This is a genomic window from Sphingobacterium allocomposti (genome assembly GCF_008124885.1).
Taxonomy (GTDB): domain Bacteria; phylum Bacteroidota; class Bacteroidia; order Sphingobacteriales; family Sphingobacteriaceae; genus Sphingobacterium; species Sphingobacterium allocomposti.
Window position 1 is genome coordinate 1 of record NZ_VNHX01000025.1, and the last position, 57,671, is coordinate 57,671.

Annotated in this window: 37 protein-coding genes and 1 riboswitch (1 of these 38 running past the window's edge); of the genes, 24 read left to right on the top strand and 13 right to left on the bottom strand. The window is 46.0% G+C overall.

Annotated elements, in window-relative coordinates:
- The first annotated feature begins 603 nt into the window (after positions 1-603).
- The 5 genes from BC792_RS15395 (at position 604) to BC792_RS15415 (ending at position 11,143) form a co-directional block, all read left to right on the top strand.
- Positions 604-3,744 (top strand): SusC/RagA family TonB-linked outer membrane protein, encoded by a 3,141-nt coding sequence (locus BC792_RS15395; protein WP_148909908.1) that lies wholly within the window; start codon positions 604-606, stop codon positions 3,742-3,744.
- A gap of 19 nt (positions 3,745-3,763) precedes the next feature.
- Complete coding sequence (locus BC792_RS15400; protein WP_148909909.1) at positions 3,764-5,278, top strand: SusD/RagB family nutrient-binding outer membrane lipoprotein; 1,515 nt, start codon at positions 3,764-3,766, stop codon at positions 5,276-5,278.
- 558 nt (positions 5,279-5,836) lie between these two features.
- Entirely contained in the window at positions 5,837-8,905 is a 3,069-nt protein-coding gene (locus tag BC792_RS15405; protein ID WP_148909910.1) for a SusC/RagA family TonB-linked outer membrane protein, read from the top strand.
- 19 nt (positions 8,906-8,924) lie between these two features.
- Positions 8,925-10,334, top strand: a complete 1,410-nt coding sequence (locus BC792_RS15410; protein WP_170250050.1) for a RagB/SusD family nutrient uptake outer membrane protein — start codon at positions 8,925-8,927, stop codon at positions 10,332-10,334.
- 539 nt (positions 10,335-10,873) lie between these two features.
- Complete coding sequence (locus BC792_RS15415) at positions 10,874-11,143, top strand: PH domain-containing protein (protein ID WP_170250051.1); 270 nt, start codon at positions 10,874-10,876, stop codon at positions 11,141-11,143.
- A gap of 719 nt (positions 11,144-11,862) precedes the next feature.
- On the opposite strand, the gene BC792_RS15420 is transcribed toward BC792_RS15415, so the two are convergent.
- Positions 11,863-12,678 (bottom strand): hypothetical protein, encoded by an 816-nt coding sequence (locus BC792_RS15420; protein ID WP_148909913.1) that lies wholly within the window; start codon positions 12,676-12,678, stop codon positions 11,863-11,865.
- Between the two features lie 446 nt (positions 12,679-13,124).
- On the opposite strand from BC792_RS15420, the gene BC792_RS15425 reads away from it, so the two are divergent.
- Positions 13,125-13,394, top strand: coding sequence for a hypothetical protein (locus BC792_RS15425; protein ID WP_148909914.1), 270 nt, complete (start codon positions 13,125-13,127; stop codon positions 13,392-13,394).
- Between the two features lie 435 nt (positions 13,395-13,829).
- On the opposite strand, the gene BC792_RS15430 is transcribed toward BC792_RS15425, so the two are convergent.
- Positions 13,830-14,891, bottom strand: a complete 1,062-nt coding sequence (locus tag BC792_RS15430; RefSeq protein WP_148909915.1) for an Mrp/NBP35 family ATP-binding protein — start codon at positions 14,889-14,891, stop codon at positions 13,830-13,832.
- A 186-nt stretch (positions 14,892-15,077) separates the two neighbouring features.
- Here BC792_RS15430 and BC792_RS15435 point away from each other — a divergent pair, with 186 nt between their 5' ends.
- From BC792_RS15435 to BC792_RS15465, 7 genes are all read left to right on the top strand, one after another.
- On the top strand, positions 15,078-17,975 hold the full coding sequence (locus BC792_RS15435; RefSeq protein WP_148909916.1) for a ligand-binding sensor domain-containing protein: 2,898 nt from the start codon (positions 15,078-15,080) through the stop codon (positions 17,973-17,975).
- Between the two features lie 239 nt (positions 17,976-18,214).
- Positions 18,215-21,334 carry a SusC/RagA family TonB-linked outer membrane protein gene (locus BC792_RS15440; RefSeq protein WP_148909917.1) on the top strand — a complete coding sequence of 1,040 codons (3,120 nt, stop codon included), beginning with the start codon at positions 18,215-18,217 and terminating at the stop codon, positions 21,332-21,334.
- A gap of 12 nt (positions 21,335-21,346) precedes the next feature.
- The gene (locus BC792_RS15445; RefSeq protein WP_148909918.1) at positions 21,347-22,870 is read left to right on the top strand and encodes a RagB/SusD family nutrient uptake outer membrane protein; all 1,524 of its coding nucleotides are present in this window, start codon (positions 21,347-21,349) and stop codon (positions 22,868-22,870) included.
- Between the two features lie 11 nt (positions 22,871-22,881).
- The gene (locus BC792_RS15450; RefSeq protein WP_148909919.1) at positions 22,882-23,814 is read left to right on the top strand and encodes a hypothetical protein; all 933 of its coding nucleotides are present in this window, start codon (positions 22,882-22,884) and stop codon (positions 23,812-23,814) included.
- A 38-nt stretch (positions 23,815-23,852) separates the two neighbouring features.
- Positions 23,853-24,689 (top strand): glycoside hydrolase family 16 protein, encoded by an 837-nt coding sequence (locus tag BC792_RS15455; protein ID WP_148909920.1) that lies wholly within the window; start codon positions 23,853-23,855, stop codon positions 24,687-24,689.
- Positions 24,690-24,874: 185 nt separating this feature from the next.
- On the top strand, positions 24,875-26,938 hold the full coding sequence (locus BC792_RS15460) for a transglycosylase domain-containing protein (RefSeq protein ID WP_246155139.1): 2,064 nt from the start codon (positions 24,875-24,877) through the stop codon (positions 26,936-26,938).
- A gap of 1,122 nt (positions 26,939-28,060) precedes the next feature.
- Positions 28,061-28,603, top strand: coding sequence for a phosphoribosyltransferase (locus BC792_RS15465; protein WP_148909921.1), 543 nt, complete (start codon positions 28,061-28,063; stop codon positions 28,601-28,603).
- Here the strand turns inward: BC792_RS15465 and BC792_RS15470 are convergent, their stop codons facing one another.
- Positions 28,604-31,486: a PD-(D/E)XK nuclease family protein gene (locus BC792_RS15470; protein WP_148909922.1), complete on the bottom strand. Its 2,883-nt coding sequence runs from the start codon at positions 31,484-31,486 to the stop codon at positions 28,604-28,606. It lies immediately after the preceding gene.
- A 382-nt stretch (positions 31,487-31,868) separates the two neighbouring features.
- Positions 31,869-35,252, bottom strand: coding sequence for a UvrD-helicase domain-containing protein (locus BC792_RS15475; protein ID WP_148909923.1), 3,384 nt, complete (start codon positions 35,250-35,252; stop codon positions 31,869-31,871).
- Positions 35,253-35,847: 595 nt separating this feature from the next.
- On the opposite strand from BC792_RS15475, the gene BC792_RS15480 reads away from it, so the two are divergent.
- The 4 genes from BC792_RS15480 to BC792_RS15495 all read left to right on the top strand — a co-directional run bounded on the left by BC792_RS15480 (position 35,848) and on the right by BC792_RS15495 (position 41,838).
- Complete coding sequence (locus tag BC792_RS15480) at positions 35,848-36,792, top strand: hypothetical protein (protein ID WP_148909924.1); 945 nt, start codon at positions 35,848-35,850, stop codon at positions 36,790-36,792.
- A 124-nt stretch (positions 36,793-36,916) separates the two neighbouring features.
- Positions 36,917-37,444, top strand: a complete 528-nt coding sequence (locus BC792_RS15485; RefSeq protein ID WP_148909925.1) for a 30S ribosomal protein S16 — start codon at positions 36,917-36,919, stop codon at positions 37,442-37,444.
- Between the two features lie 143 nt (positions 37,445-37,587).
- Positions 37,588-37,692: riboswitch (SAM riboswitch) on the top strand.
- 45 nt (positions 37,693-37,737) lie between these two features.
- Positions 37,738-38,694, top strand: coding sequence for a methylenetetrahydrofolate reductase [NAD(P)H] (gene metF, locus BC792_RS15490; RefSeq protein WP_148909926.1), 957 nt, complete (start codon positions 37,738-37,740; stop codon positions 38,692-38,694).
- A gap of 138 nt (positions 38,695-38,832) precedes the next feature.
- A complete protein-coding gene (locus BC792_RS15495) occupies positions 38,833-41,838 on the top strand; it encodes a glycosyltransferase family 117 protein (protein ID WP_170250052.1) in 3,006 nt (1,001 codons plus the stop codon).
- A 607-nt stretch (positions 41,839-42,445) separates the two neighbouring features.
- Here BC792_RS15495 and BC792_RS15500 read toward each other — a convergent pair.
- Both BC792_RS15500 and rimM read right to left on the bottom strand, forming a co-directional pair.
- Entirely contained in the window at positions 42,446-44,116 is a 1,671-nt protein-coding gene (locus BC792_RS15500) for a glutamine--tRNA ligase/YqeY domain fusion protein (RefSeq protein ID WP_148909928.1), read from the bottom strand.
- 206 nt (positions 44,117-44,322) lie between these two features.
- Positions 44,323-44,847: a ribosome maturation factor RimM gene (rimM, locus tag BC792_RS15505; protein ID WP_148909929.1), complete on the bottom strand. Its 525-nt coding sequence runs from the start codon at positions 44,845-44,847 to the stop codon at positions 44,323-44,325.
- A 106-nt stretch (positions 44,848-44,953) separates the two neighbouring features.
- On the opposite strand from rimM, the gene BC792_RS18535 reads away from it, so the two are divergent.
- Entirely contained in the window at positions 44,954-45,118 is a 165-nt protein-coding gene (locus tag BC792_RS18535) for a hypothetical protein (RefSeq protein ID WP_211357558.1), read from the top strand.
- Between the two features lie 214 nt (positions 45,119-45,332).
- Positions 45,333-46,604 (top strand): hypothetical protein, encoded by a 1,272-nt coding sequence (locus BC792_RS15510; protein ID WP_211357559.1) that lies wholly within the window; start codon positions 45,333-45,335, stop codon positions 46,602-46,604.
- Between the two features lie 100 nt (positions 46,605-46,704).
- Here BC792_RS15510 and BC792_RS15515 read toward each other — a convergent pair whose 3' ends face one another.
- The 3 genes from BC792_RS15515 to BC792_RS15525 all read right to left on the bottom strand — a co-directional run bounded on the left by BC792_RS15515 (position 46,705) and on the right by BC792_RS15525 (position 49,396).
- Complete coding sequence (locus BC792_RS15515) at positions 46,705-47,352, bottom strand: carbonic anhydrase (RefSeq protein ID WP_148909931.1); 648 nt, start codon at positions 47,350-47,352, stop codon at positions 46,705-46,707.
- A 72-nt stretch (positions 47,353-47,424) separates the two neighbouring features.
- A complete protein-coding gene (locus BC792_RS15520) occupies positions 47,425-48,960 on the bottom strand; it encodes a SulP family inorganic anion transporter (RefSeq protein WP_148909932.1) in 1,536 nt (511 codons plus the stop codon).
- A gap of 94 nt (positions 48,961-49,054) precedes the next feature.
- A complete protein-coding gene (locus BC792_RS15525) occupies positions 49,055-49,396 on the bottom strand; it encodes a hypothetical protein (protein ID WP_246155141.1) in 342 nt (113 codons plus the stop codon).
- 167 nt (positions 49,397-49,563) lie between these two features.
- On the opposite strand from BC792_RS15525, the gene BC792_RS15530 reads away from it, so the two are divergent.
- Both BC792_RS15530 and BC792_RS15535 read left to right on the top strand, forming a co-directional pair.
- Positions 49,564-51,117: a helicase HerA-like domain-containing protein gene (locus tag BC792_RS15530; protein WP_148909933.1), complete on the top strand. Its 1,554-nt coding sequence runs from the start codon at positions 49,564-49,566 to the stop codon at positions 51,115-51,117.
- Between the two features lie 60 nt (positions 51,118-51,177).
- Entirely contained in the window at positions 51,178-52,092 is a 915-nt protein-coding gene (locus BC792_RS15535; RefSeq protein WP_148909934.1) for a nucleotidyltransferase family protein, read from the top strand.
- A 258-nt stretch (positions 52,093-52,350) separates the two neighbouring features.
- On the opposite strand, the gene dnaK is transcribed toward BC792_RS15535, so the two are convergent.
- Both dnaK and BC792_RS18405 read right to left on the bottom strand, forming a co-directional pair.
- Positions 52,351-54,258, bottom strand: a complete 1,908-nt coding sequence (gene dnaK, locus BC792_RS15540; RefSeq protein WP_148909935.1) for a molecular chaperone DnaK — start codon at positions 54,256-54,258, stop codon at positions 52,351-52,353.
- Between the two features lie 277 nt (positions 54,259-54,535).
- On the bottom strand, positions 54,536-54,697 hold the full coding sequence (locus BC792_RS18405; protein WP_170250053.1) for a hypothetical protein: 162 nt from the start codon (positions 54,695-54,697) through the stop codon (positions 54,536-54,538).
- 8 nt (positions 54,698-54,705) lie between these two features.
- Here BC792_RS18405 and BC792_RS15545 point away from each other — a divergent pair, with 8 nt between their 5' ends.
- The 3 genes from BC792_RS15545 (at position 54,706) to BC792_RS15555 (ending at position 56,043) form a co-directional block, all read left to right on the top strand.
- Positions 54,706-55,257, top strand: coding sequence for a thioredoxin family protein (locus tag BC792_RS15545; protein WP_148909936.1), 552 nt, complete (start codon positions 54,706-54,708; stop codon positions 55,255-55,257).
- 2 nt (positions 55,258-55,259) lie between these two features.
- On the top strand, positions 55,260-55,613 hold the full coding sequence (locus BC792_RS15550; RefSeq protein ID WP_148909937.1) for an MmcQ/YjbR family DNA-binding protein: 354 nt from the start codon (positions 55,260-55,262) through the stop codon (positions 55,611-55,613).
- Positions 55,614-55,848: 235 nt separating this feature from the next.
- Positions 55,849-56,043, top strand: a complete 195-nt coding sequence (locus tag BC792_RS15555; protein WP_148909938.1) for a hypothetical protein — start codon at positions 55,849-55,851, stop codon at positions 56,041-56,043.
- A 265-nt stretch (positions 56,044-56,308) separates the two neighbouring features.
- Here BC792_RS15555 and BC792_RS15560 read toward each other — a convergent pair whose 3' ends face one another.
- Positions 56,309-57,172 (bottom strand): GLPGLI family protein, encoded by an 864-nt coding sequence (locus BC792_RS15560; protein ID WP_148909939.1) that lies wholly within the window; start codon positions 57,170-57,172, stop codon positions 56,309-56,311.
- Positions 57,165-57,671, bottom strand: the end of a protein-coding gene (locus BC792_RS15565; protein WP_148909940.1) for an outer membrane beta-barrel protein. The gene runs 2,169 nt beyond the window's last position; only the last 507 of its 2,676 coding nucleotides appear in the window; its start codon lies beyond the right edge, outside the window; it ends in the stop codon at positions 57,165-57,167. Before BC792_RS15565 ends, BC792_RS15560 begins: the two co-directional genes overlap by 8 nt.

Sequence of the window (57,671 nt, forward strand, 5' to 3'; positions counted from 1 at the left end):
ATGGTCGAAAAAACTCCTGAAACAACTTTCTCCGGACCAAACGACGAACCTAAATACAATAATCCGCTTATTTTATGACCAGTCATGGATAAATTGCCCATATCAACCGCTGGCGGCCTAGGCTAATCTCCTAAAACCATTACAGACCACAAGCCCATAATAAAACAAAGAAGGCGCCCTTTTTAGACGCCTTCTGCATTTTATACTTCCAGCCCGAACGATCACACAACGGCACTGGTCTCTTAGCGCATTGGATGTTACTTTATATTTAATGTTAAGAAGCCGTGAAATATCAATTTTGATTTGGAATTACCAATTTTTTATTGAAAAACAATATTATTTGTCGGAACAATAGTTTGTGTAACATTTTGTGTAAAAAAGTGATAAGAAGTATTGGATTTTTAAAAATATCATATATTTGTATTGTTTAACAAATTTTAACAATTTGTTCTTATAAGCGGCTATAAGGCTGCTGACGAGAGAAATATCTACTTAGGAATAACGCAGGGAAAACATCTACAGAAAATTTATAATAATCAACATCTACTTATTGTCGCCGGATTTTGGTTCCGGCATTGATACTTAACTAAACAAATAAAACACATGAAACAAAAATTACTCAGTTTAATTTTTGTGCTGACTTGTCTTATTGGACATACGTTTGCACAAGATCGTCTGGTGAGTGGAAAGGTGACTTCGGCGGCGGATGGTACTCCGCTCAGCGCCGTTTCGGTTGCTGTGGTCGGAACCTCCAGCGCTACGCAGACTGATCAGGATGGTAATTACACTATTCAGGTAGGAGAGGGTGCTACCTTGGCGTTTTCGTCTATAGGCTACCTAACACAGCGGATAGAAGTGGGCAGCAGAACTGTATTAAATGTGCAGCTGGCGGCCGATGAAACTGCTCTTGATGAAGTTGTTGTCACCGCTTTAGGTATACAACGGAACCGTAGAGACTTGGGATATTCTACGCAGCGCGTGTCCAGTCAGGAACTGACACAGGTAAACGCGGTGAATGTTGCAGGCGGATTAACCGGTAAAGTTTCCGGCTTGAACGTAACCGGTGTAAATAGCGGCGTATTTGAGAACGTGAAGATGAACCTTCGCGGTATCCGATCGTTGACCGGTAATAATAATCCGCTGTTGGTGGTAGATGGTGTTCCTATGGATCTGAATTTTTTACCCAACCTTAACCCAAATGACATTGAAAATGTGTCCGTATTGAAAGGTTCTGCTTCTGCTGCTATTTACGGTCCTGATGCACGCAATGGGGTTATCGTTGTTACAACCAAAAAAGGCAGCGATGTCCCTGTAATCACTGTTGGACATTCTACACAGTGGCAAAATGTTTCATTTTTCCCTGCGCTGCAAAAACAGTTTGGACAGGGATATGATGGTATAATCGATCCGATTGAAAACTGGTCCTGGGGGCCTGCATATGATGGATCGCAGGTTCAAATAGGAGATCCTCTCCCGAACGGAGATGTACAGATGGTAACGTACTCTGGTACAGACGAGCGAAAGAAGTTCTACGAAACCGGAGCAACCCATCAGACGGATGTTTCATTTGCCATGAAGGATTTCTTCTTGAGTGCTCAGGATGCTGTTATTAAGGGAATCGTGCCCAACGATAGAAATAGACGTACTTCCATACGATTGAATTCTGCCAGAGAATATAACAATTTCAGAGTAGGGTTGAATACAAACTACTCGCAGCAAAATTTTGATGTGTATGACGCGAGTGGCTCTGATGCGTATTTTTCCGCTCAGGGAGTTGGCGGGAACGATGGTTTATTTAACCAGCTGATCAATACTCCGGCGCATATACCGTTGACGTCTTATAAGGACTACAAGAATAACGTCTGGGCTCAGTACGACAACTGGTTTACGCACTACGGGCTTAACCCTTATTTTCAGGCGGGGAACTGGCGATCGGAAGGTAAGCGGCAGAACCTGATCACTAATTTGGACTTAAGTTATAAGGCGACTGACTGGTTGACGTTTCAGTACAGAGCGGGCTTAGTTTCCAGAAACCGGTCGGAGCGGAACCTTAGCCATGGTCATACCGTATCTCAATATGGTGCCGACAGAGATAAAACATCTGTTCCTGCTTCCATAGAGGAGTACAATTATAATGAAACACGCCTGTCATCAGATCTTTTTGCGCAGGTCGATAAGCAATTGGACGATGATTTTAAATTGGGAGCTATTCTCGGAACATATGTCAGACAGGTAGAATATCGGGGCACTTCTGTTGAGGCACCTACTTTATTAGTGCCAAACATATTCAATATCTCCAATAGGCTCGGAAATCTTAATGGAGAATCTGACGGATTTAAATCCAGACTGTTTTCTGTCTATGGTAACGTGTCCTTAAATTATAAAGGATGGGCGAACGTCGAGTTTACCGGAAGAACGGACAAAACGTCTTTACTGTCTGCTGAAAACAATACGTATTTTTATCCGGGGGTGTCAGGGGCTTTGGTGCTGACAGATGCGGTCGAAGGACTTAAAGGAAACGCGTTGTCTTATCTGAAGCTGAGAGCTGCATGGAACAAAACGGGTAATGCGGACATAACGCCATACACGCTATTTACTACCTATTCCCAGCCAGCCGATGGAGGGTTTCCGTACGGATCGGTTCCAGGTATGACATTGGGGAACACGGCATATTCTCCGGATCTTAAGCCTGAATTTATCAACAGTACAGAAGTAGGTGTGGAAACCGGATTCTTGAACGACCGTATCCGCTTAGAAGCTACCTATTTTTACCAGAGGAATACCGACCAGATCTTAGCAGTCAGGGTGTCTGATGCTACGGGCTTCCGTTCATCGTATCGTAATGCAGCTTCCTTTATTAATAAAGGTGTCGAACTTGACCTGAACGTGTCTCCGATTATTCGATTTGCCGATGGTGGGGTTCGTTTCAGAGCTAACGCCTTGTACAACGATAGTGAAATCACGTCGATATTCGACGAGCAGCAGCTGAACGAAATCGTGATTGGGACAAGCTACACCACAACCGGAAATTACGCAATAAAAGGCCAGCCTGCGTTTGTTTGGAAGGCGACAGATTATCTACGTGACGACCAAGGGCGGATCATTGTAAACCCGAACACGGGACGTCCTTCGTCTTCCAGCACGTTACAGACGTATGGACGTACGATGCCAAAATGGATACTATCGCTGAATCCATCAGTGGACTATAAATCATTTACGTTGTCAGCTTTATTTGAGCACAAAACCGGACATCAGGTGTCGTTTTTCGAGCTAGGTAGCTCGATGGCCTGGACGGGAGTTTCTGAGGCAACAGCATATAATAATCGGGAGCCGTTTATTTTACCGAACTCTGTAATCCCCGATCCTAATAATCCAGGGCAGTATATAGAAAATACGACTGCACGCATAGGTGAAAATGAAGAGATGTATAATCATTATACAGGCGAATATCGAACAGCTTCCCGCAACTTCCTTGTTGATGCGAGCAGCTGGCGGTTGAGAGAGTTATCTTTATCATATAATGTGCCTCAAGGTTGGTTGCAATCTAAACAGAGTGTATTGAAATCTTTATCGATTTCATTGGTAGGGCGTAACCTTGCGTTATGGTTGCCTAAGGAAAACAAGTACATGGACCCTGACTTTAACAGTTTCTTCGACGATGGAAGCAACTCCATGGGAATGGTCACAGCGACTTCTAATCCGCCGGTCAGAAATTACGGTTTTACAGTAAATGCAAAATTTTAATCATTAAAGAGGATTAAAAATGAGAAAGATATTTAATTTAGTTTTAGCAGCCTCTCTTTTAGTAACGGGAAGCTGTAGCGATAGTTTTTTTGATATAAACACTAATCCGAACAGGCCTACGGATGAGCACATTACACCTGACTTTTTGATGAGTTCGGTGGTGGCTAATACGGTGAAGAGGACTACCTCGACGTACGATTTTGCCGCCCACTGGATGGGATATTGGGCCAGAGGAAGTAGTTTTGGTCCCACACTCCCATTGGAGAACTACGATATTACATCTTCCTACGAAACTGGGCATTGGTCCGGGGTAACTCCGAACGCTGGATGGTACGACATTCTTTCGGATAACGAGGAGATGCAAAGAAAAGCTAGGGCGCAAAATCTCGATTTCTATGTTGGTGTAGCCAAAGTGATCAAATCGATTGGTTTTATGTACCTGGTAGATATGTATAACAATGTTCCTTATACGGAGGCCTTTAAGTTGGTTTCCGACGGTATTGTTGCGCCAAAGTATGACAAAGGAGAGGCTATTTACCAAGACCTTCTATTACAGTTAGACTCTGCTAGGATGATTTTTGCCAATAGTAGCTTGGAGGTTCCCGAAAGTGCGTCGACCGCAGATATTGTTTTTCACGGTGATGTCCAAATGTGGCGTAAATTGGTAAATACACAAACCCTTAGGTTATTGATCCACCAATCGCAAAAAGTGACAGATCCCTCGGCGCATATTTCAAAAATCGTAGCCGACGGCGCGGGCTTCCTCGGTGCAGGGGAGACTGCTTGGGTTAATCCAGGATATAGTAACGATCAGTATAAGGTAAATCCGATGTACGTTACTTATGTAAGAGATCATAACGGAAACCTGATTGACGGATTTAACCGCGCCAATAACCATCTTTTAGATAAATACCGCGATAATAGCGACATTCGTTACCAGTATGTATTTCTTCCAGCAACCAGTCCCATTGACGGCGTCCTTTGGGATGGGAACTACCTGGGCCAGGGTAATGAAGTTGGTAAAGGATCAACTAGCGAGTCGATCGTTATCGGAACAGGTTTAGTGTCCTCTCCATCGGACCCTGCGTGGTTATTTACTTCTGTTGAAAGTTTGTTTTTGCAGGCAGAGGCAGTACAGCGAGGCTGGATCTCCGGAAATCCGCAAACTGCATACGAGCGCGCAGTTCGGGAGTCTTTTATGTTTTTAGGCGTTGAAAATGGTGAAACGGAGGCTGCAACGTACCTAAGGAGACCTATCGCTTCGTGGTCTGCCGCGGCGAATAAGTTGGAGCTAATTATCAACCAGAAGTATTTGGCGTTACCGGGAATCAACAATTTCGAACCTTGGGTCGACTATAGAAGATTAGGTTATCCGACGGATGTGCCTTTGTCTAGAAATACGAGCATTGGTTCCCGCAGAATACCTTTAAGAATGCAATATCCGGCAAACGAATTCAGTTTCAACGCCACGAATGTTGAAGCTGAAGGAGACATCAATCCACAGACGGCGCGGATTTGGTGGGATGTTGATTAACAAAAACGTCGTAGTGAACACAAGGCCTCTAGGTATAAACCTAGAGGCTTTTTTTTTGCCCGTAAGCGATTGGTGCGCAAAACTTATACACTTTCAAACCGATTTACCATAATTTTAGACTACAGCCATTTGACGTGGTAAAATAATTTAGCGATTGCGATGAATAAAACGGTTTTACGGAGAAAAGCAAAGGATCATTTTAGAATTTTGAACAAAATGCAGTAAAAAGCATTTTTTTTCTTTGAAGTTGTTGTTCTACACATTATCTTAGCAAAAGTTAAAATTTAACAGTTATTAACAGTTTGCTACTAACTATCCTGTTAAGTTGTTATTTAACTAAAGAAACTACTAACTAAACAACACATGAAACGAACGGATTTAACTTTAATAAATATTTCCATGCGCTTATAGCAAAGGGTACCATTGTATTCTTTGTAGCATACCACTTGGGTTCTCCAAGATGGCTGAATTTAATTTGAATTTCTCGTTGCAAGTTTGCGATGTATTGCTACTATTAACCCCGAATTTGGGAAATTATTAACTAAACTAATAAAACACATGAAACAAAAATTACTCAGTTTTATTGTCGTGCTAACCTGTCTTATCGGACAGTCGTTTGCACAGACCCGACAAGTGAGCGGAAGGGTGACTTCAGCCAGTGATGGGACGCCCATCAGTGGGGCATCCGTGGTGATCGTTGGTGCGAGTTCGGCAACGCAAACCGATGGGAACGGAAATTACGTCATATCTGTCGCACCTAACGCAACGCTGTCATTCAGTTACGTTGGCTTTCACACTCGGCGCATTAATGTTGGCCAAGAAGCCATTATCAATGTACAACTGTCAGTTGACGAAACGTCTCTCGACGAGGTCGTAGTAACAGGTTATGGAACGACGACAAAATTACGGCAGACAGGGTCTACGGCTGTCGTACAGGCAAAAGACGTGGAACAAACTCCCTTCCCTTCTATCGATAGAGCTTTACAAGGTAAGGTTCCCGGGTTACAATCCACGGGAGGATCTGGACAACCGGGGTCTATGCAACAGGTGCGCATTAGGGGAGTGGGATCCATTTCGGGATCATCAGCGCCTCTTTACGTAATCGATGGTATACCTGTGAATTCAGGAGATCTTTCTAGAGCGACACCAACGGCGAACGTATTAGCTGGTATCAACCCTAACGACATTGAGAATATTACAGTGCTAAAGGATGCAGCTTCTACAGCAATTTATGGTTCTCGTGGTTCAAATGGAGTTATTTTGATCACCACGAAGTCTGGAAAGGCTGGAAGGACGAAGATTAGGCTCGATGCAGATTTCGGTACAGTTAAACCTGGAGTTTTTAATGACAGGACTCGGCCGTTAACTACGGAGGAGAATATACTGCTTACAGGGGAAGCATTGTTAAATAATCCGACTTACGTTAATGCATACAATTTAAGTTCAGACAATATTCGGGATTTCGTAATTGAGAATTTTGGTTTAGATCCGGCTATTAACACCAACTGGTATGACGAAGTAACTCGTACCGGAAACCAACAACAATATAATCTTTCGGTGGACGGCGGTAATGAGAAAACTACGTTTAATTTAGGCGGTGGTTATTTCAAACAGGCGGGGACGGTGCCGAAGTCAGATTTCTCAAGATACTCAGCTAAGATAAGCTTAAAACATAATCTAAACGACAAATTTACAATAGGAACAAATGCGATTCTTTCGACGTCAAATTTAAGAGGTCTATTAAATGGAGGAGCATTTGGTAACCCTGTTCTTACCAGCTTCTTTCTAATGCCTAGTCTTCCGGCCAGAAATGAAGACGGTAGCAATTATATAACAGGAGACTTAGCGCCGGGCGCAGGGTTATACAATCCTTTGGAAATTTTAGACAAAGATCGCCGTAGCAATAACACGCAAAAAGCTATTGGTTCCGTATATGCGGAGTACAAAATTTTGTCCAATTTAAAGCTTTCTTCGAAATATGGTATTGACTACAATAACATTGAGGAGGATTATTATAATAATCCAACGTACGGAGACGGACGTAATGTCGGGGGAAGAAGTTACCGGGATTATACACGCTATTTCAACTGGGTGTGGACAAACTTGTTAGAATATAATTGGGACATTGACGCGGACAATAACTGGGTCGCGAACGTAAAAGCTGGTTATGAGGCGCAAAAATCCCAAGCCTATACTTCATCGGTGGGGGTATATAACGTGCCATTAAATACCGATTATACGGTTCCGTCCGTTGGGGCGACGCCTATTACGGCCACTGGAACGCAGGATGATTATTCATTTGCTTCATTTCTTGCCTTAGGAGATGTCTCTTATAAAAATAAGTATGTGCTATCGGGAAGCTATCGTAATGATGGATCTTCTCGATTTGGTAGCGACAATCAATTTGGAAATTTCTGGTCATTAGGCGGAAGCTGGAATGTGGATCAGGAAGATTTTATGGAAGGAATTGGCGCGATAAGTGAATTGAAATTAAGATCATCATATGGTGTAACTGGTAACGCCGGAATAGGGAATAATGCATGGCGGACATTGTATGGCTACACAAGAACAACCTATAATTTTGTGTATGATGGAGCTATCGGAAGTGGTCCTACCCAATATGGTCTTAGTAACCTAACGTGGGAAAAGACAAACTCTTTTGATGTTGGTTTTGACATAGGGCTGTTCGACGGTCGCTTGCAAGCCACATTCGATTATTATAACAGGCAGTCAGAAGGGTTGTTGTATGCTGTTCCCGTTCCTTATTCAACTGGTTTCAACAGCTATGTTGCAAATTTTGCCGGTTTGCGAAACCGCGGTTGGGAGTTGGCTGTGAATGGTACACCGGTGAAAACGGATGACTTTCAATGGGATTTATATTTTAATATTTCTGTAAATAGAAATAAAACGACGAGACTGGTGGGCGACGAACAGGTGTCAAATCCTTTCATTCGGAAGGTAGGAGAAGATTATTTCTCATACTACTTACCTCAATGGGCAGGAGCTGATCCTGAAAATGGAGATCCCCTTTGGTACACCGACGAGTCAAGAACAGAAACGACGAACGTATATAGCAATGCGAAACGTGTACTTTTGGGAAAATCGGCTTTGCCTAAAGCCTTCGGTAGCTTTGGTACGACATTGAACTACAAAGGGGTAGGGCTCGACGCTATGTTCTACTATAATTTTGGAAATTATATTTATCAAGGGTTTTACTCCTATCAAAATAGTGGAGGTGCATACTATGGATCATATAATCAGAGCGCTCTTGAGTTGGACCGCTGGCAAAATCCGGGTGATGTCACCGATGTTCCGCGCCCGGTCTATGGGGGAAATAGGAACTCCTTCGGTGCGTCTGATCGTCTGTTGAAAAAAGGCGACTTTATCCGTCTTCGTGATATCACCTTGAGTTATAGTCTTCCTTCTACATGGATGGAGAGGGCTAAGTTGACTAATGTACGAGTCTATGTGAGAGGCTCCAACTTATGGACTTGGGTAAAAGATGACACTTTGCCATTTGACCCAGAGGCGGGCTCTTCTGACGTAGCAGGAGGAACGCAAGGTGTTACCAACTTTGATATATTTATTCCAAAGACGTTCACTTTCGGAGTTAATGTCGGTTTTTAAAAGTAAAAAGACTATTAAGATGAAACTTAGATTTAAAAGTATATTATTAGTAGGGATTATATTGGGCGGACTATTAAGCTCGTGCAGTAAGGATTTCTTGGATCAGCCGCCGTACACTTCTGTACCAGCTGAGGAAGCATTATTAACAGAGGCAGACGCCCTATCTGCGTTAACAGGTTCATATGCGGGGCTCCGCGTTTTTGATCTTTACGGAAGAACAATTCCGCTGATAGGCGATCTATGGGCCGATAACGTGCTGATTTCAACACGGAATGCGGGACGGTATACCGAGATATTCAATAACAATTTTGTGGAGAATAATCAATGGTTTACCGGGCTGTGGCAGAACGCTTATCGGGTAATTAATAGGGCAAATAATATTATTCATTCAACGCCAACAGGTAGCGAGGCGAACATTAACCAATACAAGGGTGAGGCATATGCAATACGCGCCTTGTTATACTTTGAACTCGTGAGATTTTTTGCTCGTCCGTATACGGACAACCCTGCTGGCCCAGGTGTTCCTTTAGTGCTTGCTTTTGATATCGACGCTAAGCCGGCGCGAGCGACAGTAGAGGAAGTTTATACACAAATTTTAGCAGATTTAGATCAGGCCTATTCGTTGATGACCTTGGCGCCCAGTACGGGACGTTTTTCGAAATATGCCGCTAGGGCGTTAGCCGCTAAAGTAAATTTACATAAAGGCACGCAGGCATCTTACCAATTGGCTTTCGATTATGCAAAGGACGTGATCGACAATAGCGGTGTCGACATCGTGCCTGCATCGAATCTTGTTAGTTATTGGGAAGCGACCGGTTCACAGTCTTTAGGGACAGAGACCCTTTTAGAAATTGTGTCGGATCAAATTGACAACGCAGGATTTGATGAACTTCCTTACTTTTTCGGGCAACAAGGGTATGGTGATGGCCTATCACAGAAGGCTTTATATGATTTATATACAGCTACTGACGTGAGAAAGGAACTCATCATTGTCGGAACAAGAACTAGGGCGGAGAACCCGGCTTTTATAATTAATAAGTACCCAGACTTAGTAAATTATGGAGCTAAAAAGATCTTAAGGATCTCTGATGTTTACCTGATTGCGTCTGAGGCCGCGTATCGACTTAATCAAGAAAACGTTGCAAAGGGGTTTCTTTCCGACTTGTTAGCAGAGAGAGATCCGGCCGCAGAAGTTACCGAATCGGGTGCAGCGCTTTTTGAAAGAATAATTTTAGAACGTAGAAAAGAACTTGCATTTGAAGGCGACAGGTACCATACGCTGAATAGACTGAAGCGGGATATCACAGGCCGGGTTCCAAGCCAGGCAACCGAGATTCCGTATTCGGATTTCCGCCGTGTTGCGCCGATACCTCAGGCCGAGCTTGATCGAAATAGCAACCTTGAGCCAAATGATGGGTGGCGACAATAATCATGACTAAAGAAGGAAACCGCCTCATAAGTGATGACTTATGAGGCGGTTTTTAGTTTTATAGTCGACGAGGGGAGCAGAGGCCACACGGAGGGAAACAGTACAACCAATCTGGACGGCGGAGCTGCTATCCTTTACTCCTTTAGATCGAAATCGGCGGGAATGTCGCGGAACTTTATTCGGTGAAGAACTCTCAAAACATCCTATATGGTTTTCTTAAATAGTGTTATTTGACGCTGGAAGTGTCTCCGGACGAATCAAAGGAGTTGAACGAGCAGAAGTGGAAATAACCTTTCATCTTCTATAATAAAAGGAGAAATCGGCTACCCAAATTATGGGAAGTTGATTTTCAATATTTTTGTCAATTTAAATATGAACTATGTCCCAATCTATTTTCAAAGTTAATGTAGGCAAAGAGAGCTATATATGGCTTTTTGTTGTAGGTATATTATTTGGTGTGATTCGATTCAGTAGTATACGGAATGGTGTTTATCTTTCCTCGGTAATTGCGTTATTCGTTCTTGCCTTAATATGGTATTTTGCGTTTTTACTACGCAAATTATGAAATTTCTAACGATAGACTTTTAGTCAAAACGCTTGAAGGGCAAAAAAAAATTGATATAGAAAGTATCCGTAAAATTGAAAAAGGAAACTCCATTTGGACCAGCGGGTTTTTCTATTTCTGGTATCCTTATCAAAAAGGACTGAATATTCATTACGGTCATGAAGAGATTTTTGTCAATCCAAAGCAACGGGAAGAATTCATTAGTAAATTATTGGAGATAAACCCTTCAATTGAAATCAATTAAGCTGGATTTTCCACCATATTGATTATTTATTGCCAATATACTGACCTCTTGGGCTACTTTGCCTGCGATGTTTTAGGAACGAATATGACGGTCACGGGAACAGTGACAAAACGGTGACGGCGGATAGAGGATACCGGGGAAGATGGTTGATAGGAACCACAAAGAACCAGATACCCAAGCCATTCAACGCTAAACAGAGCAGGTATGAACAGCAGAAACTCAAAAGGCACACCGAAAAAGAGTCCATAGAACCCGTTATCGACCATCTGAAATCAGATCATTGTGCAGGACGCAGCTTTTCAAAGGGATCTTCAGAGATAACATCAACATTATGCTGGCTGCCGCCGCATTCAACTTCAAAGGATGATGAATTGTATACGGTATCTTATTCTACGATTTTTTTACGATGGTGGGATAACCGCCGTAAGGCATATTTCGGTAGTGCACGGATAAATATGCCTTTTACATTTTACGTTACAGAACAGTTCAAAGCAGGACTCTTCCAAGTTACCAGGAGATATGCAATGCTCTTCCTTTGAAAAGATGGCTTTGGATTTGTTTTCGAATAGCACGGTCTATCCTGATTCAACTGTAATTCCCGTAATATTATGATATTTAAGGATTGTGATCCTATGAAGTTATGATATTTATTAGTTAATTCCCAGATATTCCTACAGATTCTTCTACTAGCCAAACTGACGAATATCGCTTTTTATACTTTACCTTTCACTTCTCAATTTTGCCAGACCCTTAACAAAACCGAACTCCCGATACTTCTCTGGCATCGCGTCGATGACCGGTTTAAAAGACTGATAAAGCTCTTGGCTCGTTACCCGACTAAGCAATATAAACGGTACAACAACCTGATCAGCGTGGGCAATTAAAAACTGTTGTTCTTCCGCTTCGAATTGTGGTAAGATCTTGTTTCCCCATAGCGTCTTTAGTTGTTGGTTAACAGTAGCAGCTTGCTGCAAATCGCCTCTGTCATTATAGTGGTAAAGTAAGTTTTGCAAGCTATCGCGCTGATGCTGGAACTGCTGTCTATACCGTTGTAGCATCGATTCATAAACCTCGTACGATTTCGCTTGCTTTCCTCCCACTTCAACGGATGGTGTGATATTGCTTTCGTTGGATAGTAATTGTTCTTCGATTTCTTCCTTCGTGATATTATCGGGTGTGTATAGCCGTATAGTTCCACCTTCTCTCGGGTCAATAAAGACGCGCTTTTGCAAGGAATAATACGACGGGTTGTCCAATGTATGCGGGCGAAGGCGCTTAAACTCGTTAGGACTAATTACGTCCCGGTCCCACATCACGGTAAGTAAATGAATGCCATACGAAAGGGAATCCAGTACAATTTCACCACGTAATGTATCTTCATAAACCTGTGTGCCATTGGAAAGGTTGAATACAGAGACAGTTTTATCACCTTCTATTGGTATATCAACGCGTAAGCTCACTTCGTTACGTGAAAAACTACAGGAGGCAAAAACATATATAAAAAATAAACAGGCGGATTGTATTGCATTTTTCATTGTTTGCGGTTAATATTTTTAAAGCACACTGCTTAACTTTGGTTGTTCTTCTATAAAGTTACGGATATTTTAGAAATTACCCTGCTGATCTCAGGTAAAACCGTATTGTCGGTTAACAGGAAAAGGTCTGGGTGTATGTCGCTTGCATAGACAGTCACGCGTTTGTGGCAAAAGCGTATCATTTTTTTCAATTTTATTAGTGGTTTTCCAAGGTGATAAATGTTGAAAAAATGAACGGCGGACGCAATTGCGGCCAGCGCGGAAGTAATTTCGTCCGCGTTGGACTACTTTACAGGTGACGTCCACGACTCTTCCTCGATGGTGCACTACTTTACCTGAGGTGCCGACGCACTTACGTCTGTTCTCGATGTATTTGCATCCGTGGCGGATGCTATGCCTTCCGTCTTCGAGGACTTCTCCTGCGCTGCGGAACTCCTCTCTCCGTCATGAATGTAATGACAGCCAGAGCTGATGTGTTTACTTCCGCTACTGAACACCTTCTGTCAGTCGTTGTTGTTATGTCCTCCAGTGCTGACGTTATTACGTCCAGTACGGAAGCAATGACCTCAAACGCGGAAGTACTTACGTCAGATGTGGAAGTAATTAAGTCAACCGTGGAGGTAATTCCGTCGAATGTCCAAGTGATTACGTCCGGCGTCAACAGTATAACCTCTACGGCCGATAGATTTAGGCCGACGTTCGACATCATTACGTGAACCGTTCAAGACATTACTTCCGATAAGAACGACATTTCCTCCGGCACGGAGGAAATGTCGTCGGTTGTACACGTAAGTTCGTCTGTATCCATGTAATGTCTTCCGCATTCCACGACATTACGTCCGTTGTGGAGTACTTTACGTCGAACGTCGACGTAAAGTACTCCAGAGTCGTTGAGGTTACGTCCGCACGATTTTTTGGTTTTTTTTCTTTCGGGGAGATATTAATATGTTGATTTTCAGCCAATTGTTATAACGTCGAACTTTGCTATATAAACGGGGCTGTCCATCGAAGCAATATTTTGGGTGCTCGGGGTGCTTCTATCATTTAAGTTGATAAGGTGTTTTTTGTTGAATTATTATGTGCGTTGACCTCTTCTCTAACCCATCTCACTTCATACGCCTATCAAATCGCGCAATTCTCACACATTTTAACTAAACCTTACTGGCCAAAATACTCAGCTCCTGTGCTACGCGTCCGGCTATCTCCTTGTAAGCTTGAGATATCGGCTCGTCCGCGTCGAGTAGGATCGGAAAACCGTTGTCGCCGGCGTCTGCCACCGCTTTGACTAGTGGAATCTCTCCTAAGAATGGGACATTGTTACTTTCCGAAAGGCGTTTTCCCCCGTCTTTGCCAAATATGTAGTACCTATTGCTTGGAAGTTCTGCGGGCGTAAAGTACGACATATTCTCCACTACGCCTAAAATAGGAATATTGATGCCTTCCATCTGATACATACCAATACCTTTGATAGCGTCGGCCAAGGCCACATGTTGGGGCGTCGTAACAATCACCGCTCCCGAAATCGGATAAGACTGTGCCACCGTAATATGGATATCACCGGTGCCGGGAGGCATATCGACGACTAGATAATCCAGGTCGCCCCAGTGCGTGTCGCCAAACAGCTGCTTAATTGCGGAGGTCGCCATCGGTCCGCGCCACGGAATAGGCTGATTCGGATCGGTGAAAAAGCCGATAGAAAGCAGCTTTAAGCCGAATTTCTCTAACGGTAAGATCTTTGTCTTTCCCTGAGGCGTTTGTATCGACTCGGGGCGTGCTCCTTCCAGTCCGAACATAATAGGCAACGAGGGCCCGTAAATATCGGCATCGAGCAGGCCGGTTTTCGCTCCCGTTTCGGCGAGCGCCAAGGCTAAGTTGGCCGCTACGGTAGATTTACCGACGCCGCCTTTCCCCGACGACACCAATATAATGTTTTTAATATCTTCCAGCTGAGCAGACTCGGTGCTAACCACCCTGGATGTCATGTTGATGTCTACTTCTACGTCTTTTCCGATGAACAGCGCGATGGCATTACGGCAGGCGTGCTCAATATGTCCTTTCAACGGGCAGGCCGGCGTGGTTAAGACGACATCAAACTTTACTTTGTTGGGGAGAATCTCTATATGCTGAATCATGTTTAGCGTCACCAGATCTTTCTTTAAGTCGGGCTCTTCTACATGACTTAATGCGTGCAGTACTTGTTCTTTTGTAATCATGGCAAAAGTTTATTCTGCGCAAATTTACGCATTGAAAAAGATAATCCTGTCATCCGTTTGTTGTTAAGCCAAATTGTCCCGTTAAACGTATTTTGTTATCTTAGTCGGTCAGCTTCAATTTCCGTGCATAGAAGTGGCGGCAAATTATACCATTAAATGACCGGTGAAGATATTACCTAAATAAAAATGAGCAAATACATCTATATCCTTTTATTGTTTTGGCTACCGCTCGGTCAAACTGGCGTCGCCCAGCGGACAATAGGCGTACCGAAGATCATAAACTATGCAAGCAAAGTGTATGGCAGCGGAGTACAGAATTGGGACGTGACGCAGGACGAGAATGGGATTATGTACTTCGGCAATAATGAAGGATTATTATCCTTCGACGGACGTTATTGGCGTGTCTATCCGTTACCGAATGCCACGATCGTGCGATCGGTATGTGCGGATCAAAACGGGCGGATTTATGTGGGCGGGCAGGACGAAATGGGCTATTTCGAGGCGGATGAAAAAGGTTCATTAACGTATCATTCACTCATTGGCAAAATACCGCAGCGCGAGCGGCAGTTTGCCGATATATGGCATATCGAGCGACTTGGTAACCACATTTTTTTTCAGGGAAACAAGCACATCTTCCATTACTATCAAGATCAGATTGTTGTAGATAAGCCTCACAGCAGCTGGCAGTATATGGCTTCCGCTAGCGGTATGCTGTACGCTCAGGATATGGAGAAGGGCATGATGCGGTACGAAGGCGGTGTCTGGAAGTCGTTGGGCTCACGTGCATCGCTCCCACACGGCGCCGTGATTATGGGAATGACTACCTACAGCAAGGATACCCTATTGATAGCAACGATAAAAGATGGCCTTTTCTTATTGGATAACGATGGTCTTCATCCTAAGGCTACGTCGGTAGACGGACAGTGGGCCACAAACCGTATCTCGAGCGTTCATGCCTTGGGGCAGGGGTTGTTTGCAGTGGGGATGTATCCCGGCGGAATGCTGATTATGAATAAAGAAGGAAGGGTCATACAGCGGTACCGCTATGGTGAAGGCCTGCAGACAAACAATGTCCGCGACATCTTTAAAGATAGGAACGGCAACCTGTGGCTTGCGTTGGACGACGGGATAGATTATATAGCTACCCGTAGCGCGATAACCTATATTTATCCAGACAACGACACCAAAAGCGGTACCTATACGCTACGGGTTTTTGATGGCCGACTTTATGTCGGTACCTCCAATGGTTTATATGTCACAGCGTATAGGAGGGATGTACCGGATAATATCGGCATGTCGGAAGCACGGTTTGAGAAAGTGCGACGGAGTGACGGACAAGTATGGTCTATTCACGACATAAATGGAAGGCTGCTCGTGGGGCATGAGGACGGCAGCTTCGAGGTAAGAGACGGCGGCTTACATCCGCTCCATACCGCCACAGGAATCTGGACATACCGCTCCACTTCGCGTGTCTTCCCATCCCGAAATATCATCGTCGGCTCCTATCTTGGTTTACGACATCTTCTATTCGATGGTGAGCACTTTGTTGACAACGGACAGATAGCCGGCTCGTACGAAACCCTTAGATTTGTTTGCTATGACGACCGTGAAAATGTTGCTTGGGTCTCTCATCCATATCGGGGCGTTTTTAAGCTATCTTTATCGTCCGACTTTAAAAAGATTACAGATCAGAAGCGATACGATACGGGAGGCGGGCTGCCGTCGATGCTGCATACGTATGTCTTCTTTATACGCAATGAGGTTTTGGTCTCAACTCCACAAGGTATCTTCGTTTACAATGCCGCGAATGATACGTTTGAGCCGTCAGAACGATATCGCTCTCTTCATATTCCTGTTCAGTACATGACGGAAGACAAAATGGGAAACGTGTGGTTTGCAAGCAACAAAAGACTAGGTGTGCTGGATTTTTCGCGGCCGGCCGGCGACCGGCCGTTTACGGCATTTTACTTTCCGGAGCTGAACGGCGAAATATTAGGAGGTTTCGAGTCGGTCTACGTGCACGATTTGGAAAACGTGTTTATCAGTGGGCAAAAGGGGGGAATCCTTCTTAATTATAACGCTTATCAGCAGCGGGCTGTTAAGCCTAAGGTACTGCTTCATTCGGTAAAGGCCTTTGACGGCGACAAGAAAGAGCAATTAATTTTCGGGGGATATAAAAGCGGTAATGACATCTATCCTAGGCTCGGTTATGCCGCTAACTCATTACAGTTTAGCTTTAGTTCGCCCATGTATGAGCAGCAGGAGCAGGTGGAGTTTAGCTACGTGCTGGAGGGACTGGAGACGCGCTGGTCGACTTGGAGTAATCGAAGTGAGAAGGAATACACGAATCTGCCGGCCGGCGATTACGTCTTTAAAGTAAAATCGCGCAATGGCATGGGGAACGAATCAGACGTATATGCATTTTCGTTCCACATAGCACCGCCTTGGTATGCCCACCCGTTAAGCTACATTGCGTATGCGCTTTTGGTTGTGGCCCTGATGTGGTGGCTGCTCAATATGCAGCGTAAAAAACTGAGAGAAAGACATCAGGGCGAACTTCGCCTCAGACAGCTGGAAATAGAAAAGAAGGAAAAAGAGGTGATCAAGCTACGTAATGAAAAACTGGAAGCCGAACTAGGCTTTAAAGACAGGGAACTGGCAAACCTGACCATGAATATTATACAGCGTGGAGAAGTGCTGAACAAAATTAAGGATAACGTTACGCACACGATGCAGCGCCTGGAAGATAAAGAAGCGCAGCAGAATTTCAGGCAACTGATCCGCCTGATCCGATCCGCAGAAAAAGCCAACGAAGACTGGAACAAATTTAACGCGCATATCCATCACGCCAACGAGAATTTCTTCCAACGGCTTAAACAGCACCACCCCGATCTGACGGCGAACGAGTTAAAACTATGTGCGCTGCTGAAGATGAACCTCCTCTCCAAAGAGATCGCTCAATTGATGCACGTCACGGTCAAAGCTGTGGAAGTAAGCCGATACCGCCTGCGTAAAAAGCTTAAAATCGATTCCGAGGTCAATCTTTACGACTACTTGATGCAATATACGAAGGCTGATGGTTAACAGGTTTCTGCCGAAACTTTTATTATCCTTATTTTCAGTTGTTTATAACGAGGCTGTAGCGTTTTTGTAGGGGCTTTTTGGCTTAAATTGGGACCTCTTCGTGTTCTCTGTAGAGGTGATTGTAGTCTTACAAAAAGTAGGTGTGATCCGTCATAAGCCTAATTTTGACAGATGTTTCCCAGACTATCGGGTTAACAATGACCAAAGATTTTATAAACCATGTTAAATGATTTCAGCTTATGAGAATTAGAATTTTACATGCATTCATGTTGCTCTGTATGTGCTTTTCTGTTGTGGCTGTTGCCGCACAATCCATACAGGTGCGTGGACGGGTTACGTCCACCGTTACAGGTGAGCCCTTGGCGGGTGTCACTGTATCTGTGCGCGGAAGTTCCGTAGCAACAAGTACGGATGCGTCGGGGCGGTACGAACTGACTGTGCCCGAGGGACGGACAACCCTGGTATTTACGCAGCTGGGTATGCGTACTGCCGAGGTGAGCGTGACGGCCGGCGGGACCTATGATGTGCAGATGCAGGAGAACCAGGACGAATTAGAGGAAGTAGTTGTGGTAGGATACGGAACGCAGAAGAAAAGCGTCGTCACGGGAGCCATCAGTAGCGTAAAGGCGAGCGATCTGGAAACGATGCCTGTCACGCGTATTGAACAGTCGCTGCAAGGACGTACTTCCGGTCTGACGATTGCAGCAAACTCCGGACAACCGGGGTCGGCTGCTACAATCCGTGTCCGGGGTATTACGACCTTCGGTAATAATAATCCGTTGTGGGTAGTTGACGGTGTAGTCGTAGATGCGGGGGGGATAAGCTACCTTAATCAATCGGATATCGAGTCGATTGAAGTGCTCAAAGACGCATCCTCTCAAGCAATTTACGGGGCACGGGCAGCAGCCGGTGTTATCTTGGTTACGACAAAGAAAGGTGCTACAGGTACGCCTAGAATTAATTATAATACCTTTATAGGAACGTCCGCTCCGGCACGGAAGCTAAGTTTATTGAATGCTGCGGAATATGCTACACTACGCAATGAATCGGCGGTGGCAGCAGGTGGCTCTATCCTCTTCAGTGATCCACGATCTTTGGGGGAGGGAACGGATTGGCAAGAAGAAATCTTTAACAGGAATGCGTTTCGGCAAAACCACGAAGTAAGTGTAAGTGGTGGAAATGACGTGTCGACGTTCTACAGCTCCTTTGGCTATCTTTCACAAGAGGGTATCGTAGCTTCGGAAATATCGAATTACAAGCGCGTAAATATTCGACTCAACTCCGAACATAAGATTGCCAAATGGTTGACCTTGGGGCAAAACTTAGGCTATTCGCACGAACGGAGTCAGGGTATTGGCAATACCAACAGTGAATATGGTGGGCCTCTTTCGTCAGCCATCAACCTCGATCCTATCACGCCGGTTATCGAAACCGATCCGGATGTCTTAAACGATCCGGATAGACCATATCTTACAGAAGCGGTGCCAAGGGATGCTTTTGGTAATCCATATGGAATATCTACCCTTGTATTGCAGGAAATGACGAATCCGTTGGCGTATATGCAAACCCGGTTGGGAAACCACGGATGGTCTGATAATATAGTCGGAAACGTATATGGCGAGATTAAACTGATGGAAGGCTTGAAAATACGGTCTACATTGGGCTCGAAACTTTCGTTTTGGGGGGACGAAAACTTTACGCCGGTACATTATCTGAACAGCTTGGTCAAAAGAGACGAAAATAGTTATGCCCGTGCAAACCATAGAGGTTTCGACTGGAATCTGGAAAACACAATTTCCTATACCCGTAGTATCGAAGAACATAATTTCACGATATTGCTAGGACAGGGAGCGTATTATGACAATCGGGCTAGAGGTCTTAATGTAACCTATTTCGGTCTACCAGTCAATAATTATGAAGATGCGTCCCTCAACTACAATTTGCCGTCCGATCAAAGGGAAGCGACGGGATACGAAAACGTTGGACATACGGTGTCATCTTTATTTGCCCGTGTCAATTATAACTATCAAGAGAAATACCTAGCAGAGGGGTTGGTGCGTCGCGATGGATCTTCCCGCTTCGGATCCAATAATAAATATGGGGTGTTTCCTTCCTTTTCTTTGGGGTGGGTTGTAAGCAGGGAAGACTTTCTCGCTGATAATCCCTACATCAATATGCTTAAGATCCGGGGAGGTTATGGTGTGGTCGGTATCGATAATATCGGTGATTTTGCCTACCTCTCGACCATCGGAGGCGGAAGAAATTATACGATCGGTACAGGCGATATGCCCACGATAGGGTATAGTCCGAATGCGCCTTCCAATCCGGATTTGCGCTGGGAACAAACAAGCCAGACCAACATCGGATTGGAGGCGACGCTCCTGAGAAAGTTTAATGTGACTTTCGACTGGTACAAGAAGGTAACAACTGGTATTCTACAGAATCCCCGTATTCCATTTTATGTGGGCGCTGTTGGGAATCCTGCCGCTAATGTAGCGGATATGGAAAACACCGGGGTAGAACTGGAATTGGGGTATAACGATAAAATAGGGGAGGTTCAATTCTCGCTGAACGGAAATGTTTCCTATTTAAAAAACAAGGTAACGGATATTGGGGCAGGAGTCAGCTTTATAAATGGGGAGCGGTTTCAGGCATCCAGCTATGAGATTACGCGGACCAGCGTGGGACATGCTTTCAATTCCTTTTATGGATTTCAGACCATGGGTATCTTCCAGAATGAGGCCGAGATAAACGCCTATACCCATACTGACGGCCGGGTTATCCAGCCAAATGCCCGCCTCGGAGATTTCAAATGGGCAGATCTGAATGGAGACGGCGTCATTAACGAAAATGACCGCACGTTTATCGGAGATCCTACACCAAACTGGTCGTTCGGTTTTACCTTAAACCTAGCCTGGAAGAATTTAGACGCAGTCATTTTCGGACAAGGTGTTGCCGGAAACAAAATTTTTCAAGGTTTACGTCGATTGGATGTAAACAATGCTAACTATGCTAAGCAGGCGTTGGGTAGGTGGACAGGCGAAGGGTCTTCCTATACTTTCCCACGTTTAACGGATGCCGATGATAATAACAATTTCACGAACCCATCCGATTTCTATTTAGAGGATGGAAGCTATTTCCGCTTCAAGACCGTACAGCTGGGATATACCTTGCCAAACGGCTGGACGAGGCGGATCAGTTTGCAGAAAGCGCGGATATACGTTATGGCCGAAAACCTTCTTACGTTTACGCGTTATTCCGGTTTTGATCCGGAGATTGGTGGAGGTGTCATGAGTATAGACCGCGGCGTTTATCCGCAGGCTAGATCATTCATGGTTGGACTTAATGTTGCATTTTAAAAAAGATCACAAATGAAACGATATATTAAATCATCTGTCCTATTAACCGGCATCCTGATTTTGGGGCTGCAATCCTGTTCAGACAGCTTTTTGGAGCTTAAGCCTAGAGGGACCGATTTGGAGGAAAATTATTATAAGAACGGGCAGGAAGCCTACAATGGCCTGGTTGCCATTTACGATGTGGTGGGATATCAAGCTGCAAATTATACGACAAAAATACTCGCTACTTCTGCTGCGTCGGACGACCACTATGCAGGGGGCGGCGGTTCTTCGGATCTTCCACATCTGCAGGCTTGGTCAAATTATTCGCTGACGCCAGCGGTGGGCCCGCAAGAAGATCTTTGGCAACGAAATTACATGGGCATTATGCGTGCCAATGTATTATTGCAAAAATTACCAGATATCCCGATGAGCGAACAGGAAAAAGCGCGATTTACGGCTGAATCGAAAGCATTGAGAGCTTATTTTTATTTCGATCTCATCCGCTATTTCCGCAATGTCCCATTGATCGAAGCGCCCTTAGCAGGAGACGAGATATACCAGGTAACGCAGGCTGATCCTGCCGATGTATATGCATTGATAGAAAAAGACCTGAACGAGGCAATACCTGATCTGCCGTTAACCGTTTCGCGCTTAAATGAAGCAGGGAGGTTTTCCCAAGGCACGGCTAAGGCCATTTTAGGAAAAGTATATCTGCAGCAGGAAAAATTTACGCAAGCTGCAGCACACTTCGCCGATGTGAACGGAACACCTGGTCAAAGTAGTCCTTACGGTTACCGGTTATTGGAAAATTATGGAGATATCTTCCAGGTGGAGAATAAATTCAATGCCGAATCTATCCTGGAAATTTCGTTTACGAATACGTCTGTTGGCGATTGGGGATGTATTCAGTGTACGGAAGGAAATATACTGAATATCATGATTGGCCCCCGTAGCTACGGACAGGGTGCCGGAGCGCCCGATTATGTAGCGGGTTGGGGTTTTTTACCGATAACACAAAATTTGGCAGATGTAATGCGGAATGACCCGCGATATCCCCATACAATTATTGATATGAACCAGCTGGTAGCGGAAGGAAAAGCTTCCTACACGCCGGGCTACATGGATACGGGATATTTCCTAAAAAAATATGCTGGTAGGGAATCTAATCGTTGGAGCGGCGCGGGAACATACGAACTCAATTTTCCTCAAAATATCTACGAAATCCGTTTGGCAGACACCTACTTGCTGGAAGCCGAAGCATTAGTAAGAGGTGGGGGAGACGCCACGCGTGCCGGCGCTCTGTTAAACGCCGTGAGGCGTCGGGTAGGACTGGATCCTGTATCGGCCACCATCGAAAACATCAAGCGCGAGCGTCGACTGGAATTGGCCGGAGAAGGACATCGCTGGTTTGATCTTGTACGTTGGGGAGATGCCCCGACAGCACTTGGAGACAGAGGCTTCGTTGCGGGTAAACACGAAGTGTTGCCTATTCCGTTATTGGAATTGGATAATACCCTCTTGGAACAAAATAAAGAATACGGTGGAACAAAATAAAAAGTGGAATTATGATAATCAATTATAAAGTATTAACGAAAGTGAAGATGTGGGGAACTTTGCTCCTGTTACTCTTCGTGCAATCCTGTCAGATTGAGGGCGAGAGCCTGTCACTGCGTGAATTACCGAAGCCCGATTTTGACGCGGAGGAGATAGGGCCGGGCCGCATAAGACTAACAAACAGAAGCAACCAGCCTACTATCGCGCGGTGGACTGTATTAAGCAGCGGGCAGAAACTGGAAGGGGATGTCGTTGAGGTGAATTTAATTTTTGAAGGCTCCTATGACGTTAAATTAGATGTGACTGGACAAGGCGGAATGGCAAGTGTTACCAAAACGGTGTCGGTGTCGGCAGACGACCCCGAGGCATGCAGCGATGATAAATTGTTGGGTTTTTTGGCAAGCTGTACGCAGAAAACGTGGCGATTGAATCCGGAGGCGGGCGCATTTAAGGTGGGGCCGGGACCAGATAATGGCGACTGGTGGAGCAGCGGTACGGCGGACGTCGTGACGAGATCTTGCGAATTTAATGACGAATTTACTTTTTATTTTAATGCTGAAGGCACCTTTGCTTATGACAATAAAGGTGATTTCTTTGCCGACGGCTACCTGGGAAACAAAACCGCAGGTTGCGAACCCGCGGATAATCTTAAGGGAGACCAGATGCTCTGGAATTCCGGAACGTTTCAATTTGGAGTCGTCGAAGGTACAGGTGTAAAAAGGTTGGGACAGCTTCGCTTAATAGGCAAAGGCGCACATATTGGTGTAAAGAAAGCACACAACGGTGGCGAAACAGATACAGGTCCAGCAACGGACTATATATTGTACGATGTTCTGGATATGCAGAAAAATGTGAACGGACAAGGGTACGACCTTTTGAAAATTGGTGTCAACATCGGTGGAGATGGTTGGTGGACCTTTACTTTACGGTCTTTTGAAAATTAGCCGAGATGCCTATTCGTGTAAATTAAAATGAAACAGATATGAACTTGTGGTTAGTACCGGTCGTGCTTTTGCTGTCCTGCTCAGAGAAGCCATATGTAAACAATATTATAATACCAGAACCTATCGCTCCTAAAGAATATGAGTTCTCGAAAACGCCCTCCTGGGCCGACGAATTTGACTACGAGGGGCTTCCTGACCCCAGCAGGTGGGGTTACGATACTGGTGGAAGCGGTTGGGGAAATAACGAACTACAGCACTATACCGAAGCCCGCCCTGCGAATGTGCACGTCGCTGACGGTGTGTTGACCATCACGGCCCGCAAAGAAGCTTACGAAGGCAGCGGGTATACGTCCACACGCTTGATAAGCAAGGGGAAAGGTGATTTTCTCTACGGCCGGTTTGAAGTTAAAGCGAAAGTTCCAACCGGACGGGGGACATGGCCTGCTGTATGGATGTTGCCTACCGACTGGGCATACGGCGGATGGCCTGCGTCCGGCGAAATTGATATTCTCGAACACGTAGGGTATGATCAGGATGTGGTGCATATCAGCGTGCATACGGAGAGCTATAACCACGCCATAGGAACCCAGAAAACAGCATTCAGAAAAATTCAGAATGCCTCGACGGAATTTCATACCTTCCGCGTGGATTGGACACCAACCTATATCCGTGGATTTGTAGATGATGTGCAATTATTCGACTTCCAGAACGAAGGGAAGGGATATAAGGCCTGGCCGTTTGATAAGCGGTTTCATTGGCTCCTGAATCTGGCAGTAGGAGGCAACTGGGGCGGGCAACAGGGCATAGACGACGATGCCTTCCCGGCATACTTCCAGGTGGATTACGTGAGGGTTTATGAACTGCTGAATCCTTAAAAAATTGAATCTTTCTAAAACGGGAGGCGCCGTCTTAAGGCGGTTCGCTGGCCACTGCGCAGGTGCCTCCCAACGAAAGTCTGCAAGGCCGTACGATATACAGACGGGGCGGTGAAGAACAAGAGAAGAGGGAGGGTTGTCTGATTTAAAAAAAATGTCCTATTTTTAAATCGAAATCCGGCGGTATGAACATTTTGCAGAAATTACCTTCCCTGAGCAGGAAGCAACGAAAGATCGCGTTAGTTACGGTAGGGGGTATTATTTTACTCGTGCTGATTGGCGTAGGCGTGGGGCTGTCCGTACGTGGAAAAGTCCTTAACAAAGCCATGAAAAGGGCCGAAGCTGTACTTCTGGACCGGTACAACATAGATTTTAAGGTCCGCGACGTCGGGTTTACGGGGCTGGCGACGGTTACCTTTCAGGATATCGAGGTGCTTCCGAGAGATCGTGATACGCTCGCCCGGATCGAAAAAATGGCGGTGTCGGTCCGCCTCTGGCCGCTGCTTTTCGGAGATGTAAAAATAGGAAACCTCGTCCTGAAAAATTCGGAAGTTACATTGATTAAGCGCGACTCTTTAAGTAACTACGATTTCCTCTTTAAAAAAAGAGCGCAAGAGAAAACAGCAACGGACGATAATATCGAACGTAATTACGCAGCATTGATTGACGGGGTCATGAAGCAGGTTTTCTTTAAAATCCCGCGGGATATGGAGCTGGAGGACTTCGAGCTTTCCTATCGGGATGACAGTGTGTACCAGCGTATCCGTCTACCGAAAGCCGTGATTGACGGTGGAGACTTTGAGACTAGTTTATTCTTAAACGATCATGATGCACAATGGAACCTGGCGGGACATGTCAACCCCGACAGGCAGCAATTGCGCGTTGAGGTGTCGTCAGAGCAGGAAAATGTCGAGTTGCCCCTATTGGAGCGGAAATTCGGCTTGCGCGCGAGTTTCGATAAGGTGATGTTCGAACTCGAAAAGGTGAAGAGGGTAACGAAAGACTCCTTGACGTTGGCCGGCGAATGGGCTTTTGAGAACCTGCGCGTCCGTCATCAGCGCTTGTCGGAGGACGAGATTCTGCTTCCCGAGGCCGTGGGACAAGGGCAGATCAATATCGGTAGACTTGCTATGGAGGTAGATCCCACAAGCCAGATCCGCGTGAAGGAATTTGTGTTTAAACCACATGTCCAGTTTGTCCCTAAGCCGGAAAGGCAGGTCAAGTTATCTGTTCATACCGGCTTCTTCGCGGCGCAGAAACTTTTCGACGCCATTCCCCGAGGGCTGTTTGAAACGGTCGAAGGAATAGAGGTGGAAGGAGATATCGCGTATGATCTGGATTTTTCCGTTAATTTTGCGAAGCCCGACGAATTGACCTTCCGCTCGAGAATGGACGACAGCAGGTTGAAAATAAAGAAATGGGGAAAGGCCGACATTCCGCAGATGAACACTGCATTTACGTACCACGCATATGAAGATACAACTTTGATGCGGACGATTGTAGTAGGGCCATCTAATCCCAGCTTTACACCGTTAAATCAGATTGCCCCCATACTAAAGAAGACGGTGCTGAATACCGAGGATCCTTACTTTTATGAACACCGTGGTTTCGAGGAAGAGGCATTCAAGCTGTCTATTGCGACGAATATTAAGGAGCGCGCATTTAAGCGGGGAGCAAGTACGATATCGATGCAGCTGGTGAAAAATCTCTTCCTAAACCGTAACAAGACCATGATGCGCAAACTGGAGGAAATCTTGCTGGTGTGGCTGATGGAGGCGTCGAGGGAGGTAAGCAAAGACCGTATGTTCGAGGTGTACCTGAATATTATCGAATGGGGAAAAAATGTTTATGGGATCACGGAGGCCGCGTCTTATTATTTTGGAAAGAAGCCGGCCGACCTGACGATCGGCGAAAGCTTGTACCTGTCAAGTATTATTCCCCGGCCTAAAACTGCCCTGGGATCGTTCGATTATACCGGACACCTGAAACCGTGGGTACAACGACATTTCAATACCTATGGTTACATCATGACGAAGCGGGGACAATTACAGGACGAGGCCGTCCCCTCGGCCTATGGGTTTTACGACGTTACGCTGCAGTCCAATCTTCGTCCGCCGCGTCCTAAAGGGATCGTAGATACAGCCTTCAGAGAAATAGATCCCGAACAGGAAGCGATTATGAAGGAGATGGAAATCGAGGAGGCTACGCGGAAAAGCTTATTGGAGAAGCTGTTTGGTATTGAGAAGTGAGATATGAGTATTGAGACGCAAGATCTTGCGTCTCCACAGCTATATGCTATCTGCCATCAGCCATCAGCTTCCCTCAACGACTTTACGGCTTTTGGTTATCGCCATCTGCCATTAGCCATGAGATTGCTTCGTCGTGCCTCCTCGCAATGGGCGTTTTTTTTGCGGCTTCGCGGCTACGCTATTTCAAGGCAGCCCTGTGCTGGGAAAGGACCGGCATTGGTTCGACTGCGTCAGCGGGCCGCCATAATAGCCGTTAAAAACCGTTCCTTGTCTGAACGTAGTGAGTTTGGAACGGTTTAGGCTAGGATAAGGCACGGTAGCATCAAGAACCTCGGCCGAAGGACCTTGTTTACTTGGGTCCTTCCAAGTAAAACCCCGCCCCGGGTTGAGGGGCTATGAAGAAGTGAGAGACTAGATGTGAGTAGTTAGTATTGAGAAGTGAGATATGAGAAGCTAGATGTGAGATATGAGAAGTGAGATATGAGTAATTTGCAGTTAGGAGTTAGAATGGTTAGATGACGTAATTCGTGATTTGGAATTACCAACCTTATCTAACTTCACTTCACGATTTTACAAATCAACGGCTTTACGGCTTTTTGGTTATCGCCATCTGCCATTATCCATGAGATTGCTTAGTCGTGCCTCCTCGCAATGGGCGTTTTTTTTGCGGCTTCGCGGCTACGCTATTTCAAGGCAGCCCTGTGCTGGGAAAGGACCGGCATTGGTTCGACTGCGTCAGCGGGCCGCCATAATAGCCGTTAAAAACCGTTCCTTGTCTGAACGTAGTGAGTTTGGAACGGTTTAGGCTAGGATAAGGCACGGTAGCATCAAGAACCTCGGCCGAAGGACCTTGTTTACTTGGGTCCTTCCAAGTAAAACCCCGCCCCGGGTTGAGGGGCTATGAAGAAGTGAGAGACTAGATGTGAGTAGTTAGTATTGAGATATGAGATATGAGTAATTTGGAGTTAAGAGTTAGAATAGTTAGAAGACGGTCGTTGCTATCAAAAACAACTTCACAGCTTATAGCCTTGCTATTAGCCATTAGCTTCCCTCAACGACTTTACAAATCAACGGCTTTACGGCTTATAGCCATTAGCCATTAGCTACAAAAAACGGATAGATATGAATAGCATTCAGATAGATAACTTAAACTTCGAACTGTTTATCGATTATGATCAGATAAAAAAGCGTATCCGCTTAATGGGGATTGATATCAGCCTGCGTTATGCCGATAAACATCCTGTTTTTGTAGGCGTCTTAAACGGGTGTTTCATGTTTATGGCCGATCTACTGAAGCAGGTGCATGTTCCCTGTGAAATCTCTTTTGTCAAGCTGGCTTCTTATAAAGGGACATCGCAAGGCGATTTACAGGAGCTTTTCGGCGTTGGGATGGACCTTGGGGGGAGAGACGTTATTATCGTCGAAGATATCATTGATTCGGGCAATTCACTCAGGCATACGATAAACGCGCTGGAACGGCTCGGCGTAGGCAGCATCGCCGTCTGTACGCTGCTTATGAAGCCCGACTGTTTACAACATCACTTCGACAATATCATGTACGTAGGCTTTGAAATCGATAAAGAATTTGTGGTAGGGTACGGACTGGATTATAACGGACAGTGCCGTAACCTACCTGACATTTATCGACATGTGGAGTCGACCTGATTACTCCTGGTCCACCTGTGGCACAGCATCGCGGTAAAACAGGGTGTACGGGTCGGAAGGGTAAATCTTACTGTCGGGATTGTGTCTGAACGGAACGGCAGGATCAAATATTTCCTGCAGCGTATCACGGAGAAAGCGTACAAACGCATCTTGCGTATAGATAAGCTGTTCTCCCGCAATAATAACATCTTTTCCATTACTGAAAAGTGTCCCTTCCTCCCGCATTTTCCGGGCGACATAAAGGTTCGGCTCCAGCTGTCTTCTGCCGGTTACCTGTTCGAATACATATGCATAAAACAGCGTCTGTATAAGGGCTTTGTTCTCCGTATTCGGCGCCAGAACCTTCTCCAGACTTTTGAACAAAACGCTGTCGCCCCCGGTTTTGTAGTCTACAATACGCGTTTTTATTTCGTCGTGGTGTGTGACGACTTCGTCGACGCGATCGATTATACCGAAAAGACGTACCGTTTGTTCGCTCCCGTCAACTGAAATAGGAAAATCCAATGTATAATCTTCGTCGTTTTCTAATTCAATGATACGGAAAGCTTTGAAGTGCTGCATGTCATGCGTGAGATACATGCGGACATATTCGCTTGCTATCTTATGCATAATCCGTTGCATGCTATTCAGATCAGCCAGCGATGTCATTGCTGTGTGGTATTGATTGCCGATTTCCTCGGTGATGAGTGCATCCACCTCTGCCAACTTTTCGGACAGCTGTTTCGTGGAAGTGAAATGCTCGAGCCCTTTGTAAGGTTTTAACAGCTTTTCCATCACGTTATGGATGACAGTGCCCAGTCTGTTCATCTCAAACTCGTGTGAAATGGACGGTGGTTCTTTTATATCTGCAACATGCTTCAAAAAGAATTGTAACGGCGACTGCAGGTACGTGGTAAATGCTGTGGCCGATAGCTTCTTTTTACCGAGAATATAAGTATTCCATAAATGTTCCTTAATCTTTCCGGACTTGGGTATAATGAGTTCGGGACAAGGATCCGGAAATCGAACCGGCTGCTGTTGTGTGTGGACAATAAAGCGGAAGCTGCTTTCGAATCGCAGCTGTTTAATAAACCGGCTTTCTTCGCCGGTGCTGCTTTCGTCTACAATGCTGTTATAAAATAAATGGATCCCCTCGCTGAACTGAAAATGCCGATAAAACAGGTAGGCGGATAAGGCGTCCTGGTTTTCCAATACGGGAAGGTCGTATGCACGCCTTAAGCTGTTGGGTAAAAACGTGGGCGAACTCGACGTTTGCGGAAGTATCCCTTCATTGGCACCCAGGATATATATATAGTCAAAATTAAGACAACGGCTCTCTAATAGCCCCATGATCTGGACGCCTCGTAGCGGATCACCCTCAATGGCCGAGTTGACAGGGTGAATTGCCTTTCGGATCAGCCCTATCTGAAAAGCTATTGAAGTGGGCCTGATCCGGTCTATACCTAGCTTTAACTGGTTTAGCACCTTTTTTGTTTCGACAATTAAATTGCTGTCGATCTGACGTACCCTGTCTTCTGTAGCGATTGATGATAATAAGCTGTCCAGTAGGTTGATAAGTGTGGGTATAAGTTCCGTAGGAGAAGCCAGCGGCTTAAAGAACCGCGGGAAGACACTGCTGTGCAGGGCGATAGCCTCGATATCCACTTCGAAGAGCTGTTTAGTGGAAATCTCATCCAGCAGTGCCGTCTTCTCCGACGGCGAGACGTGTGTAAGCGGATGATTAATAAATGCTTCCAGCTGTTGGAACGCCACCTTTTTCTTCTTTTTATGCGAAATTTCCTCGTGGGTACGCATCCACAGGTCGATAAGTCCGTAGATGGGCGACTGAATCAACGGATATCCAGTCGTGATATTCGGTTTGAGGTCGGGAAGACTCTGCAGAAGTGGGACCAACATGCTTTCGTCCGCGAGCAGAATTGCCGCACTTTTACCCTCCGCCCGGTGCTGAAGAAGCACGTTGTGGAGTAGCTTCGCCTGACTGTTCTTGCCCGTCGAGGCGTATAGATGTACTTCCGAATTGCGGTGTCCGATCATGTTGGGCGGTTCCCCTAAAGCATTCTCGAGTTGATACTGCTGCAGGTTCCGTCGGATGAACAGGCCAGCCTCCTGTTGAGGGTCATTTAGGTAATACGCATCTACATCAAAGTAAAAGAGTGCACGGTCTTCTTCCTGCCACTTTTTAAATAAGTGGGCTTCCGCTTTATTTAGTGCGTTAAAGCCCACGAATAGGATCTTTTTATACCTTTTTTCGAAGTCCGGATAAGGCACCGCGCCTTCAACGATGTCGCGATACAACGTGGGGTAATTGAGTTGGCCCGCCTGCTGCAGTTTGGTCTTAAAACGTTTATATAGAACGGGGAGGCGCTTCCAAAGACGGAGGAAGCGTTGCTGCAAACCCGTGTGGCCCGCTAAACTGAACGACTGCCAGAACTGGCGGATGAAATGCTGCTGTTCCACGGTCAGATGCTGAAATGCAATATCGATCTTCGTCGTGTCGTACAGCTCCATATAGATATGCTCGATGTCTACAAGCTCATAGTCCAGTTGGCCGAAATCGCTTAAGATAATTTCGGCGACAGGATAAAACTCTTCCAAAGACTCCGGTTCGGCACCCTCCGCGGCGAGCAGCTCATTATGCAACTCAAACAGATAAAAAAATTGGGTGAGAGGGGATACTTCCACAGCGTCGGTCGACAGCTTGAAAAACTCCTGTATCGTAAAAAAATGAGGAGACCAAAGTGCTCTGCCATAAACATCAGCGAGATGTTTTTTTAAGTAAGTAATGGGACGCTTATTATTAAATATGATGGCAATATCGGATAGGTCGCTGCCAAACCGTTGTTGTATATCCTCTGCTACCAGTCGTAGAAATGGTTTGTTCATGTTGTGTAATGTTACTTGTTAGTAGGTGCACGATAGATTTCTTTTGTCATGGCGAGCCGGTCTTGACCCTTCGACAGAGCCTGTACTGAGCCTGCCGAAGTGCTCAGGGTGACCTTGTCTTGGCTGAGCGTGTCGATCCGTTCTTCGACAGCGCTGTAGAGCCCCCTCGACAAGCCTATGGTGATAACGCAGCCGAAGCCGTAGATTCAATACTTCATCTTTGCCAGGCTGAGCGTGTCGATCCGTTCTTCGACAGCACTGTAGAGCCCCCTCGACAAGCCTATGGTGATAACGCAGCCGACGCCGCAGGTTCAATACTTCATCTTTGTCAGGCTGAGCCTGTCGAAGCCTTCGAGAACGTATTTCTGTCATGTTCTGTATGTTAGGTTACTTCAACTAGTTCATTGATCTTGGCATAGTAAAGATAGCCCTTAACGTTGGCATAGCCTAGGTTCGTCAATGCCCGCTTGTAACTGTCCACTTGCCACTGATGGTCGGCATAATCGCCCTTAGTAAATTTAAAATCCAGGACGATGGTCGATTCTTCGCTCGTAAAAACTTTGTCGGGGCGGATGGTGTCGCCGTTTTCAAGGATAATGCTGGCTTCATTCCAGATCTTATAACCACCGGTAAGCCACTGATGAATTTGTGGGTGGTGCCATATCTGTCGTATCTCCTGTTGTATAAACGGCCGATCTTCTGTGGTCAGGACTCCCTGCTCCACATATTGGTCGATCATAACATCAATTTCCTCTTCTTTGGTGATCGCCGCCATAATTTCATGTGCAAGAATGCCATACTGGGCGGCCTTTTCCAGCATCATGATGCTATTGATTGTCCGTCTGGAGGACTTGTCGAAGGCTTTTTGCAATTCGCCGGACAAGGGGTAAGACGAAAGGGCAATGGGCCTATGCTCCTCGTTTTGAACGGGCATAGACGGGCGTTCTGCTTCAATGTCGTCCCCGCGTGCAAGGGTCTGATCTACGATCACCTCATTTTGCTGGATGGCGAACGGAGCGTCCTGCGCAGATAATACCTGAAAGACGACGTCGCTGATATAGTCGTTCTTGACTTCCTGACCCAGTATCTGTCCCGTTTTTTTGTCTATGTTCTCCTTAAAGGCAGGAGCCAGTATGTAGAGATGCTGTATAGCGCGGGTGGTGGCAACATAAAATGTATTTAACGCGTCCATATAGTTAAACAACATTTCTTCAAAATATTGCTTATAGAAAATAGAATTCCCGAGGCTGCTGGTATATTTTACAGGAATCTTGCCAAGGGCGTGAAAGGGCGAGTCCTGTGTATCAATCCAGAAGTCGCCGTTGGTCATCCCGTCGAGGTCCCACGAACAGAAAGGGAGCACCACTACATCGTAGGCGAGCCCTTTAGACTTGTGTATAGTGGTTATCTCAATGGCATCAATTTTACCGTTTCCGGGAAGTGTGGCACGATGTCCTTCTTCTTCCCAATACTCGAGAAACTGAGTGATACCCCGTTCTCCGTTGGCGGAAAAGACAGAAATCATGTCTTTAAAGGCTAAGATATAGGGAAGGTGCATGTTTTCGCCATGGTGTAGCCCATATATTTCGATCAGCTGTTCAATGAGATGAATGAGGGGAGACTGCTGGAGTTTGGTCCACTGATCGAGCAGGAGTGCTGGCAATAGGCGGACAAGCTCCTGTAGATCGTTACTTTTAAACGCTAACCAGTAATCGGGATCGAAGCTCTCCTGTCTGCTGAGGAGCGCATAGAGATAGGCTATTTTGGCGCGGTAAATAACTTGTTTGTCAGAAGTGTAGACCAGCGCTTTTAAGGTTTCGATCAGCAATAGAATGGCGTCGTTAGCTGCTAGCGATAAAGCGTCGCCGGATACGATGTCGAAGTCGACGCCGCTGCTGTTCTTATATTGCATCAGCTTTTGGATAACATCGCGTGCCTGCGCATTGCTTCGGACGAGAACGCCGATTTGTTTCGGCACGTATCGTCCGGACGAAATCCAGTCGCCGATTTTCTCAGCCATGAGATCCAGTGCTTGTTCAGCTACCTGCTTTCGGCGCTGGCGTCCCTCCTCTACGGGCAGATAGCGGATTTCGATCGATCCAGCCGCTCCCTGTGTGGATAGGCGGTGGGGAGGTACTTCCTGACGGCTGTTGGCATAAGCCTTCGCCAGCATGGACGCGTTCCCCGAATCTGTCCACCATTGCTTTCCCTCGTCGTCAAGTGCTTCAAAGACTTTCTCGTTGAGTACATCCTGCAGTCTCAGCGGGACGTGCTCAAAAAGGTAATTGTTTAAGGTGATGATATTCGGAAAGCTCCGGAAGTTTGTATCCAGCGTTCCGTTTTCTATAAAAAGCTGGCGCTGCCCTTCCGGCAGATGGAACGATTGTGCCACCTGATCCTCCACCTGATGGAGTAAGATGCGCCAGTCGCCGTTACGCCACCGGTATATGCTCTGTTTGACGTCGCCCACAATAAGGTGTTCGCTGATTTTTTGCTTTGCATTGCCCAACGCGTTAACGAGTAACGGACTGTAATTCCGCCATTGAATGCGCGACGTGTCCTGAAATTCGTCGAACAGGAAATAGTTATAGCGGTTACCGATTTTCTCCCAGACAAATGTAGGGTCGTTGTGTTCGTCGAGCCCAAGTTTGTTGAGTAGGATCTGCGAGTCTGAGATAAGCTGCGCTCCATTATCTTTGCGCCATTGACTTAACAGGTCGCTCATCTCTTTTAATAGGCGTAGGTAATAAAGATTCCCCTGTACGGCATGGTAAGCAACATACGTGGGGTAGAGTTTATACAATTCCGCAAACTGCCGGAAAATGGGCTGCAGCGCCGATCTGATATCATCGCGGACGCATTTGTTGCAATCCGTAAACGCATTCTGGTCGTCGGCAAGCTTAAGAAACCGTTCGAATATTTTCTGCAGGTCGGCGGGCGAAGCTTTATGGACATTGGGACTGACCTTGGCCGCTGAAATCAACCCGTTTCGGGATTTTCCCTTTAAGTCGTCCGCGCCGAGTTGAAAGGTTTGAAATATGTCGAGAAACGCCTGAATGGTTTGGCTGAGCGTATTCAGAAAGAACCTGGTTTTCTCCTGAACGTCTTTATTTAGCAGTGTAAACACTTCGCCTGCGTCGGCCACCGTGAGGTACGCATTAAATTCCTGAAAGTTCTCCGTAAAAATAAGGTTCGCAAGCGACAACAGCTGCTGGCGATAATTCCAGTTCTCGTTGTTGGCAATTTTCTGTTCCGCATATTGTATGATCCAGTCCAAGAGGTCGGGCCGGTCGTCCAGTAGCTGGTTTAACATGACGGCTAGGTCCTGTTTAACTTTAGACGTATTCATTTCTATTTTATAGGCCGCATCAAGGTTCAGCTCATAAGTAAAGCTGCGGATCACTTTTTGGGAAAAGCCGTCTATTGTACTGATGGTAAAATGTCCATAGTCATGGAGTATCTTCCGGTATACCCGATAGGCCTTTTGCTGAATGATATCTTCCGTCCAACCGGCAGACTCTTGACGTAACAGGGGTCGGAAGTCGGCAATCCTCTTCTCCTGGCTGCCGAGGGCCAAGCCGTGTAGAACCCCAAGGATACGCTCCTTCATTTCAGCCGTGGCTTTATTGGTGAAGGTCACGGCAAGTATCTCCCGATAGCTATTTTCGCTGGAAAGCAGGAGTGTGAGGTAGTGCAGGGTCAAACTAAAGGTCTTTCCCGAACCGGCAGAAGCTTTTAATATCTTTAACGGAGCTACAGTCTTCATACTACAAAGTAAAAATTAAAAATTAAAAGTAAGAAGAAGTTGGAAGTTAATAGCGGATGGCTGATAGCTAATGGCAAATGGCTATAGGCCGTTGATTGGTAAAGTCGTGAAGTTAGATAAGGTTGATAGGGTTAATAAGGTTGATGTGGTTAGTGAGTGAGAAATCGAAGATGGCCGTGGAAGCGTGAAGGCTACTTCGTAGTTAGAGGAGGTTAGATGAGTGAGGTAAAGTTAGATAGGTGGTTCGTGGCTAATGGCCATCGGCTATAAGCCAACAGCCATTAGCTAAAGTCGTGAAGACGTAAATTTGTAAAAAGTCCAAACTCCTAAAATGAACCGTAAAAAAACCGTCATTGCGAGGAGGCGGCGCGGCGACGAATTTCTGAAGACTGACTCCCAACCCCCAATCGCCTTTACGTTTCACACTCTTTTTTTTGATTTCAAAGTATTTCATTATATTGCGACAATTACGAAGGATACCAGGGATTAACCTCCGATGTACGAATCATTGTGAATAGGCTTCATTAGGTTGGGAAGCAAGGCGGGATTAATATCAGCTGATCCTCTATGCAACCGGAAAAAATATTACGTACATATGAAAAAATCGCACTATCTACTGTTGGCTTGCGGACTTTTGTCGTCCTGTAAATCAGATGATATAACGGATATTTCATCAGATAGAATTTCAAGTATTGAAAGGATCTCTACCGTTGGATATGGAGTGCCGCCTTTGATTGAACGACATGCGTTTGTCTACGATGAACGTGGCCTTCTGAAAAAGGTAGATGAAAGGGTGTTCTATTACGGAGTAAATGATAAAGCAGAATATAGCCGCGTTTTCCTCACCTCATTTCAGCCAAACGGCAACTCCGTATATGTTGAGCGGTTATCTTACCGATGGGATGCACAAGGAAGGTTGATAGATATCAATCTAGACAGCCTTTATAAAAAGACGCCAGCGATTCCTGGCGGGATTTCGACAGACGGGCCCGAGAGTTTGATAAGAAATATCGTGCTGGCCAGCTATAAGTATAACGGAACGGACCGGAAACCGTCCGCTATCTTCTATCGTCCCATAACACACTCCGGCTCCAATATCATAATAATAGGCGATGAAGAGAAGGTAGAATATACATACGAGGGGGGAAATGTGTCTTCCAGCGTTCGCACAGGAAAGATAAATAGCAGCGGGCACCCCGTCCGTATGACAACAGTAAACACTTACCTGCCGAATAAGCACCACTTCGCGGAAATATATAACAAGCTCGGATTTCATCCTTATAATTTTGCGGAAGTTGTTCCTCAAAATTGTGTCAACACCAGCGAGCGGAAGGTAGATGGGTTTAATAGCGACGGGTTCACACCTCCCAAAGGAGGCGATATCAATTTTGTGGATATAAGCGGAGACGTAATAAGCTTTCCTTTTGTGTTTACGGGAAAAGCAACATATAGCTATCATTTCAATGATATGGGTTTACCCATTGAAATTACTGAAGGCGGCGACGGTGTAACGCAGCGGACTGTAATTACTTATAAATAGTATTCCATCAAATCGACGTTAAGGAAGTTTTAGTTTTTTCCTTTTGATTTTTAATTATTATCTTTGCGTCCCCTCTTGCACGAAGCTCGGGGGATATGTTGGATACATAAAAGAACTATAAAAAATGGCAACTAAAATCAGATTGCAAAGACACGGTAAAAAAGGAAAGCCTTTTTACCACGTTGTAGTAGCAGATGCACGTGCTCCACGTGACGGTAAATTTATTGAGCGTTTGGGATCTTACAACCCTAACACAAATCCTGCAACCATCGTTTTAGATTTTGACAAAGCGTTGGATTGGATGAACAAAGGAGCGCAGCCTACAGATACCGCCCGCGCTATCTTATCCTACAAAGGTGTTTTATACAAGAAACACTTACAGGGTGGTGTTAAAAAAGGCGCTTTCGACGAAGCTAAAGCGGACGAGCTTTTTGCACAGTGGTTGGAAGGCAAAGAAGCTAAAATCGAAAGCAAGAAATCTGGTTTAGCGCAAACTAAAGAGGAAGCTAAGAAAGCTGCTCTTGCTGCTGAAGCAAAGAAAAGTGCTGAAAAAGCTGCTGCTATTGCTGCTAAAAACACACCTGCTGCGGAAGAGGCTCCTGTTGAAGAAGCGGAAGCTGAAGCACCTGCATCAGAAGAAACTGAAGGATAATTACGTTCTATACAGATTCAGAAAAGCCGGATTCAAGGGATCCGGCTTTTTTTGTTTATTGCTTACCCCTATAGCAGCCTGACGCTGTCACCCCGACTTTCATTTTAATTTTTACTTTTTAATTGAAATCACGATATTAGCGACGCTTATAGAGAAAGGCAGAGGGAATAGACCCGCTGAAGCCTTAGCAACCTGGTGGATGGCCAAGGTGCTACATTCTACTTCCTGTGTAGGAAGAAAGATAAGCTGACGAACCACCTCCGTGCGTTTTCTCTAAGCCTAAATCGATAAACATGAAGATTGTAGACCATATCAAAAACGCGAACGGAAAGACCTTATTCTCCTTTGAGCTATTGCCTCCTGCCAAAGGACAGGGCATTCAGAGTATTTTCAAAACGATGGATGAGCTGATGGAGTTTAAGCCTCCTTTTATCGATGTAACTTATCACCGTGAAGACTACCTCTATAAGCAGCACGAAAGCGGCCTGCTGGAACGGGTAGCGTACCGTAAGCGGCCGGGTACGGTAGCGATCTGCGCCGCCATCATGAGCAAGTATAAGGTTGATGCGGTTCCCCACCTGATTTGTGGCGGTTTTACGAAGGAGGAGACAGAAAATGCATTAATCGACCTCAATTTTTTGGGAATCGATAACGTATTGGTGTTACGTGGCGATGCGCGCAAGGGCGATCCTGACTTTGTACCTACTCCCGGCGGACATGCGTATGCCACGGATCTTTTACAGCAGGTGGTCGACATGAACCAGGGGAAATACTTACACGAAGACATTGAAAGCTCTGAAAAGACGAATTTCTGTATCGGCGTGGCGGGATACCCTGAGAAACATTTCGAAGCGCCGAATTTTAACACCGACTTTAAGTGGTTAAAAAAGAAGGTCGAAATGGGAGCGGAGTTTATCGTAACACAGATGTTCTTTAACGTCGAAAAATATAAGGAATTTGTGAACAAATGCCGCGACAATGGCATACACATTCCCATTATTCCGGGATTAAAGCCGCTAACAACAAAGAAGCAGCTTATTACACTTCCTAAAATCTTCCACTTAGATATTCCCGAAGAGCTCAGCGACGCAGTAGACGCCTGCAAGACCAACGCGGATGTCCGCCAGGTAGGAGAGGAATGGCTGGTGAACCAATGTAAGGAATTGATTAAGTTTGGAGCCCCCGTGTTACATTTCTACACCATGAGTAATCCCGGACCCACGAAAAAGATCGTTGAACGCTTAGCGTAAGGGCACCACCCTAACGGGCTAACTGCTTGTTTTATAGTTGTTAGGCAAGATAGGTCTTTCGTTAAATAATGTTAACGAAAGACCTATCTTCTTATTTTGTTCGTAATTTACTGTTCAATTTTACCAAGAATGATCCTCATGAATTACGAAAAGACCAACAACCTTATCGGATGGCTTCTTGCTATTAGTGTTACGGTAGTCTATATGCTGACAGCAGACCGCTTCAGCAGCTGGTGGGACACAGGCGAATTCATTGCTGCAGCGTATAAGCTTCAAATTGTCCATCAGCCCGGAGCTCCACTTTTTCTTATGATACAGAACGTGTTTTCCAACCTGGCCATGGGCGACGCGTCGCGTATCGCTTTTTGCATGAACATCGGGTCTGCTGTGTGCAGCGGACTAACGGTGTTGTTTCTTTTCTGGACAATTACCGCCTTGGCTTCGAAGGTGATCCGTCAGCAAACAAAGGAAGCTAAGGGCTGGGAAGCGGCACTGATTATGCTCGCGGGCGTTACTGGTGCGGGAGCCTATGCCTTCAGCGATACATTTTGGTATTCAGCTGTGGAATCGGAGGTATATGCCATGTCTTCGTTGTGCACGGCTGCCGTTTTCTGGCTTATCCTAAAATGGGAAAAGCGGGCCGATGAACCGCAGGCAGACCGGTGGCTCCTCCTAATCATGTACATCATGGGGCTGTCCATAGGCGTGCACCTGCTCAATTTGCTGACCATTCCAGCGTTGGCACTGATTATATACTTCCGGCGGACCGGCAAGACGTCGTTGCGGGGTATTTCAGCTGCACTCTTGTCTGGGATAGCGGCGCTCGCTTTTGTCCTCTGGGGGATTATCCAATATTCGGTGCGCTTGGCCGCGCAGTTTGATCTCTTTTTTGTCAATCACTTGGGACTGGGGTTTGGTTCGGGGGTAATGTGTTTTGCGCTCCTCCTGATAGCAGCGCTGATCTGGGGTATTAGGTATAGTATACACCGACAGAAGCCGTTGTTGAATACCGCTTTGCTGGGCGTTTGCTTTGTTCTTTTTGGCTATACGTCGTTTGCCATGATTGTCATCAGGGCGCACGCCGATCCTCCGCTGAACAATAATGCCCCCGACAACGTGTATTCTTTCCTCGGCTATCTAAGCAGGGAGCAATATAGCAGCGAACCGCTCGTGAAGGGGCCTAGCTTCGACGCCAAGGTCCTCGACGTGGCCTATCAGACAACTTATAAGAAAGGGGAGAAACAATACGAAAAGATGACGCGTCAGTCGTCTTACGTGTTCGATAAAGAAATGTTCTTCCCACGTGTATATAGCGAGAAACATGCTGAGTTCTATAGAATGTATTTAGGGCTTCGCCCCGGGGAAACACCCAGTTTTCTGGATAACTTGCGTTTTTTCTTTTCTTACCAACTAGGCGACATGTACGGTCGTTACTTCTTGTGGAATTTTGTAGGTAGACAAAACGATGAACCAAAGTATGCCGGAAACACAAGCGGAAACTGGGTGTCCGGTGTAACAGCCACGGATGATGCCCGCCTGGGCGGGCAACGCGATCTTCCGGTCCATCAGTATACAAATCCCAGTAGAAATGTATACTACTATATTCCGTTACTGGTTGGCATTGCCGGATTGATCTGGCATTTCCGACGCGACAGAAAGCATGCGGCTATCGTGGCCTTGCTGTTCTTCTTTACGGGAATAGCGATTGTGCTGTATTTAAACCAGTCGCCTGTGCAGCCAAGGGAGAGAGACTACGCTTATGCAGGGTCCTTCTATGCCTTTTCGATCTGGATCGGTTTTGGCGTATTTGCCGTTGCCGACCTCCTGCGCAGAAAGCTATCGGCTCCCGTAAGGACGGTGATGGCAGGCGTTCTCTGTCTTTCCGGCGTACCGCTACTGCTGCTGAACGAAAATTTTGACGATCACGATAGGTCAGCGCGCGACTTGGTCCGCCACGTGGCACATAACTACCTTCAATCCTGTGAACCAAATGCCATCTTGTTCACTTATGCCGATAATGATACCTTCCCACTATGGTATTTGCAGGAAGTGGAAGGGGTGAGGACAGATGTGCGGATAGTCAATCTAAGCTATCTGTTATCGCACTGGTACGTGAAGCAGCTGGCTAATAAGGTTAATGACGCCGCTCCCGTAGATACCTCTATCGCATTCGACAAGGTAGCACAGGGTGTTAGAGATTACCTGCCTTTTGTTGATCAGGGCATTTCGGAAGCCGTCGACCTGGATATGTTGCTGCAGTTTATGCTGTCCGATAACCCGACGAATCAGCTGTCGATGCAGGATGGCAGTCTGATAAATTACCTTCCGGCAAAGCGGATCAAAATGGCGGTGGATAAGGAGTCGGTATTAAGCAGTGGCGTCGTGCCCGAAAAGTGGGCGTCCTCGATCGTAGAGGAGATGGAATGGGAATATTCGCAAAATTATATGACGAGAGCCGAACTGGCCCTTCTAGGTATCATAAAGAGCAACAACTGGAAGCGTCCTATCTATTTTACGAACTATACGCCAGCAGAGCGAATGGCCGGACTTTCCCGCTACCTTATCGATGAAGGGTTGGTAAAGAAGCTGCTCCCGGTGGCGTTTGACGACGTTGACGGGACAGGCGCCGTCAACGTCGATAGGCTCTATGAACTGGCAGTGCATGACTTCGAATGGGGTAATTACGCCAGCCAGAATTACGTGGATATCGATTCCCGCAACTACATGGACAATTTTGTCATTCCCGATATTTACGAGCGCACTGTTCAGCTGTTAAACCAACATGGAGATACCGAACGTGCCGGGCACGTCGCGGTCAAGGCGGCTTCACTCTTGCCGAAACGTATATATGGAGCGCAGGAAGCCTATCATTACAGTGGTGTTGTTGATACGCTCTATAAAGGGAAGAGAACGCATATTGCCAACGAAATTGTGGAGCGACACATTCATTTTCTGGAGGGTAACTTCAGATATGCAGATGCGCTGGCACGGGATAAGCCGGAAGCGCTCGACGCCCGGTCTATACAATACAGCATGGCCGCGTTGGAAAGGTATCGGACTATCTTGGGGACGGCGAAAGACGAACGGTATGCAGCCATCGACGACTTATATAATCGGTACCGTGCACGTTTCTTTTCCGAGTAGGGTAAGGGAGTTAGATGTTAGTAGTGAGATTTGAGTAGTGAGTATTGAGAAGTCAGAAATTAGATATTAGAAGTGAGATTTGAGTAGTGAGTATTTGAGAGGCAAGATCTTGCGTCTCCACAGCTATCTGCCAATAACTATTAGCCTCTCACTTTACGACTTTACAAATCGACAACTTTACGGCTAAACTCTATGGAAAGGCAGCCTTGTGCGGGAGGAAAGGACCGGCATCGGTTCGACTGCGTCAGCATTTCTAGTGATTGGTGGTTAGGAGTCAGGGGTTAGATCGTGATTAGAGACTTCACAAATTAATTTCCAACTTCCTTTTTAATTTTTACTTTTTAATTTTTCCAACCTTCCAAGTAAAACCCCGCCCCGGGTTGAGGGGCTATAAAGATGTGAGATGTTAGATATTGAAGTGAGTATTGAGTAGTGAGTATTTGAGACGCAAGATCTTGCATCTCCACAGCTATCTGCCATCAGTTATTAGCCTCTCACTTTACGACTTTACAAATCGACAACTTTACGGCTTATAGCCATCTGCCATTCGCTATAGCTTAGGATTGCTTCGTACCCGAGGAAAGGGGTACGAAGCATCTTTTTACCGTTACGATTTTTTTACTTCTTTAGCCCAGGAGTCCTTTAACGTAACCGTCCGGTTGAAGACTGGTTTGTGTTCGGTGGACTTGCTGTCTAATGTGAAATAGCCCAAGCGGATAAATTGATAACCTTGGTTAGGCTTTGCATTTAACAGGTCGGGCTCTAAATAGGCCGTTTCTATAATTTGTAGGCTATCAGGATTGATAGACTCCTTAAAGTCTTCGGCAGCGGCCGGATTTTCCTCGTTAAATAGACGGTCATAGAGCCTCACTTCGGCTTCTTTCGCATGAGCGACGGACACCCAGTGTATGGTGCCTTTCACTTTCAGACCAGATGTATCTTCGCCCGACTTCGAATTTTGAACGTATGTACAGTGTACTTCCGTTACTTTGCCATTTTCGTCTTTCACGAAGTCATGACATTCTACAATATAAGCATGCTTCAGGCGTACAGATAACCCCGGGCCCAGGCGGAAAAATTTCTTGGGCGGCGCTTCCATGAAATCATCACGCTCAATCCATAGTTCCTTGCTGAACGGGATGATGCGGTGACCATCGCCTCCCTCGACTTCCGGATTGTTCTCGCCGACGAGCTCTTCGATCTGCCCGTCGGGATAGTTTGTGATGACAAGCTTTATCGGATCGAGCACGGCCATGCGGCGCCAAGCTGTCTGGTTGAGATCCTCACGGATACAGAATTCCAGTAAACTCACGTCGATCATATTCTCCCGCTTTTGTACACCTATTCTATCGCAGAAGTTGCGGATGGACGCCGGCGTGTATCCACGTCTGCGTAATCCTGATATTGTCGGCATCCGTGGATCGTCCCAACTTTCTACATATCCTTCGTTGACAAGTTGCAATAGCTTCCGTTTACTCATGACAGTATAGGAGAGGTTAAGCCTGGCGAACTCGTATTGTTTCGACGGATAAATTCCCAGCTTCTCAATACACCAGTCGTAAAGCGGCCGGTGCGGAATAAATTCTAACGTGCAGATCGAGTGTGTGATTTTCTCGATGGCATCGGACTGCCCGTGTGCGAAGTCATACATTGGATAAATACACCATTTATCGCCCGTGCGATGGTGATGGGCATGCTTGATACGGTATAAGAGCGGATCGCGGAGGTGCATATTGGGGCTCGCCAGATCGATCTTAGCCCGCAGCACTTTCTCCCCATCCTTGTATTTTCCGTCGCGCATTTCCTGGAACAGACGTAAGTTCTCCTCCATAGACCGGTCCCTGTAAGGTGTAGGCGTGCCGGGCTCGGTAGGGGTACCTTTTGCAGCAGCGATTTCTTCGGCGGTACTGTCGTCCACGTACGCCAGTCCCTTTTTGATTAAGTCAACTGCGTAGCCGTATAAGATCTCGAAGTAATCCGATGTATATAGTTCTTGTGCCCACTGAAAACCTAGCCACTGTATATCATATTTGATGCTTTCGACATATTCTGTGTCTTCGGTAACAGGGTTTGTGTCGTCGAAACGAAGGTTGGTCTGCCCGTTATATTTCTGTCCTAAGCCAAAATTTAGACAGATCGATTTGGCATGACCGATATGGAGATAACCGTTAGGTTCGGGAGGAAAACGGGTTAGTACACGCCCATCATGCTTCCCGTTACGAAGATCCTCTTCAATAATCTCCTCGATAAAATTCAGTGGTTTTTCTTCATTTAACATAGTACAAACCTACATAAATTGCTTTGCATTCGCCAGCAGCTGAAAGATAAAAAATTATTTGCCAGACACACCTTTAACTATCGTATCGCAGCTTGGATTATACGGCGATAACGATATAGGAGCAAGATTGGCAACGATGAAGCGCTGTCCGATGCCGCGAGGCATAAGGAGCATTTTTGCCGCACAGCATGCCAGCGCTTCCTTTATTATTCCCTATATAAATCGACCAGACCTTCCGGTAAATCGACTTCTATAACCTGGTCTTCGGCATCGATGCCCAAGATGAGCTCGTCATTTAGGGGGAAAAGAAGTTCTTTCCCCTGGAAATCTACCGTTGCCACAAACTGTTGAGGCAGTTCCTGTACATCCGTGATTTCACCTATTTCACCCTCGTGTTCATCGACCACTAAAAAACCGATTAGATCGTGGTATCTAAAGTCGTCCGGATCCCGTTCGGGCATCTTGTCGTTGGGGAGATATACCTTTTTTCTTAAGAGCGGCTGCGCTTTATCGATGTGATCGATGTCTTCGAAATATAAGTAGGCTGTGCTGTTTTTCTGCAGCTTGACAGCACTTACAAAATAAGGCACCAGCTTCTTATCCATTTCTAAAAAAAGAATATCCAGATCTAACTCGGCATAGTCCTCGAACTCGAAGAAAAGCTGTAGTTCGCCTTTGAGGCCCCGTGTTTTCGTAATATAGCCGATATAAAATGCGTCGCTGATGTTCATGATGCAAAGTAACGAAGTAAAAAGCCAAAACTCAAAAATAAAAAAGCGTTATGGGGCGAACAACAGGTTTCTTTTGTGATGGCGAGTGTGGCGTACACCTTCGACAATGTTATCCTTCGACTACGCTCAGGATGACACCGACAGCTCCATAGCAGGGTGCCTCTTCCATGTCACCCTGAGCCTGTCGAAGGGTCTGTCGAAGCCCTTTCGGTGTCTATCCTTCGACTACGATCAGGATGACACCGCCTCCCTGTTAGGGGTTTTATTTTGACGTGTTTTCAGAAGAGGACGGCCGTTCCAAGCGAATTTGACAAAAAAATATCCAATAGTTGCACAAGCGGCGTTTCCTTCCCCAGACTTATCCCAATAGGGCTGCACGAAGGACGTCTTAGCTGATATGGCATTGAGTTGCTAAGCTTATAAAGAATCATCGAACTCACGTTTTAAATGCGTATTTTAGACGAATGGGAAGATTGTTGACAGTTATGAAGCACAACCTCTATATTTTATTTCTCCTGCTTGTGGCCGCGAATACGAGTGTGGCTCAAAAGAAGAAAAATCTGCAGGTACTGGTGTACGGGTCGGGGATACTGGCCTTTTCAGCGGCCGTCCAGAGCGCACAATCGAGCGTGCCAACGGTATGGGTGGTCGATTCAGAAGCATTGGTTCCCCAGTTCTCCGAGCGGGCTGTCGAAGTGGAGAACGCTGATGGGACAGACGGAGGCATTTGGTTGGATTTGTTGATGGATATGGCACTTTCGAAGACGCGCAGTGATTCGTTGGCAGATGTGGTCAAACATGATATGAGTCCGCGGCTGTTCCAGAACGCCATGGAGCGGATAATCAATAAGCAGCAGTACCTACAGATCATTCGCGGCAGAAGTATCGAAAACTTGAAAAAGGGGAAGAAGAACTGGCAAGTGACGCTTAACGATAAGCAGAAGCTGGATGTCATGTGTCTGGTAGACGCCTCGGACGATCAGCCCTTATGGGCCCTGTCCGGTTTGACGGGAGAGCTGCAGGCCACCGCGCCATTGTCTGCCAAAGACCTGTCACTGGTGCAACAGCGGACATTGGTTGCATCAGGTGGTGCAGACAGTATCTATGCTGTTCAGCTGAAGCACCTGCTCGCCGGTCAAATGGAAAACCTTTTTACGTTGCGTGGTGTGCAGGGCATATTCGGTGACAGGCTGGAGGATGCGCCCCTCCGGTCGTCTGTAGGGCAGGCACTTGGCGCCTGTGCAGCTTATCTGGCGTTCTTTAAGCAAACAGCCGATAAGATTGATGTCCGCAAAGTGCAGATGGAATTGTTGACATACGGAGCACGTATTTTGCCCTATCAGGACGTTAAAATAGAAGATAATAATTTTTTAGCTGTTCAGAAAACAGGACTGGCCGGAATTTTACAAGGAGAGAATAATGGATCCCAATATCGTTTAGGGAAAGATGCCAAGGTGCGCTTCGATGAGATTGAACCCATTTTTGACCAGCTGTATTCCCGGAGCCAATTGTGGTTTTTAGACAATAAAGGAGAGTTCCTTCGGTGGAAAGATTTCCTTTCCCTGATTAAATTCGTAGGTCTACGCGGAGACGAAGTGGAACGGCAGATGGAAAAAGATTGGAGTACCAAGCTTAAGTTTGATGGCGCTTACGATCCGGAAGGGCTGGTCCAGCGTTATGAGTTTATGGTTGTTTTGGACCGCTATGCTACACCGTTTGTTAAAGCGGTCAACCAGCAAGGACAGTTTGTACAGTAGTGTGTAACAGAGAATTAATAGTTTATAATGTTCATAAGGCTAATAAAGTCACCATATGGACCTTATTAACCTTATGAACGAACCCTATAAAGCAAGTTGCTTATTGGAATGCAAATACTTTTCCTAAAGCCTCGTTGCTGGTAAAAGTATTGTCTAAGTTAATCAACTCGCCTGTTCCGATATTGATCACCATGCCGTGTACAGCTAGGTCCTGTCCGTTTTTCCATGCATTTTGGACGATCGATGTGGTGCATAGGTTGAAGACCTGTTCCTTCACGTTCAACTCCACCAATCTGTCGGTTTTCTTCTCCGTGTCTTCTATAGCATCGATTTCTTCGGCATGTAAACGGTAGACGTCTTTAATGTGACACAACCAGTTGTCGATAATACCAAATTGTTTACGGCTCAAAGACGCAGCCACCCCGCCGCAACCATAATGGCCTGCCACGATGATGTGTTTCACTTTAAGCACATTTACAGCGTAGTCTAGCACAGACAGCATACTCATGTCGGAATGGACGCACATGTTTGCAATATTCCGATGGACGAACACTTCGCCTGGCTTGGTTCCTGTGATTTCGTTTGCCGGAACCCGGCTGTCTGCACAGCCGATCCATAGAATCTCGGGATTCTGTCCCTTAGCTAGTTGTTCAAAGCGTCCAGTTGTGTCGTCCTTTACGAAGGACATCCAACCTTTGTTACCGTCTAAAATTTTCTGAAACCCTAATTCTAATTCTTTATTTCCCATGTTTATTTTGTTTGTGTTGCGATCAGCTTAAACCTGACCAAATTAGGTTATTTTTAATAATTTTTGAAATGGTTATTTTTTATATGTGATTGCTTCGAGCTGGATGTCGATACCTTTGCTGACTGCGTTCATTTCGAAATCTTTCAGCACTTCTATAACATCTTTATCGATAAACTTGCTTTGTTTTCCGTCGATGCGTATTGCTTCGACATTTTTAGGCAAGCTATAAAGCTTTTGCTGAATCGGCACCTTATTCAGAAAGGAAACCTCCTCCGCCAATGTCATAATAACCGTTTTTTCTCCATTTTGTTCGCGTATTTCCATCTTAAATGCGTTCTGCATATTGGCGCGGATAATGTAAAAAATGGCCACTAGGATTCCTATTCCCACACCCATCAGCAGGTCGGTGAATACGACGGCAGTGATGGTGACAAAGAAGGGGATAAACTGATCCAGGCCTTTGCGATACATGGCTTTAAACAGTGAAGGCTTGGCGAGTTTATAACCTGTATGCAATAGGATTGCAGCTAAGCTGGCAAGCGGGATCAGGTTGATGATACTTGGTATGGCTAAAAGAGCCACGAGCAGCCACAAACCATGAAGCATCGCCGACTGCCTTGTTCTGCCCCCCGCCTGAACGTTTGCCGATGAGCGTACAATGACGGACGTCATCGGAAGCCCTCCCAAAAAGCCGCTTGTTACATTGCCGACACCCTGCGCGATCAATTCGCGGTTCGTCGGCGTATTTCTTTTGAACGGATCAAGCTTGTCAATAGCTTCGATGCTCAACAGGGTTTCAAGACTGGCGATGATGGCAATAGTGATAGCCGTAATCCAGACATCCTTGTTGAGGATCTGCGAGAAATCCGGAAAAGCAAAAAGCTGTGTAAACTCCTGGAATGAGTCGACAATCGGGATAACGACAAAATGTGACGATGTAAGCCCCATTCCCGATCCCTGTAGTGCGTAGGCTATAGCAATTCCCAGAATAACAACCATGAGTGGCGCTGGAACCTTATTGGCTCCTTTTATTTTGGGCCAGTAGATCAGCAAAGCGAGCGATACCAGACAGATAATTGTCGCTCCCCAGTTAATTCCGTTCAGGATCGTGTCTTTAAAAGACGAAATTCCTCCACCGTTATCTATTTCGAAAGCATGCGCCTCTGTCATTCCAAAGGCCAGGGGTATCTGTTTCAGAATGATCGTTATCCCGATAGCAGCCAACATTCCGAGAATAACCGCAGAAGGGAAATAGTTACCAATCATGCCTGCTTTAATAATCCCAAGAATCAGCTGAACAATACCGGCAATGACAACGGCAAGTAGGAAGGTTTCGTAGGCACCGAGCTTTTCGATGGCGCCCAGCACAATTACGGTCAATCCGGCGGCGGGACCGCTCACACTCAACGGAGATTTACTGATCGACGCTACCACGATACCGCCAACCACACCGGTAACAATCCCTGCAAGCAATGGCGCACCTGAGGCCATTGCAATACCCAAACATAGTGGTAGTGCAACTAAAAAGACTACAACACTAGCTGGGAAATCATATTTTAAGTCCCTTTTCGAAAGTTTAAGAAAAGCGGACGTACGAGTTCCTAACATAAAAAATTATAACTAAATGTTCCGTTTGTTTATTCCAATAAAGTCCATGAAATTCCTAGCATGCTGTCTTCCGAACAGCGACGAAGGAGAACGATTAACAGTTAGGAGGGGGGGTAGGGACAGATGGATGGTAGGCTTGAATAAGCCGTTCGTTCTTGAGATAGTGCGCTTGTTTACCAAGATTTTCCACTACAGGGCAGAATGAAAGGTAGTCCGAGCTGGTCGTGCTGAAAAACTTAGAGCCGGCCTCATGTAGATCTTCCGCCGGACTATTTCCTTTTGCGGTGTTTTCTATTTCGACCTGAAGTACCACCTGAAGTACGGTTCCTTTGTCCAGGACATCCACAAACATAGGCGTAGCCGAAATCAACATCTTTACGACGAAGATCGCAAAACATAATTTGGCTGCCGCTATTTGTGTTATCTTGTTTAGCACCTTTTTTAATTTTAGTACAAGGTAAAAATACAATTTTTCTTTCTAATAATAGAATGTTTGACATGGACAAATGTTATTTTTTTATTAAAAACCCATATCTTTCTATATATAATTGAAATTGTTACATTTCTATGTCATATTTGTTTTAAAATATTAACTTGCCGGATATGGATTCAAAAAAACAGGAGTTTATCCAGAAAATCACAACGTCTTATAGTCCTAAGGGCGCCTTTATTCAGCTGGGAGCAGGGATATTGGATGGCGAGGTCGTAACGGAGGCCAAAGTAAATTTAGCGTTGAAGATGATGAACAGGCACGGGCTGATTGCCGGCGCGACAGGTACGGGCAAAACCAGAACCTTGCAGCTTATCGCTGAACAGCTATCGGACGCCGGTGTCCCCGTATTTATGCTTGATGTCAAAGGAGATCTGTCGGGACTGGCGGAGGCAGGAAAAACAAACGATGCCCTAATCGAAAGAGGTAATCTGGTTGGGATGCCCTTTCAGGCAGCTTCATTTCCGTTGGAGATTTTTTCCCTGAGCGGTACCCTTGGCGCTCCGATGCGGATTACAGTGGAGGATTTTGGCCCGATCTTGTTGGCCCGGATTCTGGACCTGAACGATACGCAGACTGGCGTGTTGGCGGCCCTATTTAAATATGCACAGGATAAGCAAATGCCGCTGGTCGACCTCAATGACCTCAAAAGACTGCTTTCGTACCTCACAGAAGGGCCAGGTGCCGAGGAAATTAAGGACGACTATGGAAAAATAAGTACGGCGACGTCGGGAACAATCTTACGGAAGGTAGTTGCCGTAGAGCAGCAGGGGATAGCACATATTTTTGGCGAAAAGGAATTCGATATTCAGGATCTGTTTAACAAAGTAGACGGCAGGGGTGTGATTACCTTGCTGAATATTTCGGATATACAGGATAAGCCGCTCGTATTCTCGACGTTCCTTTTAAGCCTGTTGGCGCAGTTGTTTAAGAATCTGCCAGAGGTGGGAGATCTCGACAAGCCGAAGCTGGTATTCTTTTTTGACGAAGCTCACCTCCTGTTTAACGGCGCGAGCAAGGCCTTTCTTTCCCAGATAGAGCAGATTGTCCGCCTTATCCGGTCGAAAGGGGTCGGCGTTTTCTTTTGTACGCAGGCCGCCACGGATATTCCGGAGTCGGTATTGGGTCAGCTCGGCAACCGTATCCAGCATGCCTTACGCGCCTTTACGCCTAACGACGCGGAAAATTTGCGCAAAACGGTCCGAACATACCCCCATTCGCCGTTTTATGAGATAGACAAAGCGCTGACCTCGCTGGGGACCGGGCAGGCCATGATCACGGTATTAAACGACAAAGGTATCCCGACGGAGGTTGTTGCAACACACCTTGTCCCTGCGCGGGCCGTTATGGGGCCGTGTACGCCACAGCTTTATACCCAGATTGTGGGAGAGTCGACGTTTTTTAATAAATATCAGGAGCGCGTGGACAGACGTAGTGCTGCGGAAATCGTAGATGAGAAAATGCGTACGTTCGAAGCGGAAAAGGCGCGGGAGGAAGCACAGAAATCAGCCGAAAAAGCGAATGGAAGTACCCGACGTAGAAGTACCCGGCAGACACCGTTGGAAGCAGCGAAAACGCAGGCTTCCAGAACGTTAGCGAGAGAGGGGGCAAAGCTGTTGGGTAAAATAGCGAATGGCATATTGCAGGCTATCTTTAAAAAGAAATAGAATAATATTTCTATCTTTGGGCGACTTGTATTTTGTAACCGTTACTAATTAAAACAGATAATGAGTAAACCAACATTGATAATTCTCGCCGCAGGAATGGCCAGCCGTTACGGATCATTAAAGCAGATCGATGCATTTGGCCCCCATGGCGAAACGATTATAGATTATTCTATTTATGATGCAATCCGCGCAGGTTTTGGTAAAGTGGTGTTTATTATACGCGAAGAATTTTTAGACAAGATCAAAGCCGTGTTCGATGAGAAATTACAGGGTAAAATAGAAGTAGACTATGCTTTTCAGAGCTATGATCTAAATCGATTCGGTATAGATAAGGTCATTGAGCGGGCCAAACCCTGGGGAACGGCACATGCGGTGATGAGCGCGAAAGATAAGGTCGACGGCCCTTTTTGTGTTATTAATGCAGACGACTTTTACGGAACGGATTCTTTCCAAAAGATGGCTCAATTTCTGACGACGGATGTCACCGACGATACGATGGCCTTGATGGGATTTCAGGTTGGCAATACCATGTCGGATTACGGGTATGTGTCACGTGGAATCTGCGAAGTAGATCAGGATGGACATTTGGTATCGGTCACAGAACGGACAAATATCTATTATGTGTCTGACGGACAGGAAAGCAAAAAAATTGTCTACGAGGAAGGAGGACAACAATACGACCTTGATCCAGCTACCCGCGTGTCCATGAATTTCTGGGGTTTTACACCACGGATTTTCGAAGTAGCAGAAGGGATGTTCAGAAATTTTGTTGACGAAAACGGCGATAATCCTAAATCGGAGTTCTTTATCCCTTCAGTGCCGGATCATATGGTAAAGAACGGTATGGCTGATTTCCGCGTTATCCCGACATCGTCGAAATGGTTTGGCGTGACATATAAAGAGGATAAGCCCATCGTGCAGGAGTCTATTTCAAAACTGATAGCCGACGGCGTTTATCCTGAAAAGTTGTTTTAACCGGTTCCGCTACGACGTCGCGGATTATATATAACCCGACCTCGATTGCTATCCATTGTTACTGGTGATGGGTGTCGGGAGTTAGGGTTAGGGGTTAGATTGTGATTCGTTTTTCGTAATTAGGAGTTAGGGGGGAGCTTTACGAATCAGCAGCTTAACGACTTTACGTCTATAGCTTTAACCCAAAGCAGCGCCCCTAGGTAAAAAACACAAAAGCCGGCAAAAGCCGGCTTTTGTTATGGATACAGATGTGTTATTTTACTTTACTTCTTCGAATTCCACATCCTGAACGTCATCTCCTCCTTGTTTGTTATTCTGCCCTTGAGCTGCGTCTCCTTGGGGTTGTTGAGCTCCTCCTTGCTGCGACGCAGCATACATTTCCTCCGATGCTGCATTCCATGCGTTTTGCAATTCAGCAGATGCCGCGTCGATGTCGGCAAAGTTACGGGCAGCGTGCGCTGCTTTTAGTTTTTCTAAGCCAGCCTCTATAGGAGCTTTCTTATCGGCGGAGATCTTGTCGCCGTACTCTTTCAACTGCTTTTCGGTAGAGAAGATTAAAGCATCCGCAGCGTTGATTTTGTCTGCTTCTTCTTTAACTTTCTTATCTGCTTCTGCGTTAGCTTCTGCTTCCTGTTTCATTTTTTGGATTTCCTCTTCTGATAAGCCCGATGAAGCCTCGATACGGATATTTTGTTCTTTACCTGTCGCTTTATCTTTCGCAGAAACCTTGATGATACCATTGGCGTCGATGTCAAATGTTACTTCGATCTGAGGTACGCCCCGTGGAGCAGCCGGAATACCGTCTAAGTGGAAACGGCCGATTGTACGGTTCTGTGATGCCATTGGGCGCTCTCCCTGCAGGATATGGATTTCCACAGACGGCTGGTTATCAGAAGCGGTTGAAAATACTTCCGACTTCTTTGTCGGGATAGTGGTATTCGCCTCGATAAGTTTCGTCATCACACCACCCATGGTCTCGATACCCAAAGAAAGCGGTGTAACATCAAGTAAAAGGACATCCTTTACCTCGCCGGTTAAGACTCCGCCCTGGATAGCCGCACCTAACGCGACGACCTCATCAGGGTTTACCCCTTTGGAAGGCTCTTTACCGAAGAAGTTCTTTACGGCTTCAACGATGGCCGGTATACGGGTTGAACCGCCCACTAAGATTATCTCATCGATATCCGAAGTAGAATAGCCGGCGTTTTTCAAGGCCGATTTACAAGGTTCAATCGTACGTTGTATCAAATCAGCAGCCAGCGATTCGAACTTTGCACGTGACAATGAGCGGACTAAGTGTTTAGGTCCTGTTGCATCAGCCGTAATATAAGGCAGGTTGATTTCCGTAGATGTCGTGCTGGACAGTTCGATCTTTGCTTTTTCTGCGGCCTCTTTCAGACGCTGTAATGCCATAGCATCTTTTTTCAGGTCGAACCCGCCATTTTCTGCAGCAAATTCCTGTGCCAACCAGTCAATGATCACGTTATCAAAGTCGTCACCGCCCAAGTGCGTATCGCCATCAGTAGACTTCACTTCAAATACTCCGTCGCCCAATTCTAAGACAGAAACGTCGTGCGTACCACCTCCACAGTCGAACACCACAATTTTCATGTCCTTGTGAGCTTTGTCCAGACCGTATGCCAACGCTGCCGCAGTAGGCTCGTTGATAATACGTTTAACATTCAAACCGGCAATTTCACCGGCCTCTTTTGTTGCCTGGCGCTGCGCGTCATTGAAGTATGCAGGAACTGTAATCACGGCCTCCGTCACTTCCTGACCCAAAAAGTCTTCTGCCGTCTTCTTCATTTTTTGAAGAATCATTGCTGATATCTCCTGGGGTGTATATTTGCGGTCGTCGATTTCGACACGGGGTGTGTTATTATCTCCTTTGATGACTTTATAAGGAACTTGTTGTGCTTCTTTCACAGACTCGTCGTACGATAAGCCCATAAAACGTTTGATCGAATAAACGGTCTTATGCGGGTTCGTAATCGCTTGACGCTTAGCCGGGTCGCCCACTTTACGCTCACCGCCATCTACAAAAGCTACAATGGAAGGCGTTGTGCGTTTCCCTTCATTGTTTGCAATCACTACGGGCTCGTTACCTTCCATCACAGCAACACATGAGTTCGTAGTACCTAAGTCGATTCCTATAATTTTTGACATATCTTGTGTTTTAATATTTACGCATTACTTGTTTGTTACTTGTTCTTAACAACAGCTGTGCCAACGTTAAAATCGTCATAAAAACGTAATTTATGTCTTTTTTACAAAGATATCCTCTGCCAAACTGTCATTTTTCCCGCGACTAGCGGGCGGTTGTCAGTAGTCGCGGATATGAGAAAGTCGAGTGGCTAACGAGTGAATAGGGAACAGCGCGGTTAGATGCACGACTTTCTTGCTCATCGAACTTTAACTAGCCATCTCGCTTATCAGTGGCAGTTTACAGCATGGGCAACGCGAAGCGGAGATGCGTAACTGCCCATTCCCGATCTACCAGAAGCATCCCTTTTTGGGACGCTGTCGCTGTCCAATACCACTGGTTACCCCCACTGTACCCCTTTGGGTATATGGAATAATTTGCTAAATTCGTCTTACGTAACATAACACGATATGACCTTTCAGGAATATTTAGATTATTTTGAACAGATTTTGGAATCTCCCGAAGATTTCGACCCCTACGGGGACCCCGAATATTTAAATTACACCAAGCTTAACTGGTCAAGGATGAACCGCTGGCTTAAGCGCTTCGAACCAAATGATGCCATTAAAACCGCCGTCGCCGCAATTACCGAATCGCAGCATTGGATCGTTATTACCGAGCCATGGTGCGGAGACGCAGCCCATTCGGTCGCGCAACTTTATCAGATCGTTAAAAACAACCCCAATATAGATTTTGAAATTCAGCTGAGGGACGCTGAACCTTTTCTGATCGAAGATTACTTGACTAATGGGGGGAAATCGATACCAAAGCTTGTCATCCGCAATGACGTCGGGCACGATAAGTTTATTTGGGGACCCCGCCCAAAACCCCTGCAAGAGCTATTTGTCAGTATGAAAGAAAAGGGTGCTTCTTTTGACGATATTAAGGAAGCTATGCAGAAATGGTATAACGAAGACAAAGGTGAAGTTTTACAGCAAGAACTTCTGTCTGCATTGAGCTAGCCATGAATATCGAAGATATACGCGAGTATTGCTTATCGAAGAAGGGTACGACTGAGGAATTGCCGTTTGGACCCGATACGTTGGTTTTTAAGGTCGGTGGGAAAGTTTATCTCTTAGTAGGGCTGAATCAAATCGACGAGCTGTCGTTTAATGTAAAATGCGATCCCGACGCCGCATTGGAACTTAGAGCCGATTTTCCCGGCACGGTAACCCCCGGCTATCATATGAATAAGAAACATTGGAATACGGTCTATTGTAATAGAGAGCTGTCCGATCAGCGTCTGCAGGAGCTTATTGATCATAGCTACGCGCTGGTCTTCGCATCGTTGCCGAAGAAAGTGGCGGCTTCCATCTAGAAGTGAGATTTGAGTATTGAGAAGTTAGAAGTGAGAAATTAGAAGTCAGAAGCTAGAATAGTTAGAGCGTCTTACGACTTTACAAATCCACGACTTTACGGCTTATAGCCATCTGCCATCCGCCATCTGCCATGCACTATTAGCCTTTCACCTCACGACTTCACAAATCCACGGCTTTACGGCTTATAGCCATCTGCCATCAGCCATCAGCCATCCGCTATTAGCCTTTCACCTCATGACTTCACAAATCAACAACTTTACGGCTTATAGCCATCTGCCATCAGCCATCAGCCATCCGCTATTAGCCTTTCACCTCATGACTTCACAAATCAACAACTTTACGGCTTTTAGCTTATCGCCATCTGCCATCAGCCATCAGCCATCAGCTTCCCTCAACGACTTTACAAATCCACGACTTCACGGCTTATAGCCATCCGCCAATAGCCATCTGCCATGCACTATTAGCCTTTCACCTCACGGCTTCACAAATCAACGACTTTACGGCTTATAGCCATTAGCCATCTGGCATCTGCCATCAGCCATCAGCTTCCCTCAACGACTTTACAAATCCACGACTTCACGGCTTATAGCTTATCGCCATCTGCCATCTGCCATCAGCTTCCCTCAACGACTTTACAAATCCACGACTTCACGGCTTATAGCCATCCGCCAATAGCCAATAGCCATCTGCTTAATCAGTAAATCAGATTTTCCAGCAGGTTCCGCCGCATCTGTCGGGCATTACCGCCGCCGCCACCAAACATCCGGTTGTTCCCCAGCGAGTTAAAAAAGTCCTGTGTTGAGATCGCTTTGCTTTTTTTATCCCGCCACGTTGAAGGAACGTTGTCCGTGACAAAATCAACTTTTCTTGCCCAATAGTTAATATGCATTTCAGGGATTGCCAGTCCCAGAATCATCCCCGGCAGCCCATGAACCAAGGCTGGCCCGCCCGAGACAGGGATCTGGTCGGTGTAAAAGGCAACAATATACAATGAGTCAGGCGTAGCGCCATTGACGCGCCGGCACTCATAGCCGGCGATGTCTCTATACTCGTCCGTAAAGCGCCAAGTGATCTGTTGAAGCGAGTCTCTAAGAAGATATTTTTCGTCGAGTTCCAGCTCGAGTTCGGTTTCCCCCTTTTTCAGGTTCTGATAGTATGTTTTGTTCTGGTTGCGCCCCACGCCGCGGCGGACAGTGTTGCCCATATTTCTGCTGTTTGGACGGCCGCCTCGGCCAGGGGACATCCCGATACGGGAAGATCCCGTAGTTTCCTCATTTTCTAAGGCGGTCATAAGCGTTTCATCCTCATCAAAATGGAGGCTGAACATCGAAGATGTCTTTTCCGGAGCTTCATCGATATTGCCGCCAAAGCGCATCATCATGCCTCGGTTTTGGTTGGCCGAACGGTTGCTCATTTCTCGCAACCGGGCGCGGACATATACTTCTTTCTCAAATGTTATTCTACCTTTCAGGGGGAAGTAGGCGTGCTGTGCATGTAGGAGGCCGCTCCAAAGCGACAATGCGCCTAAACCTATTATTATATACAGTAACCTAATCATTTTTCTTACCTAAATTTTTATTGAAATCCCATTTTAACCCCACCATGAAATATTGGGTCAACATATCCTGCTGCGTCTGCGAGAAGCTGCTGTTCCCCATGGAACGGTTCGTGTTGTTGAAGCTATTGAAAACATCGAATGCCTTAATGCTTAATAAGAGCGACTCATTTTTCAGCAGCTTCCGCGCGAGCTCGAGATTCATATAGAACTGTTGTATAGGCTCCGGAAATACTTTAGTTTTGCCGGTATAGCTATAAAATATCACTTGTGTGAGGCTAAACTTATACGGCAGCGTATACTTCAGGTCCGCATTTGTAGACGACCGGAAAGCCGTGTTGTTGAACTGTGTCTGAATGGAATTCTCCTCGTTATTTAAGCCGATGCTGAGGTTGATATTAAAGTCCACGTTTTTAGAGGTCTGTTTGTTGGCATTTACACCGATATTGGCATTGGTGGTATTGCTTCTGTTTAGCTCTCCATTAATATATTCGTAATTGTT

Bases quoted from the DNA above. Each gene is read 5' to 3' on its own strand.
- rimM (WP_148909929.1), bottom strand. From the start codon at position 44,847: ATGAACATCAGCGACGCATTTTATATCGGCTATATTACGAAAACACGG.
- BC792_RS15435 (WP_148909916.1), top strand. From the start codon at position 15,078: ATGAGCAAATACATCTATATCCTTTTATTGTTTTGGCTACCGCTCGGT.
- BC792_RS15535 (WP_148909934.1), top strand. From the start codon at position 51,178: ATGAGTAAACCAACATTGATAATTCTCGCCGCAGGAATGGCCAGCCGT.
- BC792_RS15450 (WP_148909919.1), top strand. From the start codon at position 22,882: ATGATAATCAATTATAAAGTATTAACGAAAGTGAAGATGTGGGGAACT.
- BC792_RS15560 (WP_148909939.1), bottom strand. From the start codon at position 57,172: ATGATTAGGTTACTGTATATAATAATAGGTTTAGGCGCATTGTCGCTT.
- BC792_RS15495 (WP_170250052.1), top strand. From the start codon at position 38,833: ATGAATTACGAAAAGACCAACAACCTTATCGGATGGCTTCTTGCTATT.
- BC792_RS15470 (WP_148909922.1), bottom strand. From the start codon at position 31,486: ATGAACAAACCATTTCTACGACTGGTAGCAGAGGATATACAACAACGG.
- BC792_RS18535 (WP_211357558.1), top strand. From the start codon at position 44,954: ATGTTATCCTTCGACTACGCTCAGGATGACACCGACAGCTCCATAGCA.
- BC792_RS15545 (WP_148909936.1), top strand. From the start codon at position 54,706: ATGACCTTTCAGGAATATTTAGATTATTTTGAACAGATTTTGGAATCT.
- BC792_RS15555 (WP_148909938.1), top strand. From the start codon at position 55,849: ATGACTTCACAAATCAACAACTTTACGGCTTATAGCCATCTGCCATCA.
- BC792_RS18405 (WP_170250053.1), bottom strand. From the start codon at position 54,697: ATGTTACGTAAGACGAATTTAGCAAATTATTCCATATACCCAAAGGGG.
- BC792_RS15465 (WP_148909921.1), top strand. From the start codon at position 28,061: ATGAATAGCATTCAGATAGATAACTTAAACTTCGAACTGTTTATCGAT.
- BC792_RS15405 (WP_148909910.1), top strand. From the start codon at position 5,837: ATGAAACAAAAATTACTCAGTTTTATTGTCGTGCTAACCTGTCTTATC.
- BC792_RS15515 (WP_148909931.1), bottom strand. From the start codon at position 47,352: ATGGGAAATAAAGAATTAGAATTAGGGTTTCAGAAAATTTTAGACGGT.
- BC792_RS15445 (WP_148909918.1), top strand. From the start codon at position 21,347: ATGAAACGATATATTAAATCATCTGTCCTATTAACCGGCATCCTGATT.
- dnaK (WP_148909935.1), bottom strand. From the start codon at position 54,258: ATGTCAAAAATTATAGGAATCGACTTAGGTACTACGAACTCATGTGTT.
- metF (WP_148909926.1), top strand. From the start codon at position 37,738: ATGAAGATTGTAGACCATATCAAAAACGCGAACGGAAAGACCTTATTC.
- BC792_RS15440 (WP_148909917.1), top strand. From the start codon at position 18,215: ATGAGAATTAGAATTTTACATGCATTCATGTTGCTCTGTATGTGCTTT.
- BC792_RS15475 (WP_148909923.1), bottom strand. From the start codon at position 35,252: ATGAAGACTGTAGCTCCGTTAAAGATATTAAAAGCTTCTGCCGGTTCG.
- BC792_RS15420 (WP_148909913.1), bottom strand. From the start codon at position 12,678: ATGAAAAATGCAATACAATCCGCCTGTTTATTTTTTATATATGTTTTT.
- BC792_RS15425 (WP_148909914.1), top strand. From the start codon at position 13,125: ATGAATGTAATGACAGCCAGAGCTGATGTGTTTACTTCCGCTACTGAA.
- BC792_RS15510 (WP_211357559.1), top strand. From the start codon at position 45,333: ATGAAGCACAACCTCTATATTTTATTTCTCCTGCTTGTGGCCGCGAAT.
- BC792_RS15485 (WP_148909925.1), top strand. From the start codon at position 36,917: ATGGCAACTAAAATCAGATTGCAAAGACACGGTAAAAAAGGAAAGCCT.
- BC792_RS15480 (WP_148909924.1), top strand. From the start codon at position 35,848: ATGAAAAAATCGCACTATCTACTGTTGGCTTGCGGACTTTTGTCGTCC.
- BC792_RS15395 (WP_148909908.1), top strand. From the start codon at position 604: ATGAAACAAAAATTACTCAGTTTAATTTTTGTGCTGACTTGTCTTATT.
- BC792_RS15455 (WP_148909920.1), top strand. From the start codon at position 23,853: ATGAACTTGTGGTTAGTACCGGTCGTGCTTTTGCTGTCCTGCTCAGAG.
- BC792_RS15500 (WP_148909928.1), bottom strand. From the start codon at position 44,116: ATGTTAAATGAAGAAAAACCACTGAATTTTATCGAGGAGATTATTGAA.
- BC792_RS15530 (WP_148909933.1), top strand. From the start codon at position 49,564: ATGGATTCAAAAAAACAGGAGTTTATCCAGAAAATCACAACGTCTTAT.
- BC792_RS15550 (WP_148909937.1), top strand. From the start codon at position 55,260: ATGAATATCGAAGATATACGCGAGTATTGCTTATCGAAGAAGGGTACG.
- BC792_RS15430 (WP_148909915.1), bottom strand. From the start codon at position 14,891: ATGATTACAAAAGAACAAGTACTGCACGCATTAAGTCATGTAGAAGAG.
- BC792_RS15400 (WP_148909909.1), top strand. From the start codon at position 3,764: ATGAGAAAGATATTTAATTTAGTTTTAGCAGCCTCTCTTTTAGTAACG.
- BC792_RS15460 (WP_246155139.1), top strand. From the start codon at position 24,875: ATGAACATTTTGCAGAAATTACCTTCCCTGAGCAGGAAGCAACGAAAG.
- BC792_RS15520 (WP_148909932.1), bottom strand. From the start codon at position 48,960: ATGTTAGGAACTCGTACGTCCGCTTTTCTTAAACTTTCGAAAAGGGAC.
- BC792_RS15410 (WP_170250050.1), top strand. From the start codon at position 8,925: ATGAAACTTAGATTTAAAAGTATATTATTAGTAGGGATTATATTGGGC.